We start from the raw sequence: 56,262 nt of genomic DNA, 5'->3' as shown, positions 1-56,262 counted from the left end.
GGGTTTTCGGCACGCACCTTGATATCGGCCAGACGGCGATCCCACCCTGATGCGATACTCGCCAGTTCCCGGCCCACCATGCTCAACCGGGCCCCGACGGCGGTGAATTGCACCTCGCGTCCCACCTTGGCCGACGATACGAGTCCGGTTTCTTCCAGTACTGCAAGGTGTTTGGCGATGGCCTGCCGCGACACCGGAAACTCGGCCGCGAGCGCCGAGGCCGACGCGGACGACTTACCCAGCCGCACCAACAGATTCCATCGGGTGTCATCAGCCAGTGCTGAAAAGACAACCGTCAGGCCAGATTCAGCCATTGGCATCGGCATGCACACCCTCGACATGACCTTTCGCAACAGCCAGCTCGACGTTCCAGCCCTTGGTGTTGTCGTCGAGCTTCTTGCGCCGCTCGGCCGCATCACCGGGAAGCGAGGCAAAGCCGCTCTCGACAACCCTGAGAGTCACTGAATCAGTGGACCTCTCGTCGATCCAGAACTCGACGAGCGTGGATGCGCTCGCCGCATCGTCGACATCCGCGAGCCAACGAAAGGCGGCGTATTTCGGCGGGTCGAGCGATACCGTCCGGAACGCAAAACTCCCGTGATTCGGATCATGGATGATGCTGACATCCCCGGACTTCTCGATCCGATGGTCGGTGATCTGTTCATTGTTGATGAACCAGCCAGGCTCGGAGATCAACGTCCAGACGCTCCCGGCCGGCGCGTCGATGTCGATCTGCTTTTCGATGCGATCAAGTTCTACTGTCATGATTTCCTCAAGGTCGACGATTGTTTCCGCAACCAAAGGGTTGCACATCTATCGCCCATTATGCAACCCCTCGGTTGCATATCTTGGCTCACGCCGCCGGTCAGGCCAGGGATTCCTGCAGGACCTGCGCCCAGGTGCCCACCACCTGTTTCCGTCGCGCCGAGTCGTCGGACAAGGTGTCGGCCAACCCCAGCCCCCGAGCGAAATCGAGGGTTGCCTGCACGAGCCGGTGGATACGCGGATCGGTACCGTCGACACCGAGCATCTGCACTGTCATCCGGTGTGCCGCAACACCGAATCGGCCTTCCAGCGGGAGTATCAGCTCCTTGAGTGCCTGGTCAGACGCCGCCGCACACCACACCTGCAGTGCCGCTTTGAACTCAACACCGGTGTAGAACTCCACCGCGGTCGACACCGCGACCTCTATTCGCCCCTCGCCCTGCGGTAGCCGGTTGGTCTCCTCGACGGCACGCAACGTGAGGAGCTCGAACGCGTGCTCGAGTGCCGCGGTGATCAGGTCTTCCCGCGTCGGGAAATGGTGTTGTGCCGCGCCCCGGGACACGCCCGCGCGGGTGGCCACCACGCCCACACTGCACGCGGCCCATCCGTCGGTCGCCAGGACATCGATGGTGGCGTCGAGAAGGCGCTGACGGGTCGCCCGGCTGCGTTCCTGCTGCGGTGACCGCGTGGCACCGCGGGTCATCGGTCCGCCAGCCACGGTGGGGGCTGCTTGTTCAGGAACGCCACCATGCCGGCTCTGGCCTCGTCGGAGCCGAACAGTGCCGCCGACTCCGACGCCAGGCGCTGCGCGTCGGCATCGAATCCGGCCAAGATGGCGGCGGTCGTCAGCTTCTTGCTGGCAGCCAGTCCCTGCGGGGAACCTTTGCGCAGGTCAGCGCACCACTGGGCCACGACCTGGTCGACGGCTGCCGCGTCGGGGGCGGCGACGGTGATCAAGCCGATCTGCTCTGCGACATTCGCATCGAACTTCTCACCGGTGAGGAAGTACCGACCGGCTGCGCGTGAGGTCAGTCGAGGCAGGACCGCAAGTGAAATCATCGAAGGAGCCACGCCGATCCGGACTTCGGTCAGCGCAAATGTGCTCGTCGGGCCCGCGACAACAAGATCGCACGCACCGACGAAACCGAATCCACCGGCCCGCACGTGGCCGTCGATCCGGCCGATCACAGGTTTCGGCAGTTCCAGGATCGCGCGCATCAGGTCGATCATCACCTCCGGGCGCGACTGTCCCGCCTCACTGAGATCAGCTCCGGCGCAGAAGGTTCCACCGGTATGCGTCAACACCACCGCCCGCACCTGCGGGTCGTCGGCAGCTCCGCGCAGCCGCGCAAAGAGCTGCTCCACCAACGACATCGAGATCGCGTTGCGGTTGGCAGGCGAGTCCAGCGTGATGGTGGCGACCCCAGCATCGACCCGATATCGGACAACGTCGTTCATCTGCTCATCCTGTCAGTGCGTCCTCAGTACGACTTCGGAAGGCCCAGGCTGTTCTGCGCCACGAAGTTCAGGATCATCTCCCGGCTCACCGGTGCGACCCGTGCGATACGACAGAGGTTGAGCAGCGGCGCCAGCCCGTATTCGGTGGACAATCCATTGCCGCCCAACGAATGTACGGCCTGATCAACGATTTTCACGCAGGCCTCGGCGGCCGCGTATTTCGCCATGTTGGCCGGTTCTGCAGCGCCCCAGTCGTCACCGGCGTCATACAGAGTCGCGGCCTTCTGCATCATCAGCTTGGCCAGCTCCATCTCGATCTTGCCGACCGCCAGTGGATGCGCGATCGCCTGGTGGGCACCGATCGGCGTCTTCCAGACCGTCCGTTCGTTGACGTATTCCACCGCCCGCCCCAGCGCGTACCGGCCCATGCCGACCGCGGTGGCAGCGGCCATGATCCGTTCCGGGTTCAATCCTGCGAACAGTTGGCTCAGCGCTGCGTCCTCGGATCCGACAAGAGCGTTCGACGGCAGGCGAACGTCATCGAGAAAGAGCAGGAACTGCTTTTCGGGGTTGACCAGATCCATCTCGATCTGGTTGAACTCGAAGTTCGGTGCATCGGTGGGCACGATGAACAGTGCCGGCTTGAGCCGTCCGGTCTTGGCGTCCTCGGTTCGTGCCACGATCAACACGGCCTGTGCCTGATCCACACCCGAGACATAGATCTTTCGTCCCGACAGCAACCACTCTGCGCCGTCACGCCGGGCAGTGGTGGTGATGTTGTGTGAGTTCGAACCCGCGTCGGGTTCGGTGATACCAAAGGCCATGGTGATCGTCCCGGAGGCCAGGCCCGGCAGCCACGTTTGTTTCTGTTCGTCGGTACCGAACCGCGCGATCACATTGCCGCAGATGGCCGGCGAGACAACCATCATCAGCAGCCCGCTACCGATGGCGGCAAGTTCTTCCATGACAATCGACAGTTCGTACATCCCGGCGCCGCCGCCGCCGTACTCCTCCGGGAGATTCACCCCGATGAAGCCGAGTTTTCCTGCTTCCGACCACAACTCGTCGGTCTTGCGGCCACTGCGTGCGCATTCGAGGAAGTACTCGTGCCCGAATCGGCCACCAAGGCCTGCCACCGCACTGCGCAGAGCCTTCTGTTCATCCGTTTCGACAAAGCTCATGATCTCTTCTCCCCTAGTTGCTTTCGGCCAGTTCATGCTCGGTGATGACGGCGAGGATCTCCCCCACCGACACCTGCTGCCCCGGCGCCACGGGTAGCTCTTCGACGATGCCGTCTGCGGAGGCAGCAATCGTGTGTTCCATCTTCATCGCTTCGAGCCACATCAGCGGCTCACCGCGGGTCACTCGTTGGCCTGGTGCCACGGCGATCCGGATCACCGAACCCGGCATCGGCGCCAGCAACGAACCCGGCGTGTTGACCTCGGCTGGGTCGATGAACCGGGGCTTGCGGACCAATGCCACCGATCCTCCCGTGAAGTCCACCCACACGCTGCCCTCGTATCGGTCGATGGCGTACTTGCGGTCGACTCCGGCAACGGTGAGAACAACTGCATCGGTGCCGATTCGGGCAACGGTGACGTCCGGGTCATCCGGCAGGACCACGCCATCCCGGGCGTGCCGGTAGTGAACCGAGATCTCCTGCTCGCCGTGAAGGTAGGACTTGGACTGTGGACCCGATGCCAGGTTGCGCCAACCCGATGGCAGCGGCCGGCCCGACTGCTGCCGGTTTGCCTCCGCATCCGCGAGTGCCACGGCGACCGCCGCGAGGCGAACCTGTTCCGGCCCCGCCAGTGGCGCGGAGAGCACATCGAGACCGACCTCTTCGATGAACTTGGTGGTGGTGTTGCCGGCACGGAACTCGTGGTGACGCAACATGTTCACCAACGTGTCCCGGTTCGTCCGGGGTCCGTGCAGTCGGGCCGAGGCCAGCGCCCTGGCCAGAATGTTGATCGCGGCCTCGCGGTTGGGCGCCCAGCTGATGACCTTGGCCAACATCGGATCGTAGAACGTCGAGACCTCACCGCCATCGGTGATGCCGGAATCAACGCGCACGCCCGGCTCGGTGAGCCGACCGAACCGAACATCAGAATCGACCCCGAACCGATGGAACCGTCCCGATTGTGGCTGGTAGCCCACTGCCGGGTCTTCCGCGTACAGCCGGACCTCGATGGAATGTCCTTGCAACTCCGGCGGATGCGCAGGCAACAGGTCACCGCGCGCGATGTGCAGCTGCCAGGCAACCAGATCGAGCTTGGTGGTCTCTTCGGTCACCGGATGTTCCACCTGCAGACGGGTGTTCATCTCGAGAAAGTAGAATCGACCGTCGTCGTCGGCCAGGAACTCCACGGTCCCGGCCCCCGTGTAACCGATTGCCGAGGCGGCTGCGCGTGCCGCGTCGAACAGCTTGTCCCGCAGTCCGGTTCCGACGCGCTGCACGAGCGGTGACGGCGCCTCTTCGATGACCTTCTGATGCCGGCGCTGGATCGAGCATTCGCGTTCGCCGACGGCCCACATGGTGCCGGCCGTGTCGCCGAGTACCTGCACCTCGATGTGGTGGCCCCGTTCGATGAACGGTTCACAGAAGACCGTGCTGTCACCGAATGCCGACAGCGCCTCACGGCGGGCGCCATCGACCTGCTCGGCAAGTTGATCCAGGTCGCGGACGATGCGCATGCCACGTCCGCCACCACCGGCCGAGGCCTTGATCAGAACCGGCAGCTGGTCGGCGGTGACCGCGGCGGGGTCGAGATCGTCCAGCGTGGGGACGCCCGCTTTGCGCATCATCGCCTTGGCATTGACCTTCGATCCCATCGCGACGATGGCCGCGGGATCGGGTCCGATCCAGGTCAGTCCGGCATCAAGTACCGCCTGAGCGAATTCGGCGTTCTCCGAGAGGAATCCGTACCCCGGATGGATCGCGTCGGCACCGGCCGCCCGCGCCGCGGCAATCACTGCCGCAGCATCGAGGTAGGTCTGCGATGAGGTGTTGCCCGGCAACCGGACCGCAACGTCGGCCTCACCGACATGAGGGGCTGCGGCATCGGGATCGGAATACACCGCCACGGTGCCGATTCCGAGCCGCCTGCAGGTGGTGAACACCCGCCGGGCGATCTCGCCGCGGTTGGCGACAAGCACAGAGGTCACACTCAAATTGGTCATCACCCATCACATCCGGAATACGCCGAAGTTGCTTGTACCCTGCACGGGCCCGTTGTCTATCGCCGAGAGACAGAGTCCGAGAACCGTTCTGCTGTCCCTCGGATCGATGATGCCGTCGTCGTACAACATTCCCGACAGGAAGGCAGGCATCGATTCCTTTTCGATCTGGGCCTCGATCATGGCCCGCATGCCGGCATCCGCATCTTCGTCCACGGTGCCGCCACGGGCTTCGGTGGCACTACGCGAGACCATCGAGATCACACCGGCAAGCTGGGCAGCGCCCATCACCGCCGACTTTGCACTGGGCCAGGTGAACAGGAAGCGGGGGTTGTAGGCCCGCCCGCACATCCCGTAGTGCCCGGCTCCGTAGCTCGCGCCGATCAGCATCGAGATATGCGGGACCGTCGAATTGGACACCGCATTGATCATCATCGAGCCGTGCTTGATGATGCCTCCGCGTTCGTACTCCTGCCCGACCATGTAGCCGGTTGTGTTGTGCAGGAACAGCAACGGCGTATTCGACCGATTGGCCAACTGGATGAACTGGGTGGCCTTCTGCGCCTCGGCGCTGAACAGCACACCCTGGGCGTTGGCCAGGATCCCGACCGGATACCCGTGAATGCGCGCCCATCCGGTACACAGCGACGATCCGTATTCGGGTTTGAACTCGTCGAACAGGCTCTCGTCGACGATCCGCGTGATCACCTCACGCGGATCGAACGGGATCCGCAGATCACCCGGGACGATGCCCAACAGATCTTCGGCCGGATGCTTCGGCTCGATGGACGGAGCCACCGGACCCGGGCCCTGCTTGTGCCAGTTGAGCCGGGCGACAATCCGCCGTCCCACGCGGATCGCATCCTGTTCATCGGCGGCGTAGTAGTCGGCAAGGCCGGACTGACGAGCGTGCATCTGTGCGCCGCCAAGCGACTCGTCGTCACTGACCTCGCCGGTGGCCATCTTCACCAGCGGCGGACCACCGAGGAATACCTTCGACTGCCCCTCGATCATCACCGTGTGATCCGACATACCGGGCAGGTAGGCGCCACCGGCCGTCGAATTGCCGAACACGAGAGCGATGGTCGGGATCCCGGCCGCCGACAACCTGGTGATGTCGCGGAACATCGCCCCGCCGGGGATGAACACTTCCTTCTGCGTCGGTAGGTCCGCGCCACCGGACTCCACCAGATTGATCAGCGGCAACCGGTTCTCGAGCGCAATCTGATTGGCCCGCAGGCCCTTCCGCAACGTCCAGGGATTGGAGGTGCCGCCGCGGACGGTGGGGTCGTTGGCGACGAGAACACATTCGACCCCTTCGACAACGCCGATACCGGTGACGATGGACGCACCGACCGGGAAATCGGATCCGTATGCCGCGATCGGGGCGAGTTCGAGGAACGCACTGTCCTCGTCGATGAGCAGCTCGATCCGTTCCCGGGCCAGGAGTTTGCCGCGTTCACGATGCCGGGCGACCTTCTTCTCGCCACCGCCGGCCAGCGCTTGGGCGAACAACCCCTCGATCTCACCGAGTCTCGCGAGCATCGTCTCGGTGGCGGATCCGGTCCCGGCGGCGCTCACGGGTGGTAGCCCAGTCGTTTGCCGGCAAGACCCGTGAGGATCTCCGTGGTACCGCCACCGATGCCGATGATCCGCATGTCCCGGTACTGACGCTCCACCTCGGTGCCGGTCATGTACCCGGCGCCACCGAAGAGCTGAACGGCCTTGTCCGCCACCCATTCACCGGCCTCGACCGCGGTGTTCTTGGCAAAGCAGACCTCGGCGATGAGGTCGGTCTCCCCGGCCATCGCGGCGTCGACGATTGCGTGGGTATAGGTCCGCGCGACATCGATCTTGCGCGCCATCTCGGTGACGGTCTCCTGCACCGACTGACGTGCGATGAGCGGCTTGCCGAACGTCTCTCGACTCCGAACCCATTCGAGTGTCAGGTCGAGGCAGCGCTGCGCACTTCCGTAGGCCTGAACGGCGAGTCCCACCCGCTCGGTGACGAAGGCGCCGGCGATCTGGAAGAAACCCGAGTTCTCGGCATTGACGAGGTTGCTGACCGGAACCCGCGCGTCGACATACGAGAGTTCAGCGGTATCCGATGCGCGCCAGCCCATCTTCTCGAGCTTGCGGGTGACGGTGAAGCCCGGCGTACCCTTCTCGACCACCAACAGCGAAACGCCACCGGCACCCGGCCCACCGGTGCGGACCGCGGTCACCACGAAGTCGGCGCGGACACCGGAGGTGATGTATGTCTTGGATCCGTTGACGACGTAGTGGTCGCCGTCGCGAACAGCCGAAGTGGTCAGGTGCCCGACATCGCTGCCGCCCCCTGGTTCGGTGATGGCGAGGCTGCCGATCTTCTCACCGGCCAGCGTGGGCTTCACCCACTTCTCGATCTGGTCGGGATCATTGGCAGCGATCAGGTGCGGCAACGCGATTCCGCAGGTGAACAGAGATGAGAAGACGCCACCGGCCACACCCGAACCATGCAGTACCTCACCGCAGATGGTGGCGTCGATCAGGTCGCCGCCGCTGCCGCCGACCGACTCGCCGAAACCCAGTCCGAGCAATCCGGCCTCGGCGGCCTGCTTGTGCAGGTCGAGGGGCAGCTCGCCGCTGCGCTCCCACTCATCCTGGAATGGCAGAATGTGCCGCTCCGCGAATGTCCTGACGGAGTCACGTAACTGCTGACGCTCCGGGGTGTGCCAGACCTTGGACTCAAGAGATTTCATCTATTCTCCAAACCGGATCGGGATCGTGACGTGACGCGAACGCAGCCACTCTCCGAGCCCCTTAGCTTGCGGATCGAATCGAACGTTGTCTGCTACTCCTCGACCAAGAATTCCTTCGATCACGAAGTTCACGGCGAGCAAGTTGGGGAGTTCGTGGCGGTGGACCTGAAGGTCGGCCGCCTCTGGGATCAACTGTTTGAACAGTTCGGTGGTCAAAGTCGCCGACAGCCAATCGAAGTGCTCTGGATTACGCACCCACACACCCACATTGGCGTTGCCGCCCTTGTCACCGCTGCGGGCTCCGGCGATGTCACCCAGCGGCGCGAGACGTGTCGGGCCCCACGAACTGACCGGCAGCGGAGTTGCGGCCCGGGTCTCTTCCACAGGTGCAGCCACCTCGACCCGCGGACCGGGCTCGATGATCTGCGTGGATCCGTCAGCATGATGCACGGTGTGCGAGAGCTCGCCCACCGGAACGTATCCGGCCTCGAACACTGCATACGGCGAAGCCGACCCGGGCGGCGCTGTCATGGTGAAGCCGGGATAGCTGGCCAACGCCAACTCAACTGCAGCCGAGGAGAACTGGCGTCCCACGACCTTCTGGTCGGCATCCTTGGCAACACACTGCAGCAGTGCGCTGGCCTGCTGCTCGGTGGGCGCGTTGTCCTGATCGAGCCGGGTCAGCGTCCAGGTGAGGTCCGTGGGACGGGCGCTCAACTCGGCCTCGAATTGGGTGCGCGCGAGTACGGCCTTGGCCTCGATGTCGAGGCCGGTCAGCACCATCGTGACCTCGTTCCGAAATCCGGCGAGGTGATTGAGCGACACCTTGAGGGTCTCCGGAGGTGCCTCACCGCGCACACCGCTGACCCGAACGCGATCACGTCCGAGATCGGTGAGGGTGATGGTGTCGAGACGGGTGGTCACGTCGGGCCCCAGGTAGCGCGGACCGCCGACTTCGTACAGGAGCTGCGCGGTGACGGTACCCACGGTGACCGCACCACCCGTGCCGTCATGCTTGGTGATCACTGAGCCACCGCCGGAAGAGATCTCGGCGATCGGGAAGCCCGGGTGAGCCATGTCGCCGATCTCGGTGAAGAACGAATAGTTGCCGCCCGTGGCCTGCGTGCCGCATTCGATGATGTGCCCGGCCGCCACGGCCCCGGCCAACTGATCGAGATCCTCGCGGCCCCAACCGAAATGGGCGGCCGCCGGTCCGACGGTCAGAGAGGCGTCGGTGACCCGGCCGGTGACAACGATGTCAGCACCGGACCGGAGGGCGGCTGCGATCCCGAAACCGCCCAGGTAGGCATTGGCGGTCAGTGGCGTTCCGAGTCCGAGTTCGGCGGCCCGGGACGTGAGGTCGTCACCGTCGACGTAGGCGATCTTCGGCGCCAGCCCGAGTTTCTCGGCCAGCTCACCGATCGCTGCGGCGAGGCCGGCGGGGTTCACCCCGCCTGCGTTGCTGACGATCGAGACGCCGGCATCCATCGCGGCACCGAGGTTGACCTCCAGTTGTCGCAGGAAAGTTTTTGCGTACCCGGTCTTCGGATCCTTGAGCCGATCACGGCCCAGGATGAGCATCGTCAGTTCGGCCAGATAGTCGCCGGTCAGACAGTCGAGATGCCCGCCGGTGAGCATCTCCTGCATCGCCGAGAATCGGTCGCCGTAAAACCCGGAGGCATTGCCGATCCGGATTGTGTTCGTCATCGTCCTCCCCCGGGAGGCCCGGCGAAGCATTGCGCAATCGTGATCCAGTGGCGGGCATCGTCACCGGTCGCACGGATGTCGAGGTCTCGCAGGCCTCGGCGTTGGGTGACCAGCTGACAGAAGTCGAGGGCCGAGCCGGTGATCCGCTGGGCGGCATTGTCGGGACCCCAGGTCCAGGTCGAGCCGTCAGGCGCATGTAGTTCGACCCGAAAATCGTCGGTCGGCGGTGTTTGGCTGTTGACCTGGTAGGCAAAGTCCCGTGTCCGAACACCAAGATGTGCAATGGATTTCAGCCTTGCCGTCGGCTCGGTGACAATTCCGAGCGCATCGGCGACGTCGAGGCCATGAGCCCAGACCTCCATCAACCTGGCCGTCGCCATCGAGGCCGCGGACATCGGTGGACCGAACCACGGAAGCTTCCGCCCCGACGGGACTGCGATGAGGGCTTCGGCCAGAACACGCCGCCCCTGGCGCCAGTGTTCAAGCAACTCGACAGGCGGCTTCTGCGCCCCTGCCCTGGCCGCCACGTCGACAAATCCGGCCGGGTTCTGCCAGGCCTGCACCAGAACGCGCTCGAACTCGGCCGGATCCGTGGCCGCGACAATCGCCACCGCGTCCGTCCACGACAGATGCGCGATCTGCTCTTTCACTGCCCACCCCTCCGCGGGTGTTGGTGTAGCCCAACCGTTCTCGTCCAGATCGAAAACCATCCGGTCGACAACGTCGGCTTCCGCGGACAGCTCGGCCACCAATTCGGAAACGATGCTCACGCAGCCAGCGTGACACGGGCCACCCACAAAAGCAAGCACATGTGCTTGTTTTCTTGGTGCCGGACAACTTACTTACACGTTCAACTGCGTTTCCCTCCCGGTTACCTGTCGTGTGGTTGTCCGTACAACTCGGGCCGACACAGTCATGGCATGACCGAGCAGAGATATCGCATCATCGCCGACCAGCTCGAATGCGAGGTCAACGGCTTGGCACCAGGCTCCAAACTCGACAGCGAACACACGTTGATGCGGAGGTTCGATGTCGGTCGCGCCGCCGCTCGCGCCGCTCTCCAAGAACTGGAACGTCGGCTCCTCGTGCGACGCGTTCAGGGCAGTGGCACATTTGTCAGCAATCGCATCGACTACGTGATCTCACGCGACCGCCGACCGTCCTGGCATCGCACAGTCCGAAGCGCGGGCGCCGAACCTCGTACCGTGCTGCTCGAACATTCGTTGGCACCGCTGCCACCGGAATGTGCCGAGATGCTCGAACTGGCGCCAGCCACGCCGGCGCATCACATGATGCGACTGAACTACATCAACAACATGGTCGCCGGATTCGCCTCGGAGTGGATCTCTCAAGATGTGGTCCCCCAATTGGCCGACGGTATGCGGGTCGAGGAATCACTCGATGAGGTCCTGCGCCAGATGGGCCACGTCCGTTCGGTTCGATCCTGGTGCCGGACCGCCTCCGATATTCCACCACCCGAGATCCAGGCACGCCTGCAACTGGTGACCGCAACCCCGGTCTGGGTGGTCGAAAGCGTGAACCGTGACGCCGATTCGGGAAGGGCACTGACCTACAGCAAGGGCTGGATGCGGGGCGATTCCGTGCGGGTCGTCATGGAAATCGGTACATCGCCCGCCGACCGCGACACCAACAACCTCACCACCGACACGAAAGAAGTTGCATGGAAATGACATCCACGGGATACAGCCGGGAACGGATCGCCGAGCTACTCGCTGTGGCCGCCGAGGAAGACCTTGTCGAACTCGCCGACGCAGCCCTGGCATCGGGCGCCGAGCTCACAGTTCTCACCGCACCGGAGATCGGGACGATCGCGGCGCAGGTCCGTGAGCCGATCGCCTACGACCGGTTCTTTCTCGGCGACGTCCTGGCCTGCCGCGCCGAGGTGAGTCTGGCCGGAACTCACGGCTGGGCAATGCGTATGGGAGACAACCGGGCCGCAACCCTGGCCGCTGCCATCTGCGATGCGGAAGTCCAGGCCGGCGGTCCGATCAGCTCAAGGGTGATCGAACTGTGTTCCCGCGTCGAAGCCGATCTCGAGCTCGCAGACCGTGGCGAGTGGGCCCAATTGGCGCCCACCGTCGTCCAATTCGAGGAGTTGACCTGATGACCGATCTGTTCACCGGAACCACCCTGGGGGTTGGCGTTGATCCCCTCGTGTCGCAGAGCATCTTCCGCGCCATCCTCAACGCCTTTGCACGGCCGGGGATCGTCGAGACACTGCCCCAGAGCACCTACCCGGCCGCGATGTTGCCTGCGCTGGCCCTTGCCGACCTCGAGACGGGCACGCACCTGATCGAAGAGTCGCCTGGCACATGGGCTTCGGTGTTGTCCGTCGCGACCGGAGCCCCCGCTGCCGCACTGGACACAGCCAAGTTCGTGACAGCGCTACGACCACTGACCGATCACGAGTTCGGTGCGGTGTCGGTGGGCACTCCACTGAGCCCGGAATCCGCCGCCACCGTGATCCTGTCCGTCGACGCCTTGTCCGGCGGAAGGCGGGTGGCGATCGAGGGCCCCGGCGTCGCCTCGCCGATCGACTTCGCGCCGCGCGGTATCTCCGCTGACTTCTGGAACGTGCGGCGCCGACTGGTCTCGGAGTTCCCCACCGGGGTCGACCTTCTGTTCGTCAGTGCCGACGGGAAGCTCGTCGGAATACCCCGCACCACCGTGGTCCACGCCGTCGACCACCACACCCCGACTCCAAACGTCGACCACCACACCCCGACTCCAAACGTCGACCTCAACACACCGACCGCAAAGGCCAACTGACATGGGATATTCGGGAGCACGAGGCGGTCTGGATGCGATCCTCGCCGCAGAGTCATTGGTTCGCGGTGCCAGGAATCAGGACCCGGCGCCGTGGCTGACCACCAAGCAGATCACCGGCCGCATGCGCCTGGCCGTCGACCGGGTGATGGGCGAAGGCAGCCTCTACCACGAAGAAACAGCCGCAGATGCGCTGCGGCAGGCCGAGGGTGACGTCATCGAGGCCACCCACCTGGTCCGCGCACACCAGTCCACGTTGCCCCGACTGGCGGTGAGCGAGCCGATCGACCCCGATGAGATGGTGGTGCTGCGGCGAATCGTCCCGGCGCACCGCGTACCCGACGGCCCCCAGCTCCTCGGCCGCACAAGCGATTACACCGGACGCATGCTCGACCGGAACCAAGAGTCGACGTCCGCGGTCATCGGCCAGACCGAGCACGGCCAGACCGAACGAACCGAGTCCGAGCGTCACCCGCGACGGTTCTCCGACATGCTCCGCGAGATGGATCTTCTTGTCGACAATCGGCCCTCCGACGTCGACACCGACGATGCGCCCTTTGACATCTCACGTCATCCCGCGCGTCCGCCTGCACCCCGGTCGGCCGTTCTGGCCAGCATGGCGCGAGCCGAAACCGGTTCGCTCATCGGTACCTGGTACCGCTCGATCCGCGGTACCGAAGGCAACTTCCACGAGGTCACCCTCGGTGAGGTACGGCATGGTCGTCTCCCCCTCCGAGTTCTCCACCCTCATACCGGAAAACCGGTGCAGCTCGGTCACATTCGGGCCTCCGAATGCGAGGCCATCGAAGATCTGGACGGCCCGGACGAGGACCGGAGCCGCTTCGACGTCGGATATGGACTCTGCTTCGGACACAACGAACGCAAGGCCATCGCCATGGCCAACCTCGACATCGCGTGCCGACGATACGGCGACTCCGCCGGTCTCGAACAGGTACTGCTGCTCACCACCGACGGACTCGATTCCTGCGGATTCCTCGAGCATCTCAAGCTCCCGCACTACGTCACGTTCCGCTCGATGATCGACCGCAAACGCGCCGTCCGCGGTGTCGACGACGACACTGCCCGCCCCGCTGAACCCATTGGAAGGACCTGCTGATGACGCTCACCGACACCGTCACCACATCGCCAACCGCCACCACATCCGACGTGCTGGCGACCATCGATTCCGCCGCGTATCCGCAGGGCATTCTCGACGAGGGTTCCAAACGTGAGATCCGCCGTGCCACCCTCGCCGCGGTCTGTGTTCCGGGTTACCAGGTGCCCTTCGGATCCCGTGAGATGCCGGTCGCCCGGGGTTGGGGTTCAGGTGGATTGCAGGTCACCCTCGGAATGCTCGGCACCGACGACACCGTCAAGGTCATCGACCAGGGTGACGACGACGGGGTGAACGCAACCAATCTGCGCCGCCTGATCGTCAACAGTGAACGCTGCCTGCAGACCCAGGACACGCGCGAGTCCACCGTGATCCAGAGCCGTCACCGGATCCCCGAGGAACCGATGACCGAGGGCCAGACCCTCGTTCTCCAAGTTCCCGTCGCCGAACCACTACGCGGAGTGCAGAAGTCGGTACGCGAATGCGCACGCATGCACTCCGAGGCCGACTACTCGATGATCTGGGTCAGCCTCTACGAGGACCTGGTGCGCAATGGTGTCATCACCAAGACCACCGGCTACCCAGTGCTGGTCAACGGCCGGTACATCATGATCACCACCCCCATCCCCCGCTGGGATGTGCCCCGCCTCGACGACGCACCACATCTCACACTGTTCGGCGCGGGCCGCGAGAAGCGGATCTTTGCGGTACCCCCGTACACAACGGTCGAGCCGATCACCTTCGACGACGTGCCGTTCGAGGTCGAGGGAAGCACCCAACAGCGCTGCGCCCGTTGCGGTTCCGCCGACACGTTTCTTGTCGAAGCCCCCGGTGACCGGCTGGCCTGCAGCGACATCGAGTGGTGCACGCGAACACTGGACGGCGATGTCGATCAGGAACTGCACACGGCGTATGCACCGCTGCACTTCTTGCCCGATACCTCGCGTCGAGTCCGCGGCAGCGCAGCGACCACGGTCCGCGAGCGCCGCGAACCGGTGAGCCGCCCGGCCGAGGCCACCGCCGAGGGTTGGACGCTGGCAGCGCGTGGCGTCGGCAAGATCCACGGACCGGGCGGCGCCGAGGCGGTACCCGGTACCGGCCCCGAGGCCGGCACGGCAATCAGCCCACGCACCGGCGCGATCGTCGCCGCCTGGGATGTGAACTTCGATGTGGCGCCCGGCGAAGCACTCGGTCTGATCGGCGAATCCGGCTCGGGCAAATCGACCGTATTGCGTTGCCTGGTCGGCGAGGACATCGCCACATCCGGGTCGATGTTCCTGACCTCCGTGGACGGAGGCCGCACCGACATCTTCGGTCTCGACGCGGCCGCCCGCCGCGCCCTGCGGATCGACACCCTCGGACTCGTCCACCAGAATCCGGCCGACGGGCTGACGATGAACGTATCGGCAGGCGGAAACATCGCCGAGCGTCTGACCGCGGCCGGTTGGCGGAACTATCACGAGATCCGCGACCGCGCAGCCTATCTGCTCGAGAAGGTGGAGGTCCCGCTCGACCGGATGGACGATCCGGTCAAGCACTTCTCCGGAGGCATGCGGCAGCGTGTGCAGATCGCAAAGGCCTTGGCCACCGACCCGCGCGTTCTCCTGCTCGACGAGCCCACCACCGGTCTCGACGCCTCTGTCGCCGCGGGTGTGCTGGACCTGCTGCGCAAGCTACTCGCCGAGCGCGACACCGCAGCCGTTGTGGTCAGCCACGACTTCGCCGTGATCGAAGCCCTCACCGACCGCTGTCTGGTGATGAATGTCGGCCGCGTGGTCGAGAACGGTCTGACCGATCAGCTCTTCCAAGATCCACACCACCCCTACACTCAGCGGCTCGTTGCGGCTGCACGAAGGTGACACCCACGATGAATGAAGCAGTGAATCCGACCACCGACACCCCGGTACTGTCCGTCCGGGATCTACGTAAGACGTTCACCCTGCACACCATTGACGGTCGCACCGTGACCTCACTGCACGGCGTCGACCTCGACGTCGCAGTCGGGGAACACGTGGCGCTGGCCGGCCCCAGCGGCGCAGGCAAGTCCAGCCTGCTGCGATGTGTGCACCGTAGCTACCTCCCCGATTCCGGCACAGTCGCCCTGAACACCGGGTCGGCGACGGTGGAGTTGACTTCGCTGCCAGACCGAGAGATGGCCAGGATACGGGGCCGGGAGCTGGGTTACGTCTCTCAGTTCTTATCCGCCCCGCCCCGCACCGCCCCACTGGAAGTTGTTGCCACAGCGGGCCGTCGGCGCGGAATGTCGCGCGAGGAAGCCCGTGACGCCGCCGCAGCCTCGCTGCGACGACTCGCCCTCGACGAAGCGCTGTGGGACGTCGACTGCAGCGTTCTGTCCGGTGGAGAACGTCAGCGGGTGAATATTGCTGCAGGAACGGTCAATCCACCCAGGCTACTACTCCTCGACGAACCGGTTTCCGCCCTCGACCCCGCCAACCGCGAACTGGCACTCGAACTCATCGCGTCACTGTCGGCACAGGGTGTTGCCGTCCTCGCGGTATTTCACGATCTGGATGCCATGCGGCAGCTGGCATCCCGAGTCATCCGTTTCAGCGACGGTCGCATAGCTCAGCAAGGTACCCCCGCAGAAGTCCTGGAGGCAGCAGCATGACCGAATCAACTCAGACACTCTCCCGGCCCACGGCCTGGTCACTGCCACAGGCACCGAGTAACTATGTGCTCGGACACGTCCGGGCGATCCTGCCCGGCGAGGTCCTCGACGACGCCCGGATCGTGGTGCGCGACGGACGGATCGTCGAGGCCGGACCCATGGTCACCGGATCACCGATCGACGTCGACGGCGGCGGGCTGTATTGCCTTCCCGGACTTGTGGACGTGCACTCCGACGGACTCGAGCGTGAACGGATGCCACGTCCCGGAGCCGAACTGCCCTGGATGTTCTCGATGATGTCCTTCGAGGGCAAGTTGCGCGCCGCAGGCGTCACCACCGTCTTTCACGGGGCATCGTTCTCCGACCGGGAGTCGGCACAGCAGCGCAGCGTCCACGCAGCGGTGTCGATGTGCGAGGCCATCGATGCCTGGAACGGCCGCGAGAGTGATGGACGGCTGGTCGATCACCGGGTCCTGCATCGCCTCGACGTCCGCTCCGCTGCCGGACTCGCGGCCTTGCGTCACCGGTACGACCAACAGTGCGCTGTCGGTCAGATCAGCGACACCCTGCCTGCGGTCATCTCTCACGAAGACCACACCCCGGGCATCGGGCAGTACGCCGACCGCACCTTCTACGAGCGGTACATCGCCGGGATGCGCGGTATCTCCGATGACGCCGCCCGCGCGATCGTCGATGACGTTGCGCGCCAACGGGAAAGCAACATCGGTGTTCGCGAAGAGGCGATGGATTGGCTGGCCGGGAGCGCGGCGACCGGCTTCGTCCGCATCTTCGGGCACGACCCCGAATCAGCCGTCGAGATCGCCGACCTGGCGCGGCGCGGTGGCAATGTGGCCGAGTTCCCCACCACCGAGGAGGCAGCTCGAGAAGCGCGTGACCGGGGTATGTCCGTCGTGATGGGCGGCCCGAACGTCCTGCGCGGAGGCTCCCACTCCGGCAACGTCTCCGCCGTGGAGCTCGCAGGACTGGGATTGGTCACGGCACTGGCATCGGACTACCTGCCTTCATCGCTCCTCGGTGCCGCCTTCAGTCTCGCCACCGACAAGACGATGGCTCTGCACGATGCGGTCTCGCTGATCACCAGTGGTCCCGCCACCGCCGTCGGCCTGACCGACCGGGGCGCTCTGGAACCCGGGCAGCGCGCCGACATGGTGCTGGTGGGAGTCGAACACGGTTGTCCCGTCGTCCGTTCCGTTCTGCGCGGGATCTGACCGAGAGCTTTGTGGGACAACCTTCGGTTACCGACGCCTGGCCGTTTCGTCTGGTTCATCCAGGGTTGTCCCACTCGTTGCCGCGGTAGAGGACGCTCAGTTCCGACCGCGTTTTCACACCCACCGCGAGTCCCAGTCACTTGCCCGACTTCCCTCCTGAATCCGGGTTCAGCAATACCTGATTACAGACAACAAGGAGCACACCTTCATGGGTAGCCGACCACACCGCTCACTGGCCACCATCGCCTGCGGCGCCGCAGCCCTTTTCGCGCTCGCCGCTTGCGGCTCGAGCGCAGCTGACACGTCCTCTTCGGACGCTTCGACGAGTTCTGATCCGACAACGCTGGTCCTGGCGTCCATTCCTTCCGAGGACTCACAGAGCCTTCAGCAGCAGTACGCCACCATCGGCTCGGTCATCGAAAAGGAAACCGGCCTCAAGGTCGAGTTCCAGAACGCCACCGACTACGCCGCGGTCATCGAGGGGCAGCGGGCAGGCAAGATCCAGATCGCCGCGTACGGTCCGTTCTCGTATGTCACTGCAAAAGACAGTGGCGTCAACACGAATCCAGTCGCCGTCCCAGTCAATTCCGCCGACGAGGAGCCCGGGTACCAGTCGTACGCGATCACCAAGTCCGGGTCAGACATCAAGAGCCTCGAAGATTTCCGCGGCAAGACCATCTGCTTCGTCGACCCCTCCTCGACCTCCGGGTATCTGTACCCCTCTGCCGGACTCCTCGCGGTGGGCATCGACCCCGTCAAGGACGTGACCCCGGTCTTCGCAGGCGGCCATGATGCGTCTGTACTGGCGGTCAACAGTGGCCAGTGCGACGCCGGATTCGCCTACGACACCATCGTCGACAAGGTCCTCATCGAGAAGGGCCAGATCAAGCCCGGCGACATCACCACGCTGTGGAAGTCCGACTTGATCGCCGCGAGCCCGATCGCCATCTCCGGCGACCTCTCACCCGGGCTCCAGGCCCAACTCACCGACATCTTCCAGAACAAACTCACCCGACCGGCACTGGTGGCGGCGGGCTACTGCGATGACGAGGCATCCTGCCCGCTCCCCGACGACGTCGAGTATGGCTACGTGGCGGTGAACGACAGCATCTACGACGGTGTCCGCAAAGTCTGCGAGACCACCAAAGCCGAAGCCTGCCAGGGCTGATCAAGGCCAGTCGCACCGAACCAGCCCCGTCCGAACATCCTCCACAGCAGGGAGAGCCCGATGACCGACTCCGACCATGCCGCGCTCGGCGCGTCCATCGACCGCATCCTCACACCATCGATTGTTCTCGAGAATGTGACCAAGGATTTCGGCCCGCAGGTACGCGCACTCGACGACGTATCACTCCAGATTCATCCGGGAGAGGTCGTTGCCTTGCTCGGCTTGTCGGGGTCGGGTAAGTCGACCCTGCTGCGGCTACTGGACGGATTGCATCTCCCCACCGACGGCGCGGTGACCGTACTCGAGCACAACGTGGGCACCGCCCGCGGGCGCGAGCTACGCGAACTGCGCCGCCAGGTGGGATTCGTGTTTCAGCAGTTCCATCTGGTCGGCAGCATGTCCGTCCTCGAGAACGTGTGCACCGGTGCTCTCGGTGCTCTGCGGGGACCACGTTTCGGTTTGTTCACCTATCCGAAGTCGGTACGCCTGGCCGCCATGGAACAACTCGATAGAGTCGGGCTCGCCGACCGGCCATTTCAGCGGGCCGACACGCTGTCCGGCGGCCAGCAGCAGCGAGTTGCGGTGGCCCGGGCCCTCATTCAGCGCCCGAAGATTCTTCTCGCCGACGAGCCCGTCGCATCCCTCGACCCGGAATCGTCGGTCCAGGTGATGGCACTGATCTCGCGCATCGCCTCCGAGGACAACCTGACCGTGGTGTGCAGCCTCCATCAGGTCGAGCTCGCACTGTCCTGGGGCCACCGCCTGATCGGGTTGCGCTCGGGCCGGGTCGTTCTCGACAAGGTGGTCGAGGGGATGAGCCGCGAAGAGGCGATGAGGATCTACACGAGCGTCGCCTCACCGACATCACCGCAACTGGTTTGACGCCGGTGTCCGTTCTCTCACCACAGCGGCCCGACAAGACCCGGGATTCCCTGCCGCACACTCTTCCCCGCCCGTCCCCCACCTCGATCGGCGTGAGCGTGGTGATGGCCGTCTGGTTGATCGCCTCCATCTGGTCGATCGCGTCCCTGAAGATCAACCTGGCAACGTTTGCGGACAGCTTCCACAACGCCACCGACTTCATCTCCAGGATGTTCCCGCTCGACTTCCCGCCGGTCGATGAAATCCTCACCATGACCGGTCAGACCCTGGCCATCGTCACCTGCGCGACCGCCCTCAGTGTCGCGCTCAGCATGCCCGTCGCCCTGATGGCAGCCCGCAACACCACCGCAGGCACGCCGCTGCAGTGGGGCGCCCGGGTGATCATCGTCATCACCCGCGCGGTTCCCGAGATCGTGCTGGCCATCCTGTATCTGCGGCTGTTCGGCCTCGGCGCCGTCGCCGGGATCCTGGCACTGGGAGTCCACTCGGTGGGCATGGTCGGCAAGATGTATGCCGACGCCATCGAGGACACCGACGCAGGCCCTCGCGACGCCCTGCGCGCCGCAGGCGCCACCTGGTGGCAACAGATCACCGGTGGAGTCATCCCGCAGGCACTTCCGGCATTTGTCGCAATTGCCCTGCACCGCTTCGACATCAACCTGCGCGCCTCGGTGATTCTGGGTTACGTCGGGGTGAGCGGCATCGGCATGGAACTGTCTCTTGCGATGAAGACCCTCAACTACCAACGAGGGATGGCGCTGGCGCTGTTTGTCGTCGCACTCTGCGTCGCAGTCGAGATGATCTCCGGTGCGATCAGGAAATCCCTACTCGGAGAACAACTGCCAACGCGCATAAACCTGTGGGGACGTCTGCGGCGACGCGTGACCCGCTCCTCCGGTGGTTGGCTCGACGCCGAGGTCGGCACCGCACAAACCGCCGTGCGCACCAAATCCGGCGAGTACCGGGTGAGCCCACCGTGGACCGGCGAACGCATTCGGCGAACCCTCTACATCGGGCTCACCGTGGCTGCTCTTGTCCTGGCGACCTGGGGCGCAAAGATCGACTTCTCCCGCGTGCTGGATGGCCTGGCCACGACCTCGACCACCCTGGGACTGTTCTTCCCACCCGGCACCGGCGGCATCTGGGACGAACTGGTCGCGCAGCTGATCATCACGGTCCAGATCGCGCTGGCGGCAACCTTTCTCGGTTTGATTCTGGCGATTCCCATCGGTGTCCTGGCGGCACGCAACGTGTCCCCCACGCCGGGTATCGCCAGAATGTTCCGCATCATCATCGTCCTGGTCCGCGGAATCCCCGACCTCATCATCGCGATCATCTTCATCGTCATCACCGGCCTCGGTGCCACCGCGGGGGCGTTGGCCTTGTCGGTCGGCGTGGTCGGCCTCTTCGGAAAGCTGATCGCCGACTCGCTCGAGGAAACCGACGTCCGGGTACAACAAGCCGTCACCGCAGGCGGTAGCAGCCGCAGCCAGGTGTTCGTTGCAGCCACGCTGCGGCAGTCCGCGCCGGCGCTGATCGCGCACCTGTTCTACCAACTCGACGTCAACATCCGCGCAGCGACACTCCTCGGTGTGGTCGGTGCAGGCGGCATCGGTTTCTACCTGATGAACGCTGCCCGCGTCATGCAGTTCGACGTGGTCACGACCATCGTCCTGATGGTGTTCGCCGTGGTGATGGTCGTCGAAGGCATCGCCATGTGGATGCGTCGTGCAATGTCGTGAAATCCCAATTGATGAAAGAGATTCCGTGAGCTCAATCGAAAGTGTCAGAACCCGAACCAATTCCGCGCTCCAGGCGGCCTCGGATGCGGCGATGGAGGCCCATCGCCGGGCCATCCAGAGCCACACCCGAGAAGAATTGCGTTCGGTCGTGATGGAGGGTGCCGACGGGACCCCCACCATGCTCATCGACGTCCTCGTCGAGGACGCGATCATCGATGCTTCGACCGCGGCAGGCGTCAACGTGCTGTCGGAAGAGCGCGGATGGGTCGACGTCGGATCTGCCGTCACGCTGGTAATCGATCCGGTGGACGGGTCGGCCAACGCTGCCGCCGGGGTGCCCCTGGCCTGCTTCAGCGCGGCAGTGGTCGTCGACGGGGTGTTCGTCGAAGCGATGACCACCTGGCTCCACACCGGCGAGAGTTGGTGGGCCTCGAGAACTGCCTCGCCCTACCGCACGAGTGGATGCACCAGCGTCGCGAATGCCGCCGTCTCCGTGCTCCGTCCTCACGAGCGCAACTGGGACGCCTGGTCCCGGGTTGCCAAGCGCGCCACCAGGGTCCGAATCCTCAGTTGCAGCACCATCGATTCGGCATTCGTGGCCACCGGAGCCGTCGACGCATTCCTCGATGCCGGCAGTGACACGCACCGCCTCATGGACATCGCCGCCGCGGTTGTGCTGGTCGAGTCGTCCGGTGGGGCCGTCATCGACGCCTACGGACGCCCCATCGAGTTCGATACCGACCTCACCCGCCGTTGGAGCGGAATCGTCGCGGCCACCCCGGATCTCGCCGAGGAACTGCGCGCACTCGTGGTCGGGTAGTGCCTCCGCGCTTCCGCCGGGCAGGTCAGGCGATGGCGTCGGCGGTTGCCTGGGCGACAACTGTGCCGTCCGGGTGACTCATGGTCGCGGTGACAGAACAGATCCTGCGGCCGGACTTCACAGCGTGGACCGTGACCGTCAAGTCGCCCTGGTCGATGGCGGGTGAACGGAGGAAACTCACGGTGAGGTCGGACACCTGGTAACGGCCGCCTGCCCTGGCTGACAGCTCGGCACCCAGTGAGCAACCTTCGGCCATGATCGACGTCACGATCCCGCCATGCATCGTGCCCATCCGATTCGCCATGCCTGGACTCGGCGTCACCGCGAGCTCGACCACGTCGTCACCGACAGCAGCGACGCGCAGGCCCAGAAGACGCTGGATCGGCCCGGGAGCAATCGAACCGTCCGTCAGACCCGCCAGGATCTGCCTGCCGGTCAGATCCGGGTCGAGGGGCTCCGGCAGCGACGACTGTTCGCGATCCTCGCTCGCACCGACCTGCCTGCCGAGTTCGAGCTCCGGGATTTCCCCGATGGCACGGCGGACGAGGACACCCCGCCCGGTCGCCACACAGACCACGGTGCCCGCATCGTCGACCAATTCGGCAGAGGTGACCCCGTGGTCACCGGTGGCACCGACCAGGCGGCCTGTGCCTCGCACGCGACTGCCAGATCTCGCCGGGACGGGGGCGGACAACGACAACCGCGCCTGAACCGTCGCCGAACCCTCCGGATGGGAGCGATAGAAGGCATTGCCGCCGACGATTTCCGCCAACGTGGCATACGACGACATCCCGGCGATCCCCCGATGATCGACGACATCGGTCCCGAGGAACTGGCTGAACGTCCGAGCCCCTTGGTCGTCGACAACGTGTTCGATGCCGAGTACTTCCATGGGATCTTTCGTCTGCGTCATGAAAACATGCCTATCACGCGCACGGAACCCAAGTTCAATCGGCGAGGATGGCCTGCAGTTCGGCCAACGAATACGGCGGTTCGGGATCGTGGCCGCGGTAGGCCACGAACGCCGGCTCGAAAGCCGGATACTTTCCGATGAAACCACCTGCTGCACTGTAGATCTGGCCGGTGATGCCGTCGGCCAGATCACTTGCGAGATAGGCATACAGCGATGCCACGTACTCCGGCGGCGCCGGATCCAGCGCGGCGTCGCGGGTGAACTCGTCAAGCAGGCCGCGCTGGTGCAGGTCCCGGATATGAGCTTCATATCCGGCGCCCGTCGACAACCGCGTTCTGCCGCCAGGGCAGACGACGTTGACCCGCACACCATGGGGACGCAGATCCGCGGCCAGCGCCAGCGACAGACTGTTGACCCCACCTTTGGCGGCTGGGTACCCCGTCCCTCCGAAGTTGCCTGCCGACGCCGCCGAGCCGGTGGTGACAACCGCCCCGCGGCCCTGTTCCACGAGGATCGGTGCGGCCGCGCGCACCAGTTCGAAGGTGCTGACCAGATGCGCGTCGAGCTGGGCAAAGAACTCATAGGTGCTCATGGTCAGGATCGACGATCCCTCCGGTTCGGCAACACCGGCGCAGTTGATCACCACATCGAGCCCACCGAACTCACGCATCGCGGTGGACACCATCTCCTGCGCGACGTCCTCCTCCGCGACGTTGCCAACCACTGGAACGGCAACGCCGCCACCGTCGACAATCTGCGCTGCGGCGGCCTTGACTGTGGAATCGTCGCGGCCATTGACCACCACCGATGCACCCTCCGCGGCAAGCTTGCTCGCGACCGCCAGGCCGATGCCGCGACTGGATCCGGCGATCACGGCCCGCTTGCCCTGCAGGTGTTGCGAACTCACACCGCTGAGACCGGTGTGATCGACAACGGGATCCCGCGGTCCGCGAACTCGAATGTCGCGCCGCCGCTGAAGCGTGCGATGGCGACCTCGCCGGACTCCTTGATCGCCTCACCGCGAGCGATCTCGATCACCACGTCATCCCCCTCGAGATGACCGGAGACCGAGGACCACGTGGGATGTACAGCCGACGACATCGCAAGTACCGGCTCGAGGTGTTCGGGATCGATGTATGCGATCCATCCGTTGTCGGCGATCGCAGCGGAGTTCCCCGGCAGCCGCAACCGAACCGTCACATCGTCCCCCGCGCCATGGATCGACACCTGCGCGCCGACATACTGTTCGGGCCCCAGGATCGGGTGAATCCGCAACACCGCTGCCAGCCCCTCGGCGTCTTGTTCCACGCCCAGACAGTGGCGCAGTCGATCAGCCGTCAGGCCCGAGATGCCGGTCAGCTGCTTGCGGAAGATACTGTCGGCCTGGTCCTCGTCCTCGGACTTCTCCCGCACCGACATCGCAAACCCGAGCGCCAGCAGTTGGTGTTGCAGCGCAACCTCTTCCGCCATCCGGATCAGCGCAGAGTGTGACCAGTCCGCGAACCGCAGATCGTCCCAGACCGGGCCTCGGTAGTCGTCGTGGCCTTCGCCGCCTGCGATGATCGGCGACAGTTCGACGTTCGCCGCCCGCGTCGCCGACATGATGATCGACTGCTCCGGCAACGGTAGTTCGTCGCGGTCGGGTTCGATGGTCACCGTCCACGCGCAGTGGGGATGTCGGTCCGCCGGCCGCCGTGGTGGCCGGTGGATCGGACGGATCCGCGCCCGCCTGTTGGTGGCGATGGCGGTCGCGTCGAAGGTCGGATCCTCGATGTCATGACACATCGAGGTCACGTAGTCGTCGCCCATCGGCTCGACATCCATCAGTGCGCCACAATGATTCAGGACGAACTCACCGTGGTAATCGTCGAAGATCGTGTACCGGAAGTCCATGAACTGCGGCGGTGCACCGATGTCGAGCTGCAGGCACTTGAACATGTCCGCGACGCCATCGCCGTCGATCTGCAACGCGGAACGCATCCGTTTGGTGTAAACCGGGCTGGCCGCCATCCACTCTTCGATCGCGATCTGGGCCATGGTTTCCCGCCCGAAAGCACCGATACAGTGGGCCATTCCGGAACGGTCGATCAATTGCCCCGAGAGCAGCAGCTCCGGCAGGAGTCTGGCCAATGTCGGGCGATCGAGGTCTGCGTACGACATCGAGTCGTCACCACATCTCGACTGGAGTCTTGCCCAGCGGATACCAGCCCGGCAGAAGCTCTTTGGCGTTCATGACCCGGTCGATCCGGCCCTGCATTCCCTTGCTCATCACACCGTCGGTCATCATTTCCATGAACAGTGCGGTGACGTTGCCGTAGTCGAAGAAGTCGCGCTGCCATCCCCACTGGAAGTTTCCGGCGTATTTGAACCAGCTGCCCTGGATACCCTCGAGTCCGTAGTGGGTGCCGTCGTCGCGGGTGGCCTCGAAGATCTGCTTCCACAGACCCATCATGTCGCCGGTCTTCTCGTCGATCACCCAGGTCTGGTACGGGTACGTCCAGCCGTCGAGACCGTCCATCTCGAAACCGATTGCATAGTCGCGGATCTGGTCGCGGCCGATGGCCATGAAGTCATGCTTGGCACCGTAATTCCACCCGTAGGTGGCATCTTCGGTGTAGTACTCCGCGAGCGGCCGCCAATCGCCGGTCTTCTCGCAATCGATGTTGGCCTGCAGCCAACGCTCCACCATCTCGTCGAGTTCAGCGCGTTCAAATGACATGGGAGTATCCAACTTTCATTCTTCAACAATTTTGAGGGCTTGGGTCGGACAGTAACGCACCGCACGCTCCACGTCTGCCAAATGACTGCTATCTGGTTGGGGATCAAGCAGTTTCACCGATTCGCGTTCGGCTTCGAAGATGTCGGGCGCTTCCATCTCACACATGCCGTGCCCCTGGCACAGGTCCAGATCTACTTCGATTTTCACAGGAACCACCTCCACCGCAGCTCTGGGTTCTACCTGTTGCGCTTGCGGTACTTGACCTTGCACGGCTGTGCGAGCTGCACAACCATCTTCGAGTGATCGTTCTTGTACGACTCCGGCGGCTGGGCCATCTCGAACTCGTAGTTCTGCAGCAACACCGAGAAGATCGCCTTGAGCTGCATGATCGCGAATTGCGCTCCGACACAACGATGCCGGCCGGCGCCGAACGGGATCCAGGTCCAGCGGTTGACCAGGTCCTCCTGCCGGGGCTCGAAGTAGCGGTCCGGGTCGAAGCTGTCGGGATTCGGGAAATCTTCGGGCAGGCGGTTCGAGATCGCCGGTGAGACCGCGATCAACTGTCCGGGCTCGAGCTCGACGTCCTCGACGACGAACCCGTGCTGGACGACCCGCATCAGCACGATGAGAGGCGGATGCAGCCGCAGCGCTTCTTTGAGTGACGCCTCGAGTTTGGGGATCTGACGCATCGCGCCGAAGCTGTATTCCGCTCCGCCGGCGTAGATCTCGTCGAGTTCGGCGGTGACCTGATCCATGTACTCCGGATGGCGGAGAAGTTCGATCAACGTCCACGCGGCTGTGCCCGAAGTGGTGTGGTGGCCTGCGAACATCATCGAGATGAACATGCCGGTGATCGTGTCGGCGGTGAAGCGCAGGTTGCCTTCGTCGTCCTTGATCGAGATCAGCACATCAAGCAGGTCACGGTCTTCATCGGTCGGCGGATCCCCCGCGATCCGGGTGTCCATGATCTCCTGCACCAATTCCACGAGCCCGACACGGGCGGCATCACGCTTGCGGAAGCTCTCGATGTCGGCGTAGGCGTCGACGTACGCGATCGGGTCGGTGCCCTTCTCGAGGTCGTGGTAGAGGTGCGCGAACCGGCCGTCGAGCTGTTCGCGAAACTTCTTGCCCACCAAGCACGCCGACGACGTGTAGATGGTCAGCTCGGCAAAGAACTCCAGGAGGTCGATCTCACCTTCGTCGCCCCAGTTGGCGATGATGCGCTCGGTCTCTTCGGGAATCGTGATGGCGTGCTGCTTCATGTGAGCGCCCTTGAGCGCCTGGTTGTGCAGCATCTCCGACCGACGTTCGGGGCTCGCGTCGAATACCACGCCCTCGCCGAAGATCGGCGTCATGAACGGATAGGCGGCGGCCTGATCGAGGTCCTCTTCCGAAGCGCGGAAAAACGTCTCATTCGCGGGGGCACCGGAGACCAGGGCCACCTCGCGGTCGGCGAGCTGGAATACCCCGACATCACCACACTCCTCGCGAACCCGCCAGAACAGGCCGATCGGGTCGCTGGCCAGTTCGTCGAGGTGTCCGTGTTCGCCTTCGCCACCGGATACGCGCTTTGGCTTCGTGAGAGTCACTTCTTGTCTCCTTCGATACGGGGGACCGGGGCTTCGGCCTCGACCTCGACCAGGCGCATGTGCGCTCCGCGAGGCATGGAAACGATCGTCAAAACTGCGGTGGCCAGATGTTCTGGCTTGAGGAAATTGCTGTGCCGCGCAAGGCCCCACGGAATCCAGTCGTTGAGAACGGATTCGGCGACCTCGGGCGTGAAGTTCATGCCCATGCCGGTCATCACCTGTCCGGGACGGACGAGGCTGGCCCGGACACCGGTGCCTTCGAGTTCCATCTGGGCCACTTCGGCGAGGCCTTCGACCCCGCGCTTGGCTGCCACATACGCACCCATCTGAGGCCTCGGACGTTCGACCACATCAGAGCTGATGAACACGAAATCGCCACGCCGCCTGTCGATCATCTCCGGGACCACACGCCGATAGATCCGTTGGGCACCGAGCAGATGAATGTTCACCTGGGCGGCAAAATCGTCGTTGCTGAACTCGTGCACACGGCCCGGGTCCAGATCGCCTGCACCAGAGACCACGATCTCGGCTGGTCCGAGTTGCGCTTCGGCCTTGGTGACGAACTCATCGATCGATTCGGCGTCGGTGACGTCCAGCGGCAATGCCACCGCTTCACCACCCGCGGCGACGATCTGATCGACGAACTCCTGCGACTTCGCAACCCGCCTGGCGCCCAGGGCAACCGGATATCCGGCGGCGGCCAACATCACCGCGGTTGCGGCACCGATGCCGGACGACGCGCCGGCGACGATGACAGGACGGCGATCGGGATGAGCGGGGAAACGGGGCATCAGCGCACCTTCACCTTCATGGGGAGCGAAGCAAATCCACGGACGTTGACCGAGTGCACGCGGACGGCGTTGTCGATATCGATGTCGACCTGGTTGATCGACTGCACGATCTGTTCCAGGGCCACATTCGCCTCCAGGCGCGCCAGATGCGCTCCCAGGCAGAAGTGGGTGCCGAGACCGAAGCTGGTGAGTGTCTGCGAGCTGTCCCGGCCGATGAGGTAGCGATCGGGGTCGTCGAAGACATCCTCGTCGCGATTGGCCGATCCGAGGAGCAGCAGCACCCGCTGACCCGCGGCGATGGTGTAACCGCCGTATTCGACGTCTTCGAGCACGCGACGCAACACGATCTGCGTCGAATTGTCGTACCGCAGAGTCTCTTCGGTCCACTGGGGCACGGTTTCGGGGTCGGCCATCGGAATCGCCAGCTGATCCGGGAAGCGCCAGCCCCAGTACACCGCATTGGACAACAACTTGGTGGTGGTCTCGTTGCCCGCGACGATCATCAGGATCATGAAACCGATGATCTCGTCGTCGGTGAGTTTGGTCTTCTCGCCGGTTTCGTCGTCGAGGATCTCGGCGTCGAGCAGCGCCGAGACCAGGTCGGTGCCGGGGTTCTTGCGGCGGTCGACCAGCAACTCGGTGTAATAGCGGGTCAATTCGAAGTAGGCGTAGATCGCCGCTTCGGGGACGTCGAACACGCCTTCGTCGCGGTGGATCAGCAGATCCGACTGGGTCCGCAGGTTGGCGCGGTCGCTCACCGGCACGTCGAGCAGCTCGGAGACCACATCCATCGGCAACAGACCGGCGAACTCGGTGACGTAGTCGAACTCACCCATCTCCAGGCAACGGCTCCAGTGTTGCTTCGTGAGTTCACCGATCCGGTCGGCGAGTTCGGCAACCCGCTTGGGGGTGAAGCCCTTCGACACCAGCTTGCGGATCCGCATGTGCTTCGGATCATCCAGCGCCAGAAAGGACATCGATTTGTGTGCGTCGGGTCCATAGGCCGCCGGGTCGAGTGAGACACCCCAGCTGTTCGACAACCGCGCAGCATCCCGGAACCCGTTGCGGACATCCTCGTGCTTGGCAAATGCCCAGAAGTCCATGTCCGCGTTGTGATACACCGGCGCCTCGGCCCGGAGCCGCGCGTAGGTGGGATAGGGATCCTCGTGGAAGTTGTAGTCGTACGGATCAAATGAGAGCTTCGTCGGGACGGTCATCAGCGCTCCAGCAGTAGTTTTGCCGCGGCGACAAGCCGATCGGCGATGGCGGAATACGTTTCGTAACCCATGCCGGCGCGGACGAGAGCGCCGGAGTACAGCATTTCGAGGGCTTCGAGCTCCCCTTCGTCGACGGCCTCACCCGAATCACCGACCAATGCATCTGAGATTCGTTGCCGGATCAACACGCCGATCCGAAGCCGGAGATGCTCGACGTCGGGGTCGGAACCCAACAGCGATGCGGTGACCGCCCGCGCGAGATGGTGATCGTCGTCGACCGCAAGGGACACCGAACGCAGCACAACGGCCACCCGGTCAGCACGGGGGGCAGACGGATCGGGTTCGGTGATGCCCTCTGCCAGCCGGCGCCAGAACAGTTCGGCGACGACGTGCCCCTTCGAGCTGAAGTATGTGTAGGCGGTTGCCGGGGCAACCCCGGCACGCTTGGCCACCGACCGCACCGTGAGGGCGTCGTAACCGACCTCACGAAGAACTTCGACCGCTGCCTCGGTGAGCTTGGTGACTGTCTCTGCCTGCGCGGTTGTGAGTCGGCGGCGAGTGGATTCGAAAGAAACCGGACTGGACATGGACAGTGACGTTACACTACGTTCAAACCACAGTCCAGACACGTGTCCAGCCAGCCATCCACGAAGGAGAGACCAGCAATGTCGCTCAGACCAGAAACCAGCTCCGAGCTGCTGATAGATGGGAAGTTGGTGCCTGGATCGGGGGGCACATTCGCGATCATCAACCCGGCAACCGAAGAGGTCATCGGCCACGCCGCCGACGGCACCACCGAGGACATGGAAGCCGCCATCGGCGCCGCTCGGACCGCGTTCGACACCACCACGTGGCCGGTCGACCACGCCTTCCGGGCACATTGCCTGCGCCAACTCCGGGACGCGCTGCAGGGCCACATCGAAGAACTCCGCGAGATCACCATCGCCGAGGTCGGCGCCCCGGCATTCCTGACCTCCGGCCCACAGCTCGAAGGACCGATCGCCGATCTCGGCTACTTCGCCGACCTGGCCGAGAGCTACGAGTGGGAGACCGACCTCGGCCGCGCGAAGCCGATGGGCATCAAGACCCACCGCAAGGTGCAGCGTGAGGCGGCCGGTGTCGTCGGTGCAATCACCCCGTGGAACTTCCCACACCAGATCAATTTCGCGAAGATCGGTCCCGCGCTGGCCGCTGGTTGCACCGTGGTGCTCAAGCCCGCCCCCGACACTCCGTGGTGTGCGGCGCTGGTCGGCAAGGTGATCGCCGAGGAAACCGACTTCCCGCCCGGTGTCATCAACATCGTCACGTCGAGTGATCACAGCGTCGGGGCGTTGCTGTCGTCCGATCCGCGCGTGGACGTTGTCTCCTTCACCGGTTCAACGGCCACCGGCAAGAAGGTGATGGTCGCCGCGGCAGAGACACTCAAGCGGGTCTTCCTCGAACTCGGCGGCAAGTCGGCATACATCGTTCTCGACGACGCCGACCTGGGGGCCGCCTGCTCGATGGCGGCGTTCTCCGTGGTCACCCACGCCGGCCAGGGCTGTGCACTCACCACCCGCATGCTGGTACCCCGCGAAAAGTACAACGAGGCAATCGAATTGGTCAAGGCCGGTCTGGCCGGGCTCCCCGCCGGCGACCCGACCAACCCCGGAACCATATGCGGTCCGGTGATCTCCGCGGTCCAGCGCGAGCGGATCGAGGGTTATCTACAACTCGCCCGCGACGAAGGCGGCACCATCGAGATCGGCGGCGGGCGTCCGGCCGACAAGGACAAGGGCTTCTTCATCGAGCCGACCTTGATCTCGGGGCTGGAGAACTCCGCGCGGGTGGCACAGGAGGAAATCTTCGGGCCGGTTCTGGTGATCATCCCGCACGACGGCGACGACGACGCGATCGCCATTGCCAACGACTCCCCCTACGGCTTGTCGGGTGCGGTGTGGGGCACCGATCCGGATCGGATCAAGAAGGTCGTCGACGGCGTACGCACCGGAACCATGGGCATCAACGGCGGTATCTGGTACTCCGCCGACGTTCCGTTCGGCGGCTATAAGCAGTCCGGTATCGGGCGCGAGATGGGCGTGGCCGGATTCGAAGAATATTTGGAAATCAAAGCGGTAGCGACACCTGCATAAGGAGATCGACTGATGAGCAACAACAGATTTGAAGGCAAGACCGCGATAGTCACCGGAGCTGCGGGTGGCATCGGCGAGGTCTACGCTCGCCGGCTCGCTGCCGAAGGTGCGAATGTGGTGGTCGCCGATCTCAATGACGAGGCCGGTAAGCAGGTGGCCGCCGACATCGGTGGTCTGTACGTCAACACCGATGTCGCCGAACCCGAATCGGCCCAGGCCCTGGCCGCGGCGACACTGGAAACCTACGGTCAGATCGACTATCTGGTGAACAATGCGGCCATCTACGGCGGCATGCAGCTGGACTTTCTGATCACCGTTCCGTGGGACTACTACAAGAAGTTCATGAGCGTGAACCTCGACGGCGCATTGAACGTGACCCGCGCGGTCTACGGCCACATGAAGCCCGGTAGCGCCATCGTGAACCAGTCCTCCACTGCCGCATGGCTGTACAGCGGCTTCTACGGCTTGGCGAAGGTCGGGGTGAACGGTCTGACCCAGCAGCTCGCCACCGAACTCGGCGGGTCCGGGATCCGCGTCAACGCGATCGCCCCCGGCCCCATCGACACCGAGGCCACCCGCTCGACCACCCCGAGCAACATGGTCAAGGACATGGTCAGCAAGCTTCCGTTGTCGCGCATGGGAACTCCCGATGACCTCGTCGGCATGTGTCTGTTCCTGCTCTCCGACGAGGCCGGCTGGATCACCGGGCAGATCTTCAACGTAGACGGCGGACAGATCATCCGATCATGAGCGAACAACAGGCATCCGACATCGCAACGGACCAGAGCGCACCGGTCGGGTTCATCGGACTCGGCAACATGGGCGCACCGATGGCCGAGCGACTGGCGAAATGGCCGGGCGGCCTGGTGGTCTGCGATACGCGACCCGAGGCCACGATCGAAGGGTCGACCCGCGCCGACTCCCCCGCCGAAGTGGCCAAGACCGCCACCGTCATCGGCGTGACCGTCCTCAACGACGAGCAGGTCAACACCGTGGTCGCCGGGTCACACGGCATCCTCGAGACGGCCGCACCGGGAACCGTCATCGCCATCCATTCCACAATCGGGCCGCAGACCGCGATCGATCTGGAGAAGGTATGTGCCGCACAGGGGGTTTCGCTGGTCGATGCACCTGTCTCCGGCGGCGCGGGTGGCGCCAAAGAGGGCCGTCTGGCCATCATGGTCGGCGGTGAGCGCGAGGCCTACCTGAAGTTGAAGCCTCCGTACTCACTGATGTCCGACATGCTCATCCACGCCGGCCCGATCGGCGCCGGCACCAAGATGAAACTGGCCCGCAACCTACTGCATTTCATCTCGTTCACCGCCGCCACCGAGGCGTCTCGGCTCGCCGAAGCTGCCGGCATCGACATCGTCAAACTCGGCAAGGTGGTCCGTCACACCGATGCGATCACCGGGGGCGCCGGTTCGATCATCCTGCGGGACAACACAGCTCCCATCCCGCCGGACGACTTCTGGTACGACATCTTGAGCCACGTGCGTGACCTCGGCGAAAAGGACCTCGGTCTGGCGCTGGCCCTGGGCAGCGAACTCGGCATCGAACTCCCTCTTGGCGAAGTAGCTCTCGACCGTTTCGCCGACGGCCTGGGCGTGGGAAAGGAAAAGAAATGACAACCGAACAGAGTTCCTCGAACGGCGAACTGCCACCGACATCGGAGCTACGCCAAAAGGGCATGGACACGATGGCCAAGGTGTACGGCTTCGAGATGCAGGATGGGCCGGGTGACTTCTACGCCTACCTCACCGAACATCTCTTCGCCGACGTCTGGAACCGGGAAGGCCTGAACTTCCGTGATCGTCGCCTGCTGATCTTCGGCGTCCTGGCAGCAACCGGTCAGATCGATGTGGCCGAGATCCAGGCCGGCGCCGCACTCGCCAACGGTGAAATCACCGGCGACGAACTTCTCGAAATCGCCCTGTTCCTCTGCTATTACGTGGGATGGCCGCAAGGTTCGAGAATGAACATGATGTTCGGTTCCGTCATCCAGAAGCACGAGGCCAAACTCGCAAAGCAGAACAAGTCGACATGACCTTCTTCGCGACGCGCTACGACTTTCGTGCGCCAGGGGCCACACCGCAGGGGCGGGCCGAACTGTTCAAGCGCGCCGTGGAGCAGGTCACGTATCTCGACACCCATGATCAGGACGCCGTGATGCTCTCTGAGCATCACGGCTCACCTGATGGCTATCTGCCGAATCCACTGATCGTCGGCTCGGCATTTGCTGCCTGTACCACCCGAATCCAGATCACCATCTCGGCGATCGTGGTGAACCTGCACGACCCACTGCGCCTGGCCGAGGACATCGCGCTCCTCGACAACCTCAGCGGTGGCCGGGTGTCGTACACGCTCGGTCTCGGTTACCGGCGAGAAGAATACGAACAGTTCGGCAAATCCTGGACCACCCGGGGCGACGACATCGAATGCGCCATCGGCGTGCTGCGTGAGGCCTGGACGGGTGAGGAGTTCGAGTACAACGGCAGACGGGTTCGCGTCACACCGACTCCCCTGTCACAGCCACATCCGTTCCTGTTCTACGGCGGCGGTTCTCGGGCCGCCGCACGCCGCGCCGGCCGACTCGATCTGGGCTTCGCACCGCAGGTCGCCGACCCCGAACTCCGCAAACTCTACGACGACGAATGCCGTGTCCACGGCCGGAATCCCGGCTTTGTCATGACACCACCACCAGGACCGTCCACCGTTTTCTGCGCCGAAGACCCCGACAAGTTCTGGGACGCCTACGGCGAATACCTCCTCGCCGACGCCCGCGCCTACGATGCCTGGCACGGTGATCACGCTTCTCACGTCCGCGACAGCTCTACCTCTGTCGACGAACTTCGAAGCGGCACCGGATATGTCGTCTGCACACCGGACGAACTCATCGAACGCTGCCGCAGCAAAGAGTTCCGGCTGGTCACCAGTCACCCGCTCTGCGGCGGCATGCCGGAGGAGCCATCCTGGGACAGCGTGCGGTTGATCGGAGAGAAGGTCATCCCGACCCTGCGCACCGATCCCAGATAGTTGATTCAGGGCCCGCGCTCGCGGTCTTCTGTCACAGTCGGACCTATCGTCACGCCCCGGTATCGTCGAGCTACTCTCGCCGAATTTACAAGGACCATTTCAGCTCATTGCTCCGAACCCGGCCGGTCGACGTTGCATGTGAAACAGCTCCGCATGCAGTTGAGTGTCCCAACCCGTTTCGAGTCGTTGCGCCGTAGCCTGCGACCATGAGGACACCATCCTGGGTAGAGCTCGCTGGTCGCAATGCTGCCGCCGAGTCGTTATGTCTCACCGGAACTCTCGAGGTCGTCGAATCACCACCAGATCGCGTCCGGTTCGACTTCCATCACGCACCAGGCGGGAAATGGCGCATCGAACACGACGGATATCCGATCTACATCGCCACCGATAGAACCGCCGTCGTCCGCATCGGCGATCAGATGCAGCAGATCGAGGGCGACATTGCGTTGCCGATATTTGGGGCACAGTTCAGCCCGCTCGATCTATTCGGAGTCGAGTCGTTGCTGCAGAAGATGACCGCCGGTACGAAAGCCGCCGACTCGGCCCACCAAGTAGAGGTCGCAGGTCGTGAGGCCTGGTCCATCCAACTGCTCACACCCAGAGATGAGCCGCTTGTACTGACCTTCGACGACGCTACCGGGATTCTGGTGCGAGTCGAGAGCCCCAACGGAGGCGTTCTTCTCCAGGTCGACAGCCTGGTCGAGCTCTCGTCGCTTCCTGATTCCCTGTTCGTGTGGGATGGACCCGTCGAACGACTGCGCGCGAACCGTCGAGGTCATCGAGAGGCTGATGGGAAGGATGAGCAGCGCCTCGAGTTCATGCGGGCCCTGGTGGCTGCGCACGCGCGAAGTCACGAAGTGCTCGACGCCGTCGCCGACGCCGACAGCGAAAGCTCGGCGCGGGCTTCGCTCGTTCACCTTCTGGGTGTCACCGATTTCGGCGCAGACTCGATCATGTCGACGCCACTCGCCCACTTCCGTGGAGACCACGTTGAGGGCATTCGGCGCACGCTCGAAACGATGGAGCGCCAACACCGCGGGCGATAGCAGGGCGGCGACCCTGCATGAGTTGTTTCGTCTGCCTTCCGAAAGATGTTGTGGTAGAACCAGATACACTACTTTCGACCTTGCGAACACGCGTTCGAATAGGTACACTGGAATCAGTCGACCACAAGCACCACGTATCTGACGCCTTCCCCGCAGAGACACTCCGGTCGACACCCCCGGTTTACTCTCTCCTTGGAAGGTGCTGTGCCATGCGACTTCTCGAGATGGTCGACGATCTGGTCGACCTGGTCATACCTGATCATCCAACTGCCACGTTAGGTATGGCTAAGGATCTGATTACCCTACGTAACGCCACCGAGCATCAACTCGCGGTGTGCACCGCGGTGATCGACGAGTCGGGTATCGCCCGTAAGGAGGGGTCTACCACGTCAAAGTTGTTGCAGGCCAATGGTGCGGCACCAGCATCGGCGTATCGGTGGTTGCGCATCGGACCGGGCCTCGCCGGTCTGGATCGTACCGCCGGGTATTCGAAGGATGGGTTTCTGTCGTCCGAGCATGTCGATGCGGTGGTCAAAGGTGTCGCGCATGTCGTCGGGCGGTCCGAGGAATCAATCACCGCTGAGCAGCAGATCAAGTTCGAGCGGAAACTGTTGAACCACGCCATCTCCGGAGCACCGCCCGCAGAGATCAGCGCGGCGGCCCGAGCGCTGGGTAACGAGGTGGCGAAAGACACGGGTGGTCCGCCGCCGGCTGAAGACCGGTCGCTGAATAGTCTGGAATACAAAGTTCACGAGGGTCGTTGTGTCGGTACGTTCGATGTTGATGCGGTGATTGGGGAAAAGTTGTTCTCCGCGTTGGACTTCTGGAGCAGGGCGCGTCCTGAACCCGATGGCTCCGATGATCCGCGTTCCCCAACCCAGCGTCGCGCTGATGCGTTACATCAACTGTTGGATTGCGGCGGTGGCGGGCAAACACTGGTGTCGGCGCCGCGGACCGAGGTGATGGTGACCGTGCCCGCCGATCATCCCGAGGCTGCCTCGTTGCCCTGGATGGGTCCGGTCACCGAAGCGACCGCCGCGATGTTGGCGTGCGATTCGTCGATCACCTCGATCACTCTCGACGGGGAGCAAGTCCCCATCGATCTGAGTCCGCCGAAACGTCTGTTCAAGGGTTTGGTCCGCAAGGCGATCATCATCCGTGACACCTGCTGCATCAAGTGTGGGGCCAAGGCCGGTTGGTCGGACTGCCACCACATCGTGCACTTTGTTGACGGCGGTGCCACCACCCTCGAGAACGGGTGTCTGCTGTGCCGCACCTGCCATATGGCGGTGCACAACACCGACTGGGACGTGATCATGGGCTCCGACGGCCATCCGTGGCTGATCCCGCCCGCCAACATCGACCCACTGCGAAAACCGTTACCGGCCTACAACAGGCGAACCCTCACCCTCGCCGCCTGAACCAACTCTCCACCACCGTCACCACTTCTCCCCCCACCGGCGCACCCGAGATCTTTTCGGGACCGCGCACGCATCCTTGACAACTCCATAGTGTGACACGCACGGTGCTGCCGTCCGGACGAAGTCCGCTCCATCGGACAGACGGGCTGGGCGGCAGCACCACTCCGGCCTCGCCATAGGTAACGTGAAGGCCGTGTGTGGACCAGAAGCCCTGTCCGTAGCTGAGCCAACGGCCGTCCGGTCGATCTGGCAGGAGCTCGATCTGCCTGGACTCATCGACGTACACACCCACTTCATGCCGAAATCGGTGATGGACAAGGTGTGGGGCTACTTCGATTCGGTGGGCCCGCTGGTCGGCCGCGAATGGCCGATCACCTATCGCGCCGATGAAGACCAACGGATCGAGACGCTGCGGGACTTCGGCGTCCGTGCATTCACGTCGATGATCTACCCACACAAACCGGACATGGCTGTCTGGCTGAACAGTTGGGCCGCCGATTTTGCGGCCCGCACACCCGACTGTCTGCATACGGCCACGTTCTACCCGGAGGTATCGGCGCCGAAGTACGTTGCCGACGCCATCGAAGCCGGTGCAGCAGTGTTCAAGTCGCATATCCAGGTCGGCGACTTCAGTCCCCTCGATCCACTACTCGACGATGTCTGGGGCACGATCTCCGACGCTGCCGTACCCGTGGTGATCCACTGCGGGTCCGGACCAGCACCGGGAACGTACACCGGCCCCGGGCCCATCGCCGAACTACTGCAACGCTTTCCACAGCTGCCACTGATCATCGCGCATATGGGCATGCCCGAGTACAACGATTTTCTGGACCTGGCAGGCACCTACGGCAACGTCCACCTCGACACGACCATGGCGTTCACCGCTTTCGCCGAGGAAGGCGCACCGTTCCCGGTCGAATCGCGGCACAAGCTGATCGACCTGGGTGATCGCATCCTGTGGGGCAGCGACTTTCCGAATATTCCGTACACCTACACCAGTGCCCTCGAAGCCGTCACCGCACTCGGCCTGGGCGACGACTGGGTACGCGGCGTCCTGCACCACAACGCGGCGCGCCTGTTCGGTCTCGAAACTCCGGAACTCGACCGGTAGCCCTTCTTCCCGGGCTAGCTCTGCCGCGCCGCCTGCGCCGCGATCCGCGCCTGCACTTCGGGGCGCCGCAGCGGGGGCACCGTCTTGGGCGGCTGCCGTCGTGGCGGCAACGCTTGCAGCAACTCCATGGTCGCTGCCGTGACCCGTTCGACGGCGAGTTCGAAGGCTTCGACATTCGCCGGCGACGGTTTTTGTACGCCGCTCACCTTGCGCACGTATTGTCGCGCCGCCGCTTCGATCTCAACGTCACTTGCGGGAGGCTCCAGCCCTCGGAGCTCGGTTATGTTGCGGCACATGGGCTCAACTCCTCATGGTTTTCGAACTGATCATTCGGCTATCTTGACAACCGCCTTGCCCAGGACTTTTCCGTTCGCCAGATCGTCCAGGGCTTGCGGGAGATCGGCCAGCGCATAGGTGCGGTTGACCGGCGGGCGCATACCGGCGGCGACCATCGCGGTGAGGTCTTCGTAAAGCTGCGCGGGCAGACCGGGATGGGTTCGCACGTACTCACCCCACGCCGCACCGACAACGGAAATGTTGCGGAACAGCACGCGGTTCAGCTTCACCGTCGGAATTCCGCCTGCCGCGAATCCGATCACCACAAACCTGCCGTCCGGGGCGACCTGACGTAGGGCCTCGTCGAACACCTCACCGCCGACCGGGTCGATCAGCACATCGACACCGGTTCCGGTGAGTTCCTTTATCTTTGTGCCCCAGCCCTCTTCGAGCTGAACCACCTCGTCGGCCCCGACGCTGCGCAGCAACTCCTCGGCACCCTTGCGGTGCACGATCGCGATGACCTTCGCGCCCATCGCTTTTGCCACCTGAATGGTGGCAACGCCGACGCCGCCTGCACTGCCGAGCACACCGACGGTCTCACCGGGCTGCAGATTGGCCCTGATCTTCAGCGCAAAGATGGCGGTCTGCAGGTTGATGCCCATCGCCGCGCCTTCGTCGAAACTCAGCTCCGGCGGAATCGGAAGCAACTGCTCGTCGGTGGCGACAACCTGCTCGGCGAATCCACCGACCACCGACATCACCTGAACACGGTCGCCGACCGAATATCGCGACGTTGCCGGTGCCTGGGCGACCACGCCGGCCACCTCGGTGCCGGGTGTGAACGGCGTCGGGATCCGGAGCTGGTATTTGCCCTGACTCATCAGGAGATCGGGAAAGCAGATCCCGCAGGACTTCACGTCGATGAGCAGCTGGTTGTCGGTCGGTACCGGATCAGGCACCTCCGACAACGCCAAACCGCTCGGACCGGTCTCTTCGTTCAGTATCTGAGCCTTCATATCGCCCAACCCTACGCGGGGACGCCGATAGGATCACCGGTATGACATCTGTTCCACAGAAGCACGATGACCAGCCCAGTGAGCTCCAACTCCAAGCGGCCGAAGACGCGCCCGGTTTCATGCCGATCGACGAGGCGATCGCTCTCTATCGGGTTGCGCAGCAGTATCTGTCAGCCCCCGACGCAGTGGGAATCGGCGTCGAGATCGGCACCTATTGCGGTAAATCCACTGTCTTTCTCGGTGCCGCGGCGCAACCGCTCGGTGCGGTGATCACCACCATCGATCACCACCGCGGATCCGAAGAACACCAGGCGGGCTGGGAATATCACGACACCAACCTCGTCGACCCGCACACCGGCACACTGGACACCTCAGCCAGGTTCCGGCGGACGATGTGGGACGCCGGACTCGAGGACACCGTCATCGGGTTGCTGGCCACCTCGACAGCAGCAGCCCGCATCTGGGGCCGACCGGCTGATTTTGTGTTCATCGACGGCGGGCACAGCAGCGAGGCCGCGCAAAACGACCTGGCCGGATGGGCACCGTGGGTTCGTCTCGGCGGAGCACTCCTGATCCACGATGTGTTCCCCGATCCCGCCGACGGAGGGCGACCTCCCTTCGAGATCTACGAGAAGGCCCTGAAGACGGGCCAGTTCACCGAGGTCGACGCGCAGGGCTCACTGCGGGTTCTGCGACGCGACGCCGGAAACCCAGGTCAGTCCCTGTTCTAGCCGGGTCTGTTCTAGACGGGTCGGTTCTGAACGGGTCTGGGCAATCGGTGCAGTTGCACGTGAAACACAGAATCGTCGTCGATCGTGGCGGTCATGTACGTGCAGTGCGGTTGCCGCCGGCGATCGGTCGGCGACCCCGGATTCAACAGCCGCAGCCCGGTGTCGGATGTGGTGTCCCAGGGGATGTGACTGTGGCCGAACACCAGGACGTCGGTGTCCGGATATGCCGCCGACATTCGCTTTTCCCGTCCCGTCGCGGCCCCGGTCTCATGGGTGACGGTGAACCGTAGGCCACCGAGTACGACGTCTGCGCGCTCGGGCATCCGAGCGCGCAGATCGTCACCGTCGTTGTTGCCCCAGCACGCGATCAACCGCGCCGCACGCGCCTCGAGGGCTTCGAACGACGCCAGATTCACCCAGTCGCCGGCGTGGATGACCACATCGACGCGGTCCACCGCCTCCCAGACCGGTGCAGGCAGGTCCCGGGCCCGCTTGGGGATGTGGGTGTCAGAGATGAGAAGAAGTTCCACACCTCAACCGTAACCCGCCACGGGACCTCACCCCGAATACTGCTCGCGCACTTTTCGTTTGAGGATCTTCCCGGTGGCACTACGCGGAAACGGCGCCAGGTCGAACACCACGGCTGCGGGCACCTTGTAGTCGGCCAGCGCGCCGCGCACGATGTCTTGAACGTCGGCCACCGTCAGGTTCACACCCTCCCGCGGCGCAACCGCAGCGACCACCACCTCGCCACGCCTCTCATCGGGAACACCGAACACCGCGACTTCGGTGAACTTGTCAGAGGCCATCAGCGCCAGCTCGACTTCGGCGCAGTAGATGTTCTCCCCCGCCGAGATCACCATGTCTTTCTTCCGATCGACAACGAACACCAGGCCGTTGCTGTCGAGGTAGCCCAGATCGCCACTGCGATACCAGGATCCATCTAGAGCCGCGGCCGTCTCGGCGGGTCGATCGAGGTATCCCGCCATCACCAGCGGACCCCGGATCTCCAGCTCGCCGATCTCCCCTGCGGGCAAGACCGTGCCGGTATCGTCCACCACCCGTACCGACATCACCGGGCTCAACGGCCCCGACGAGTCCGGGTATGCGGCAAGCAGATCACCACCCGCGGTGCACACGCTTCCGGCAGCCTCTGTCATCCCCCAGCCCACACTCCGTCCGGCTGATGGGAGTACCTGGCTGATCCGATTCACCAGGTCAGGTGGTGTTGCCTGCCCGGCAGGTGCCACGTTGACCAGGCTTGCGAGGGCCTCCGGCGGCGGGTTGGTGGCCAGCAGGTCGGTGATCACCATCGGCGGACCCGCCAGCATCGCCAGCTTGTGCTTGGCGATCAATCCCATCGCGGTTTCCGCGTTCCACCGATTCTGGATCACCACGAACCCACCGGAGGTCATCGAGGTGAGGATGCAGACCAGGCCAGAGGTGTGGAACAGCGGAAAGATGAGCAGCGCCGACAAACTCGGCATCAAACCGCGCAGCGCGTCAGGCTCCATCCCGTACTTGTGGGCGTTCGTGAGGATGTTGACCTCTTTGATCATCCGCAGGTTCATGACCATCGTGCAGATGTTGCGTTGCGTCAGCAGAACGCCTTTGCTCCGGCCAGAGGTGCCCGAGGTGAACAGGATCAAACACAATGATTCCGGGTGGACCGAGACCGGCGCCGGTGGATCGAACGACTCCCCCATGACATCGGCATACGATCGAGCGGGCCCGCCGGGCAGTTCGTCGCCAACCACCAACAGCGATACATCTGAGCCCGCCGCACGCACCAGCGCCGCTCGCTTGTCATCGACGATCACGACCGCGCAGTTGGCATCGGCGAGCGCGTGACCGATCTCCGCGACGGACTCCCGGCTGTTGAACAGCACCGCCGCGCCGCCACAACGGGCTATGGCCATGATCGAAACCACGTAAGCCAGTTGGTTTTTCATCAGGACGCCGACTCGACTCCCGGGTCCGACGCCATACTCGGCCACCAGCGCACCTGCCAGATGTCCGGCCTGCTCGGCAACCTCTCGATAGGTGTATTCGACGCCATCGGAGATCAGCAGAGTGTTGTCGGAATACGTTTTGACGAGCTCGCGGAACACCACGTCCAGCGACGCCGGAGCGTCACGATAGACCGGCATGGACTCCCCGCGGACCGTGGCCGTTGCCAACGCAAAAGGGCCGTCCGGCCCGGTCAGCTCAGATTCCAGCTTGCGATAGAGGGATATCGGTTCGAGGACTGCGGTCACGTTCGGCTACCTCCTTGGCTGCATATGCCACCGAGCATATGAGAACAGGTTCTAGTTTATGAAGAAAAGCCGGAACCCGCCTCACCCGGCCTGCTCGATGATTGCGTCGGCGACAACCTGCGGGAACTCTTCGGGTATCCAATGGGTGCCGCCTGCGACCTCGACGTACCGATACGGCCCGCTCACATGTTGCGCGCAGCGCGCCGGACCGGCAGCGGTGATCGCGATGTCATCGGTACTCCAGATGAACGTCGTCGGGACTGCGACGGCGCCGATGTCATGGGTGTCGAGCGGCATGGCCCGATACCAGTTCAGCGCTGCGGTCAGGGCACCCGGCTGGGACAACACCGCGAGGTGCCGCTCGACGGTCTGACCCGGTACGGCATCGCCGTACCCCAACCGCAGGGCCACGCAGTCGTCGGCCAACAGCGCCTTCTCTGGCTCGTCAGGCGTGGCGAAGTACTCCATGTAGCCCGATCGTTCCTGCTGGTCAGGATCATTGTCGCGCGCCCAGGCAAACGCCGCCGGATGCGGCACCGACACCGCGGTCAACGTATGCAGCCGTTCCGGATGCGCAGCGGCGACCGCCCAGGCGACAATCGCGCCCCAGTCATGTCCGACCAGATGCACCTTCGACAGGTCGAGGGCATCGCAGAGTCCGATGACGTCGGCGATCAACTCCGGCAACCGATAGTCGCTGATCGACCCGGGCCGCGCTCCCGGCGAGTAGCCACGCTGATCGGGGGCCACCGAGGCGATGCCGGCGTCGGCGAGTAACTCCGAGACCGCCGACCACGAGGCGGACGTCTCCGGGAACCCGTGGAGCAGGACTGCCACGTCACCCGATCCCGCCGGGGGCGTCCACGAGGTGACAGTGAACTCGAGGTCGCGGGTGGACACTGTGGAAACCTTCGCATCTGCGGGGCACATGAAGGGGAGTCTCATCGATCGCGGCGGACTCTGCAAGGATTTGCACTGTGCAAACAGGTGGCGAAAGTGTTTGGGCGACAACGTCTGCCAATTGACCCATTCGTCAACACATCCGGCGACTCCCCGCTAATCTGCAGCAATGCGCGCAGCGGTCATCGAAGGTGGAAGGTTTGTCGTCCGCGACGTCGCCGAGCCGGAACCCGCACCCGATGAGCTGTTGATCCGGGTCCACGGCTGCGGGGTCTGCGGCTCCGACCTCAAGACCTATCCCCTGCTGCCCGACGGCGCGATCATGGGGCACGAGTTCGCCGGCGAGGTTGTCGGCGCCGGAACCGCTGTCGCCGATCAGTGGGCCGAAGGCACCCCGGTCGCGTCGATGCCGGTGATCGGATGCGGCACATGTCAGCACTGCGTGGCAGGCGACCCGGCCCGGTGCGCCACACCGCAGGCCCTCGGACTCGGGATCCGGCCAGGCGCATTCGCCGAATACGTCACCGTGTCCGCATCCGGCACCGTGGCACTCGATCCGGCCGTCGACCTGCGGTTCGGCGCACTCGTCGAACCACTGGCCGTCGGCCTGCACGCGATGAACCGGGGCAGCGCGACCAGCGACGACCGCCTATTGGTTGTCGGGTCCGGGCCGGTGGGCCTATCCGTGGTGATCTGGGCACGGGCGCAGGGAATCACCGACATCACCGTCTGCGATCCGGTGGCACAGCGACGGCAGGCGGCACTCGATCTCGGTGCCACCCACGCCGTGGACCCGGCCGGCGAGAGCGTCGGAACGGGCTTCGATCTCGTCGTCGAATGCGTTGGCAAGACCGGAATGATCGCCACCTGCCTCGACGCGGCCGGACCACGCGGCCGGATCGTCATTGCCGGGGTCTGCATGGAACCGGACACGTTCATGCCGCTTGGCGCCATCGTCAAAGACGTCACCATGAACTTTGTCAGCTACTACACAGTCGACGAATTCCGCACCGCTGCCGCAGCATTGGCTGATGGCACCCTCCGACTCGACGGCTTTGTCAGCGGCTACTCGACCCTGGACGACCTCCAAGAGGTCGTCGATGGTCTATCCCATCCGAGTGACCAGCAAAAGGTCATCATCACGCCTTAGGAGAGCACCATGGAATCAAGCCCGCTTGCCATCATCACCGGCGGCGCCTCCGGCATCGGATGGGCCAGCGCGCAAACGCTGAGCGCCAGAGGATTTCAGGTGGTGATCGCCGACATCAACGCCGACGCCGCCCGCGAACGCGCCGCCGAACTCGGCGATGAGGCAGTGGCCGCCACCGTCGATGTCGCGGACGAGGATTCGGTGCGTACGTTGTTCGAGTCCGTCAGCACGAACCACGGTCAACTGACCTCGGTGGTCAACTGCGCAGGTCTGACCATCCCCGGCGCGCTGGCAGACCTGAGTCTGGCCGATTGGAACACCACCATCGCAGTCTGTCAGACCGGCACGTTCCTGACGTTCAAATATGCTGCGCGGCATATCGCCGACGGCGGTTCCATCGTCACCATCGCCTCACTCAACGGCCGTCAACCCGCGCCCGGCCTGGGCGCCTACTGCGCGGCAAAGGCCGCGGCACTGATGCTGACCCAGGTTGCCGCCCTCGAACTCGGCGAGCGCGGCATCCGGGTCAACGCGATCTCCCCGGGCTTGGTCGACACACCACTGGTCGCCGGATTGTCCCTGGTCCCAGGGATGACCGAGGACTATATCGAGAACACCCCACTCGGGCGAAGTGGTAAACCCGAAGAGATTGCCGCGATGGTTGCCTACCTGTTGTCCGACGAGGCTTCCTGGATCACCGGTTCAGCCTTCGACATCAACGGCGGCGCCCACACCAAGCGCTATCCAGATCTGCTCAAACATGTTGCTGCGATGGGCTTGTGAATATCACACCCAGGGAACCGAACCGCCGAGTTGACCGGTCACCTCATCGGCGACCGAGCTGACGAGCGCGCCCCGCCTGTTCAATTCCGTACCCGCCATCGGCGCAGAACAGCCCAGAACACAGAGTGCCCCGACCACCTCACCTCCGGCATCGAAGATCGGCGCATTCACCGACAGCGGGTGATACCAGGCGTTCTCGTCGATGGCACCGACCAACACATCGGAATCCAGGTTCTGTTGACCGTCCACAAACGCAGCGGTACGTCGCGAACCCCGAACACCGGAACCCGTCGCAGCCGAGGCCAGGGCATGAATGCGCCCCGCGTCCGTCGGGTACTGCTCGACCGCAAAACGCCGGGCCCGCACCGCGGCAAGGCGTTCGGCAAGGCGTTGATCGTGCTGCGCAGGCACCGGACTGCGGTCGAGCCAGCCGGCGATGGCCAGGTCATCCGACCAAGCAACCAGCACGGAACCCAGCGGGGGCCGAAAGGTGATCCGGTCACCTGATCGCAGATTCAGCCCACCTCCGCTGACCTGCCCGGCATCCCGAACACCGGCTATCAACAGGTCGTCCCCGGAAGGTACTACAACACAACATGATTGGCCGGTCATCTCGGCGAGCTCCGCGATCGCGCGCGACGTCGGCACCAGTTCGGCGATACTGCGCCCGGCCGCTTCACCGATGCGCGCCAGTGCCGGACCCAGTCGATAGACCTTGCTGCTCGGATGTTTGACCACCCATCCGACCCGCGTGAGCTCGGTGAGCATCGGATAGACGGTGGCCTTGTCGAGCCCGAGGAGCGCCGCTATGTCGGTGAGACTGCAGCGCCGGCCCGGTGGATCACTGAGCATCTCGACCACGTCGACGAGGCGTTCGGTCTGCGGGGACCGCCGTACTGTCATTTCCCGGGCGACATCCTGCCGAGATGACGTGTCAAGAACTGGATCTGGTGGCGTGCAGCGGCCTCGAACCACGGTTGCCCGGAATAGATGCCGAAGTGATCGCAGGGATAGTGGCGCACTTCGGCTCGGGCCTTCACTGCGGCGTTGGCCGCCGAATGCGTCGGCGCACTCCGATCGAAGTCGGCAATCTGCATCAGGACCGGGCACCCGATGTCGCCGGCGTCCCGATCGGGCCGATAGCCACCGATCTCCGGACCGATCGCCGCATCGATGGTGTTCTGCCACGTCGGCCCGGCGATCGCGAGGTAGTCCTGCCGATAGCCCGGCAACGTCAAGGCACCGATCTCACCCGGCTCGGCGACGATCGGCATCATCTTCGGTGTCCGACCGGCGGCGCGACGAACCCGGCTCCGCAATCCCAGTGCGGTCGAGCGCGCTATCGCCGACGCCGGCAGGTTCGCATACGCCAGCCGTCCGGCCGCCAGACCGTTGACCAACGGTGTCATCGAGACGATCGCAGCCAGGTCGTCGCGTCCGGCACCCACGGAGAGAACATGTCCTCCGGACAACGAAACACCCCACAGCACAACCCGGTTCGGGTCGACGCCCTCGATCGTCTTCACAGCCGCGATGGCGGCACGGTAATCCTCGAGCTGACCCTCGATCGACACCGTCTGCCGACGTTGGCCACCTGAAGACCCGAATCCACGGTAGTCGAAGGCGAACACATCCAGACCACTGGCGGCCAGCGCCGTGGCGAAGGGCTCCAGGCCGGAATCCTTTGTCCCACCGAGTCCGTGCGCCATCACCACTATCGGGGTACCCGCGGGACCTTTGAAAGCATCGGTGCCTGCCCGGAAGTACCAGGCATCGCATTCGACCCCATCGCTGTAGAAGGTCCGGGTCAGGTAGTGCCCGGAGTCCGAACTGCCGGTGCCGGGGGTGACTGTCTGCGCGGTCATGCGGTCACCGCCCAACGGGGCGCACCGAGGTCGGCGGCCCGGGCCAGACCGTCCGGCAACTCCTTGGTCCGCATGTCGTGCTCGTAGATGAAGTAGTCGACCTGCTGGGTGTGCCGCGGCCGATCGAGCATGTGGCCGGTGTACTTCTGCTGGTCACTCACGATCACCTCCTCCATCACCTCGGTGGTCGGCAGCCGGTATCTGCCTGCGGCATAGGCGCCGAGTAGCCGGGACTGGCATTCGACGAACGGGAACAGTGTGGGGGTCGACTGCGCGAATCCGATGAACACCAGGTCGTCGATCCCCGGCTTGAACATCCGCTTGTACAGCGGAATCTGGTTGTCGGGCGCGCTGATGAAGTCTTTGTCGAAGAACGGGAAGGTGATGTTGTACCCGGTGGCATAGACGATCACATCGAACTCACCGCTGGTGCCGTCCTCAAAATGCACGGTGGCCCCGTCGAGTTCGCGAACATTCGGCTTGGGGATCACATCACCCGAGCCCAGTCGCAGTGGTAGCTCCACCGACTGTGTCGGATGTGCTTCGAACAGTTTGTGGTTGGGCGTGGGCAGTCCGTAGTTCTCCGGCCGACCCGACAGCATCGGGTGTCCCAGCTGGACCAGCTTGCGCTGCCAGGACAGGGGCAGATACGGCGTGGTCTGGTAGTACTTGTCCGCAGGTTTACCTGCTATGTACTTCGGGACGATCCAGGCGCCCGATCGCGTCGACAGTGTCACCTCGTTGCGCAATGTCTTGGACGACAGTTCCACCGCGATGTCGGCCGCGCTGTTACCCAGGCCGACAACGAGTATCCGCTTGCCGGTCAGGGGCAACGGATCCTGCGGATCGATGTAGTGATGCGCATGGATCGACTGGCCACTGAAGGTTCCAGGGAAATCGGCGCGGCGCGCATCCCAGTGATGCCCGTTGCCCACCACGAGCAGATCGAACCTTCGGGTCTCGCCGGCCTGGGTCTGCAACTCCCAGCCTCCGCCGTCGAGCCTGCGGGCGTGGGTCACCCCGTTCTGGAACTCGATGTTGTCCTTGAGGTCGAACGCGTCGGCGTAGGCATCCAGATACGACTTGATCTGGGAGTGATGCGGAAAGTCGGGATAGTCCTCCGGCATCGGGAAGTCCTTGAACGACAGACGATGCTTGGAGGTGTCGATGTGTAGCGAACGGTAGGCGCTGCTGTACCCGTTGGGATTCTTGAACGCCCAGTTGCCGCCGACCCGATCCGAGACCTCGAAACAGGTGTACGGAATGCCGTAGTCGTTCAATATCTTTCCGGCTGTCAATCCACTGATACCGGCGCCGATGACAGCCGTGGTCGGACCCTGCATGAGAGCTCCTGAGGCATCTAGTTGACACATTCTGCAATCTGTTGACCCGAGAGTACACAGATCGAAGAATGTGTCTACCAGTTTTGCTATGTTTGCCTCGTGACAGATTCCGTCGATGCCCGCACCGTTCACGATCGACTCCTCGATGCCGCCGAAGTATGCCTCGCGGCCAAGGGCATTCGGGCGACCACCGTGCTGGAGGTCGCCGAGACCGCAGGCGTGTCGCGGGCCTGGCTGTACCGGCACTTTTCGGACAAGTCGGCGCTGCTCGGCGCCACGATAGTCCGACTCAACGATGCATTCTGGGCGGATGCACGGCAGAGACTGGCCGGATTTGACCAGTTCGACGCCCAATTGGCCGCAGGCGTCGCCCACGGCCGCAGCGCATACGATTCGCCGGGAGCGCTGACGATGAAGCTACGCATGAGTGAACCCGAGGAGTTTGCCGCCTGCGCGGGTATCGGGGTACAGGGTCTGGTGCCGGACCTCGCGGCGTTCTGGCGAGACTATGTGATCGCCGCCCGCGACCGCGGCGACATCCATCCGCAGACCGACATCGCCGAGGCCTCCGAGTGGGTGGCCCGGGTACTCATCAACCTGACAACGGTTCCCAGTCCCAGCCTGGACCCCGACGACCAAGCCGCGGTGAGGCGCTACTTCCGGCGCTACGTGATGCCGGGACTGCAAACCGCTCCCGCACAGTAGTTCTCGGCCGGACGCGTCTCAGGAGTGATGCCGAACGATATCGTTCACCACATGATGTCCGGATCGGCACCGAGCCGATCGCCGGTGTTGAGCCCATCGATCTGCGCCATCTGGTCGTCGGTGAGCTCGAAATCGAATACGCCGAAGTTCGACTCGATACGGTCGGGTGCCGACGACTTCGGGATCACCACCGTATCGCGCTGCAGATGCCAGCGAAGGACCACTTGGGCCGGCGTCTTCGACTGGGCTGCAGCGATATCCACGATCTCCGGGATGGCCAGAGTACTTCCCTGCCCCAGCGGTCCCCAGGCTTCGGTGACGATTCCGAGCGATGCATGGAACTCGCGTAGTTCATTCTGTGCGAGTCTCGGGTGCAACTCGATCTGGTTGACGACGGGGACCTCACCGGTACCCTCGATCAACTCCTCGAGGTGCGCGCGGGTGAAGTTGGAGACACCGATCGAGCGGATCACGCCGTCGGCCTTCAGCTTCTGGAAGGCCCGAAACGTATCGACGAACTTGCCCTCCTTCGCCAGCGGCCAATGAATCAGGTACATGTCGACATAGTCGAGACCCAAAGTGGCCAGCGACTTCTCGAAGGCCCGCATCGTGGTGTCGTAGCCCTGATCGTCGTTCCACAACTTCGTGGTCACGAATAGTTCAGATCGCGGAACCGGTGATGCCCGAACCGCCCGGCCGACACCTGCCTCGTTTCCGTACATCGCCGCGGTGTCGACACTGCGGTAGCCACACCCGATCGCGTGCGTGAGCGCCTCCTCGGCGGCGTCGTCGGCCACCTGATAGACCCCGTAGCCGACTGCCGGAATCACATTGCCGTCCAGCAGGTTCACAGTCGCACCCATGATGTACTCCTCAGATCTTCTTTCGCGGACGAACTGGCCTGATCGCGGACGGCCGATACTCGGCACCACAGCCTGAAGAAAAGACTAAGTTGCCTACGCTGTCTCGTCAATGCGAAACACCATCTTGCAATCCGAGAGACTTCGAACTCTGAGCAACAGTGTTACGTCTTCATGAAGAGACATCGATCAGGTGCGATTCGCGTTGACAGGACGCCGACTTAGCCAGGATTCTGTCTCATATTGCGAGTCACTAGCTTGCATGAAGAGACGGATAGGACAGGAGCGCCACATGGCGTACGTCATCACCAGCCCGTGCATCGACGAGACAGACAAGTCGTGCATGGAGGAATGCCCCGTCGATTGCATCTACGAGGGCGATCGGATGATGTACATCCACCCCGACGAATGCGTCGATTGCGGTCGTTGCGAACCGGTCTGCCCGGTGATCTCGATCTTCCACGAGGAGGACGTACCCGAAGATCGGACCGTGTTCATCGGCATCAACGAACAGTTCTTCGCGAACATCGGATCCCCCGGGGGCGCCAGAAAGGTCGGGGTCATCGGCAAGGACCATCCGACCATCGCCGCGTGGGAGGTCACCGAATGACAAATACGGCACCGACGCAGATCACGGTGGACCTGTTGGTCATCGGGGCCGGACCGGCCGGTCTCTACGGGACGTACTACGCCGGCTTCCGGGGCATGTCCGTCGCGTTGATGGACTCGCTCCCGCAGGTGGGTGGACAAGTGGCGGCCCTGTACCCGGAGAAGCAGATCTTCGACATCGCCGGCTTCCCCGCTGTCAAAGGGCAGGAACTGATCGATTCCCTGTACACACAGGCACTGCAGAGCGAACCGAACCTGCTCCTCGGCCAGACCGCAGCGAAACTCGAAACCCATCCCGACAGCGTCTCGGTCACCACCGATACCGGAACCACCGTGCACGCCAAGGCCGTACTCATCACCGGCGGCGTCGGTAGTTTCGAACCTCGCCAGTTGCCGGTCGGCTCCGACTACGAGGGCCGTGGTCTGCGCTACTTCGTCCCGCGCCTGAACGACCTCGCCGGCCATGACGTCGTCATCGTCGGCGGCGGCGACTCCGCCCTCGACTGGGCACTGGGGCTCGAGAAGATCGCGGCGTCGGTGACCCTCGTCCACCGCAGGCCGGTGTTCCGCGCTCACGAACGCAGTATCGCCCTGCTCGCACAATCGACGGTCACGGTCATGACGCCGTATGAAGTCGCGGCCGTCACCGGCGACGACAACGTTGCCGAGGTGACCGTCCGGCACGCGAAGAACTCAGAAACCGTTGCCCTGCCCGCGAACTCGATCGTGGCGGCCCTGGGGTTCATCGCCGACCTCGGACCTCTTGATTCCTGGGGCTTGGAACAAGACAAGCGGCGCATCGTCGTCGGGCGCGACATGCAGACGTCGATCCCCCGGGTCTTCGCGGCCGGGGACATCAGCGAGTACCCGAGCAAGACACGTCTGATGAGTGTCGGATTCGGTGAAGCGGCGGCCGCGGTGAACAATCTCGCGCCGCTTGTCGATGCGAACCTGTCCGTGACACCGGGACACTCTTCCGACAGCTAATGTCGCAGTACCAGAAACGACGACGGCGAGTTGTGGTCACGTTCACCACAACTCGCCGTCATCTGGTTCGCGTCAGCGCCGGCCATGAAGAGGACAACCCCTCAGAGGATGAAGCTCAGTCGCGCACCGGGGTCCATCGCCTCGTTCGTCAGAGTGGCGCGCCGCAACGTGAACGCGAGGGCATCGTCGGTCACGAGCAGCTCGTGATCGTAGCGACCGACGTAGTAGAACGCACCCCCGTCGCGGAAACGGTGGATCACGAAGTTGGCACTCACCCGCAACCTGGCTCCGTCACGCCCGAGGATCCGGACGTTGCTCACCAATCGAGTTGTTCGCGAATGTGGGTTCTCGGCGTGCGCTTTTCGGCTCTTGAGGCGTTTGACCCGGGCGTTCAGCAGATCCCAGTCATCGGCGACAAAGTATCCCGCCGCCTCGGGGCCCAAGCCTCGCGCGTCGGTCGTCGGGACGAGCATCGACGCCCCTGGAACAAACCGGGTCAGCCATTCTTCGAGCTCCCAGTCATCGAGAAGTGCTGCCTCGTCGTAGAAGAACTCTTCGACCTCCCCACGGGAGACCGCCCGGTCACTTCCGGTGGACACATCCAATTCGATTGCAGCAGTCATCATCCGACCTTTCCGCTGACGCCGTCGATTTCGCCGACGCGCCTGCTCCAGTGCCTCCAGAAGCTGCGCATCGCACCTTCATCGATCGATCGTCCGCGCGGGCCGCGCAGGTCGTCTCCCATACCGCGGGACATGTCACTCCAGTCCAGGTCCACGGAATCGAAGCCTGCGGTGGCGGATACTCCGCGCTGGACCGCTTCATACGCTTCGATGTCGTCCGGTGTTGCCAGTCCGCCCGGACCGACGAAACTCGCCATCGTCTTGAGCCGCAACGCCCGCACATCCGCAGGCTCACCGTTCTCGACGAACTGCCAGGCGCGGACATCGGTCACTCCCGGCTCCACCGGCTCTAGCTGCCGGATGGTCAGGGATTCGAGGTCGAAGAGCAGAAGGTTGGGAAATACGAACAGGATTCGTGATGCATTCGCCACGTCGTCCGCACGCTCGGCACCCAGTCGCTCTGCCATCTCCGCGCGCTTGCCCTCGATACGGGTCTTCTCCGCTTCACCGAAGCGCGGTTCCCAGATCATGCCGATGCGGCCGTTGTGGCCGGTCAGGATGAGCAGTCCGTGGCCTTGTCCGAGATCATGGGCGTACTGGTCGTGGTCGGTGACGGCGAAGCCCGTCTCCCGCAGGTAGCCGACAAACGTGTTGTGGGTGGGAGCGAAATGATAGCCATCCATGGCATTTTCGACAGCGAGCTTCCAGTTGCCGCGCACGCTGTACTTCTGCACGCCGGGAAGGGTGGTCATCCCGTCTTTGCCGATCGACGCGGTCATGGTCATGTAATCCGCGGCCGGACCGAGATGTTCGAGCAGTGGCGGGACGCCTTCGTCGAAGGCCACGAAGACAAAGCCTTCGTGGATGTCCAGACGCGGGACCCGGCGCAGCGAAAGCGAATCGACGAACTCGCTTGCCTCCGGGTAGGCGCCACTGTCCGGCAGGGCGGCGAGTTCACCGGAATTGCGGAAAGTCCAGGCGTGATAGAAGCACTGGAAGTTCTTGGTGCGCCCTTCGGCTTCCCGACAGAGGATTGTTCCGCGGTGGGGGCACGCATTGAGATACGCCTGCACAACACCGTTCGAGTCCCTGACAAAGATCAGGGGGCGTCCGCCGAGTGTTCGGGTCTTGAAATCACCGGCGACCGGGATCTCGGTTTCGTGACCCAGGTAGAGCCAGGTACGGCCCCAGATCTCGTTGCGCTCCCGATTGAAGACGGCATTTTCCCGGTAGGCGCCACGGTGAACTTTGAAGGTCAGCGCATCCCAATCCTGCGCGATCAACGAGTTCCCGACGTCCAGACGTTCAGCATCCGGCGCTGCGGGCAGCGTAGTGGTCATGGTGCACTCACATTTCGTTGTGGTTGTTCAGTGCGAGACATCGTCTCGCACTACGAGATATTCGATCAAGCCCTCGATGCCTTGTCAATTCGTCCGGAGAGCCGGAAAGCGAGGTTTACGAGCATGTTTCACGGCCGTAACCTCCCGGCCCGGCCGCCGGTTCTGATCCGGTGCAACAACACGGCCGCAACGCCCGCGATCGCGGCGAGGATACCGAAGGCCAGGGGCCACGAGGTCGCCTCGACGATCACGCCCATCAAGGGGGGCGTGATCGCCATCCCGAGCGCGACGGCCGTGTTCTGAACACCCAGGATCAGACCGATCTTCTTCGGATCGGCCAGCTCCCCGATGGCCGTGAATGCGAGCCCATTCCAACTGATCGCCGCGAATCCTGCACAGACCAGCACGATCACCGCGACAACTCCACCGACCAGTTCGCCGAGCACCGCGAGTGCGAACAGCACGCTCGTCACCACCGCGACGTACTGCAAGGGGGCGATGCGGACACCTCGCCGGTCGGAGAGGACCCCGAGTCCGATACGAGCCGCGCCACCGCCGAGCTGAACGAGGGCCAGCAGTCCGGCGGCAGCCACCGCCGACATGGCATGCCCGTCGACCAGGTAGACGACCAAGAACCCGACGACCGTGAGTTGGGGCACAACGAGGAGGAATGAGACCAGACACAACTGCACGACGGCGCTGCGATTGCCGGTGCGGATCTCGGATCCGTCTGCGCCGGAAGGTGCTTCGACGGGCCCACCCGGATCGCGGACGAATATCCACACCACAATTGCGCCGGCACCGCAGGCTCCCGCCGCGACCAGCAAAGCGCCCGCGAGCCCCCACATCCCCGCGACGGCAGGCAAAGTCAGCGATGCCACTGCCGCACCGAGTGGGATCGCCGTCTGCCGCGCTCCCATCGCCAGACCACGCTCGGAGCGCGGGAACCACAGGATGACCGCACGCCCGCTGGCAGCGTTCACGCTTGCGCAGGCGGCGCCCGCCAGAACCATCGACACCATCAACGCCCACACCGTTGTCGAGACTGCGGCACAGACCAGGGCCGCGGCACTGAGAAAGAGACCGACCGTCATCACCCGACGCTCACCGATCCGGTCGGCGAGCAGGCCCCAGGGTACGAGGAACAGCAGCAACCCGATCGTGCTGGCGGCCAACACGAACCCGAGTTCGGTCAACGACAGCGAGAACCGGGAACGCAGGATCGGCGACAAACTGGGCATGCCCTGTAGCACCGAAGCCGCAGATGCCTGGGCGAAGACGCCCGCAGCCAGGACCACCCACCGGTATCGGCGGGCCGGGCGGTCGCCGGGCACCGGGACGAACGCCTGTTCTTCCGTATGCGTCATGTCGGGTCGCCCCGACTCATAAACACCGGGGACCATCTCATGAATCGGCCCATCTCATGATTCATCGTGCACTGCGTGATCCTCCTCGTTGAGTGACGTCAGCGGGTCGTGGGCCCGCGTCGAATCGCCGTTGCCAGGGCCAACATTCGCGTTGACTGCCCGACAATCGGTGGATTCGCTTCAGATACGAGGCGGGGTCGACCCCGTCAAGGGCCGACCCCTACATCTAGACGATGCCTCGAACGAATGGTTTGCCCAGCGCTCTCGGTTCTCGCAGCGCGCCGCTGATCACCACCATCGCGACCAGCGCGAGCACATACGGTGCCGCGATCAACATCTGCGAATTGAGCTCGAATCCCAAGGCGGGCAGTGCGAGCCGGAGCGCATCGGCGAATCCGAAGAGCAGGCATCCGAGCAGCGTGCGGCGCAAGCGCCACGCACCGAAGATGACGGCGGCCAGAACGATGAAGCCGCGACCTCCGGTCATGTTCGCGTTGAACGAACCGACTTCGCCGACGGCCAGATACGCCCCACCCAGACCCGAGCAGAGCCCACACCACAGCAATGCCTGCCTGCGCAGCCTGTTCACGTCCAGACCGGTCGCGTCGGCGGCCTGCGGGTTGTCACCGATGGCGCGCAGATTGAGGCCCCAGCGACTACGTTCGACCAACCACCAGGTCAGTGGGATCAGAACCACCAACAGATACATCGGCCAGCGTTCGACAAACAATGCCTGCCCGATCACCGGTATGTCCCGGAGTATCGGAATGCTCATCAGTGACACCTGATGATTCGAGAAGTCGGCCAGTGAGATCAGGTACGTGGTGAGACCGAGGACGAGCGTGTTGAGCACCAGGCCCACCACAAAGGTGTTGACGTTCAGGCGATGTGACAGGTTTCCGTGGATCAGACCGACGATCATGCCGATGATTGCACCACCGATCAGACCGATGGTCGCGCTGCCCGTTTCACTGGCGATCGCGATGGACGAGAATGCGCCGGCCAACATCATCGACTCGACCGAGATGTTCTGGGTACCTCCGCGTTCCGCCAGGTACTCGCCGCACGCGGCGAATGCCAGTGGCGCGGTGAGCCGCATCGCGCTGGACAGGATGATTCCGATGTCGTCTGGACTCATGACACTTGCTGCGCTTTCTTCGACAGTTTGTTACTGGCGAACGACAGTGCCGGGGCAATGACACATGCCAGCACCAGCAGTGACTGCACGACGTTCACCAGATAGATGGGCACG

General features: G+C 63.9%; 58 protein-coding genes (2 of these 58 running past the window's edge). 25 read left to right on the top strand and 33 right to left on the bottom strand.

From position 1 onward, the window contains the following. The 10 genes from AC1D75_RS08935 to AC1D75_RS08890 form a co-directional block, all read right to left on the bottom strand. Window positions 1–320 carry the 5' portion of an ArsR/SmtB family transcription factor gene (locus tag AC1D75_RS08935; RefSeq protein ID WP_495514909.1) on the bottom strand. The gene continues 4 nt to the left of window position 1, outside the view, so only the first 320 of its 324 coding nucleotides appear in the window; the start codon lies at window positions 318–320; the stop codon falls past the left edge of the window. Further along, window positions 307–765, bottom strand: coding sequence for an SRPBCC family protein (locus tag AC1D75_RS08930; RefSeq protein ID WP_495514908.1), 459 nt, complete (start codon window positions 763–765; stop codon window positions 307–309). Before AC1D75_RS08930 ends, AC1D75_RS08935 begins: the two co-directional genes overlap by 14 nt. Before the next feature lie 100 nt (window positions 766–865). Further along, entirely contained in the window at window positions 866–1,468 is a 603-nt protein-coding gene (locus AC1D75_RS08925; RefSeq protein WP_495516020.1) for a TetR/AcrR family transcriptional regulator, read from the bottom strand. After that, on the bottom strand, window positions 1,465–2,223 hold the full coding sequence (locus tag AC1D75_RS08920; RefSeq protein ID WP_495514907.1) for an enoyl-CoA hydratase family protein: 759 nt from the start codon (window positions 2,221–2,223) through the stop codon (window positions 1,465–1,467). Before AC1D75_RS08920 ends, AC1D75_RS08925 begins: the two co-directional genes overlap by 4 nt. A 23-nt stretch (window positions 2,224–2,246) precedes the next feature. Further along, window positions 2,247–3,404, bottom strand: a complete 1,158-nt coding sequence (locus tag AC1D75_RS08915) for an acyl-CoA dehydrogenase family protein (protein ID WP_495514906.1) — start codon at window positions 3,402–3,404, stop codon at window positions 2,247–2,249. Window positions 3,405–3,417: 13 nt separating this feature from the next. Beyond that, on the bottom strand, window positions 3,418–5,403 hold the full coding sequence (locus AC1D75_RS08910; protein WP_495514905.1) for an acetyl/propionyl/methylcrotonyl-CoA carboxylase subunit alpha: 1,986 nt from the start codon (window positions 5,401–5,403) through the stop codon (window positions 3,418–3,420). 6 nt (window positions 5,404–5,409) lie between these two features. Continuing rightward, window positions 5,410–6,945 (bottom strand): acyl-CoA carboxylase subunit beta, encoded by a 1,536-nt coding sequence (locus tag AC1D75_RS08905; RefSeq protein ID WP_495516019.1) that lies wholly within the window; start codon window positions 6,943–6,945, stop codon window positions 5,410–5,412. A 32-nt stretch (window positions 6,946–6,977) separates the two neighbouring features. Continuing rightward, a complete protein-coding gene (locus AC1D75_RS08900; RefSeq protein ID WP_495514904.1) occupies window positions 6,978–8,141 on the bottom strand; it encodes an acyl-CoA dehydrogenase family protein in 1,164 nt (387 codons plus the stop codon). Further along, window positions 8,142–9,848 (bottom strand): acyclic terpene utilization AtuA family protein, encoded by a 1,707-nt coding sequence (locus tag AC1D75_RS08895; RefSeq protein WP_495514903.1) that lies wholly within the window; start codon window positions 9,846–9,848, stop codon window positions 8,142–8,144. Beyond that, entirely contained in the window at window positions 9,845–10,618 is a 774-nt protein-coding gene (locus AC1D75_RS08890) for a TIGR03084 family metal-binding protein (protein WP_495514902.1), read from the bottom strand. Before AC1D75_RS08890 ends, AC1D75_RS08895 begins: the two co-directional genes overlap by 4 nt. Before the next feature lie 150 nt (window positions 10,619–10,768). Between AC1D75_RS08890 and AC1D75_RS08885 the strand changes: the two genes are divergently transcribed. From AC1D75_RS08885 to AC1D75_RS08835, 11 genes are all read left to right on the top strand, one after another. Next, on the top strand, window positions 10,769–11,539 hold the full coding sequence (locus tag AC1D75_RS08885) for a GntR family transcriptional regulator (protein ID WP_495514901.1): 771 nt from the start codon (window positions 10,769–10,771) through the stop codon (window positions 11,537–11,539). Next, the gene (locus tag AC1D75_RS08880; protein ID WP_495514900.1) at window positions 11,536–11,973 is read left to right on the top strand and encodes a phosphonate C-P lyase system protein PhnG; all 438 of its coding nucleotides are present in this window, start codon (window positions 11,536–11,538) and stop codon (window positions 11,971–11,973) included. The genes AC1D75_RS08885 and AC1D75_RS08880 overlap by 4 nt, the downstream gene beginning before the upstream one ends. Continuing rightward, window positions 11,973–12,638 carry a phosphonate C-P lyase system protein PhnH gene (phnH, locus tag AC1D75_RS08875; RefSeq protein WP_495514899.1) on the top strand — a complete coding sequence of 222 codons (666 nt, stop codon included), beginning with the start codon at window positions 11,973–11,975 and terminating at the stop codon, window positions 12,636–12,638. The genes AC1D75_RS08880 and phnH overlap by 1 nt, the downstream gene beginning before the upstream one ends. 1 nt (window position 12,639) lies before the next feature. Then, entirely contained in the window at window positions 12,640–13,752 is a 1,113-nt protein-coding gene (locus AC1D75_RS08870) for a carbon-phosphorus lyase complex subunit PhnI (protein WP_495514898.1), read from the top strand. Continuing rightward, window positions 13,752–15,608 (top strand): alpha-D-ribose 1-methylphosphonate 5-phosphate C-P-lyase PhnJ, encoded by a 1,857-nt coding sequence (locus AC1D75_RS08865; RefSeq protein WP_495514897.1) that lies wholly within the window; start codon window positions 13,752–13,754, stop codon window positions 15,606–15,608. Before AC1D75_RS08870 ends, AC1D75_RS08865 begins: the two co-directional genes overlap by 1 nt. Before the next feature lie 8 nt (window positions 15,609–15,616). After that, window positions 15,617–16,378: an ATP-binding cassette domain-containing protein gene (locus AC1D75_RS08860; protein ID WP_495514896.1), complete on the top strand. Its 762-nt coding sequence runs from the start codon at window positions 15,617–15,619 to the stop codon at window positions 16,376–16,378. Next, on the top strand, window positions 16,375–17,607 hold the full coding sequence (locus tag AC1D75_RS08855; protein ID WP_495514895.1) for an alpha-D-ribose 1-methylphosphonate 5-triphosphate diphosphatase: 1,233 nt from the start codon (window positions 16,375–16,377) through the stop codon (window positions 17,605–17,607). Before AC1D75_RS08860 ends, AC1D75_RS08855 begins: the two co-directional genes overlap by 4 nt. Before the next feature lie 208 nt (window positions 17,608–17,815). Further along, window positions 17,816–18,775, top strand: a complete 960-nt coding sequence (locus AC1D75_RS08850; protein ID WP_495514894.1) for a phosphate/phosphite/phosphonate ABC transporter substrate-binding protein — start codon at window positions 17,816–17,818, stop codon at window positions 18,773–18,775. 60 nt (window positions 18,776–18,835) lie between these two features. Continuing rightward, window positions 18,836–19,657, top strand: coding sequence for a phosphonate ABC transporter ATP-binding protein (phnC, locus tag AC1D75_RS08845; protein WP_495514893.1), 822 nt, complete (start codon window positions 18,836–18,838; stop codon window positions 19,655–19,657). A 104-nt stretch (window positions 19,658–19,761) separates the two neighbouring features. Continuing rightward, a complete protein-coding gene (gene phnE, locus AC1D75_RS08840; RefSeq protein ID WP_495516018.1) occupies window positions 19,762–21,399 on the top strand; it encodes a phosphonate ABC transporter, permease protein PhnE in 1,638 nt (545 codons plus the stop codon). A 25-nt stretch (window positions 21,400–21,424) separates the two neighbouring features. Then, entirely contained in the window at window positions 21,425–22,219 is a 795-nt protein-coding gene (locus tag AC1D75_RS08835; protein WP_495514892.1) for an inositol monophosphatase family protein, read from the top strand. A 25-nt stretch (window positions 22,220–22,244) separates the two neighbouring features. Here AC1D75_RS08835 and AC1D75_RS08830 read toward each other — a convergent pair whose 3' ends face one another. The 9 genes from AC1D75_RS08830 to AC1D75_RS08790 are packed head-to-tail and all read right to left on the bottom strand — an operon-like array spanning window position 22,245 to window position 30,035. Beyond that, on the bottom strand, window positions 22,245–23,132 hold the full coding sequence (locus AC1D75_RS08830; RefSeq protein ID WP_495514891.1) for a PaaI family thioesterase: 888 nt from the start codon (window positions 23,130–23,132) through the stop codon (window positions 22,245–22,247). Window positions 23,133–23,166: 34 nt separating this feature from the next. Next, window positions 23,167–24,039 carry an SDR family NAD(P)-dependent oxidoreductase gene (locus AC1D75_RS08825; protein WP_495514890.1) on the bottom strand — a complete coding sequence of 291 codons (873 nt, stop codon included), beginning with the start codon at window positions 24,037–24,039 and terminating at the stop codon, window positions 23,167–23,169. Further along, window positions 24,036–25,292, bottom strand: coding sequence for a hypothetical protein (locus AC1D75_RS08820; protein ID WP_495514889.1), 1,257 nt, complete (start codon window positions 25,290–25,292; stop codon window positions 24,036–24,038). Before AC1D75_RS08820 ends, AC1D75_RS08825 begins: the two co-directional genes overlap by 4 nt. A gap of 7 nt (window positions 25,293–25,299) precedes the next feature. After that, window positions 25,300–25,851 (bottom strand): nuclear transport factor 2 family protein, encoded by a 552-nt coding sequence (locus AC1D75_RS08815; protein ID WP_495514888.1) that lies wholly within the window; start codon window positions 25,849–25,851, stop codon window positions 25,300–25,302. Window positions 25,852–25,866: 15 nt separating this feature from the next. After that, entirely contained in the window at window positions 25,867–26,058 is a 192-nt protein-coding gene (locus AC1D75_RS08810; protein WP_495514887.1) for a ferredoxin, read from the bottom strand. 29 nt (window positions 26,059–26,087) lie between these two features. Continuing rightward, window positions 26,088–27,440, bottom strand: a complete 1,353-nt coding sequence (locus AC1D75_RS08805) for a cytochrome P450 (protein ID WP_495514886.1) — start codon at window positions 27,438–27,440, stop codon at window positions 26,088–26,090. Next, window positions 27,437–28,231 (bottom strand): SDR family oxidoreductase, encoded by a 795-nt coding sequence (locus tag AC1D75_RS08800; protein ID WP_495514885.1) that lies wholly within the window; start codon window positions 28,229–28,231, stop codon window positions 27,437–27,439. The genes AC1D75_RS08805 and AC1D75_RS08800 overlap by 4 nt, the downstream gene beginning before the upstream one ends. Beyond that, window positions 28,231–29,448, bottom strand: coding sequence for a cytochrome P450 (locus AC1D75_RS08795; protein WP_495514884.1), 1,218 nt, complete (start codon window positions 29,446–29,448; stop codon window positions 28,231–28,233). Before AC1D75_RS08795 ends, AC1D75_RS08800 begins: the two co-directional genes overlap by 1 nt. Continuing rightward, on the bottom strand, window positions 29,448–30,035 hold the full coding sequence (locus AC1D75_RS08790) for a TetR/AcrR family transcriptional regulator (protein ID WP_495514883.1): 588 nt from the start codon (window positions 30,033–30,035) through the stop codon (window positions 29,448–29,450). The genes AC1D75_RS08795 and AC1D75_RS08790 overlap by 1 nt, the downstream gene beginning before the upstream one ends. Window positions 30,036–30,113: 78 nt before the next feature. Here AC1D75_RS08790 and AC1D75_RS08785 point away from each other — a divergent pair, with 78 nt between their 5' ends. From AC1D75_RS08785 to AC1D75_RS08750, 8 genes are all read left to right on the top strand, one after another. Continuing rightward, entirely contained in the window at window positions 30,114–31,580 is a 1,467-nt protein-coding gene (locus AC1D75_RS08785; protein ID WP_495514882.1) for an aldehyde dehydrogenase, read from the top strand. A 12-nt stretch (window positions 31,581–31,592) separates the two neighbouring features. Further along, complete coding sequence (locus AC1D75_RS08780; protein WP_495514881.1) at window positions 31,593–32,330, top strand: SDR family oxidoreductase; 738 nt, start codon at window positions 31,593–31,595, stop codon at window positions 32,328–32,330. Next, window positions 32,327–33,208, top strand: a complete 882-nt coding sequence (locus AC1D75_RS08775) for an NAD(P)-dependent oxidoreductase (protein WP_495514880.1) — start codon at window positions 32,327–32,329, stop codon at window positions 33,206–33,208. Before AC1D75_RS08780 ends, AC1D75_RS08775 begins: the two co-directional genes overlap by 4 nt. Next, window positions 33,205–33,627 carry a carboxymuconolactone decarboxylase family protein gene (locus AC1D75_RS08770; RefSeq protein WP_495514879.1) on the top strand — a complete coding sequence of 141 codons (423 nt, stop codon included), beginning with the start codon at window positions 33,205–33,207 and terminating at the stop codon, window positions 33,625–33,627. The genes AC1D75_RS08775 and AC1D75_RS08770 overlap by 4 nt, the downstream gene beginning before the upstream one ends. Then, on the top strand, window positions 33,624–34,616 hold the full coding sequence (locus tag AC1D75_RS08765; protein ID WP_495514878.1) for an LLM class flavin-dependent oxidoreductase: 993 nt from the start codon (window positions 33,624–33,626) through the stop codon (window positions 34,614–34,616). Before AC1D75_RS08770 ends, AC1D75_RS08765 begins: the two co-directional genes overlap by 4 nt. 206 nt (window positions 34,617–34,822) lie before the next feature. Beyond that, a complete protein-coding gene (locus AC1D75_RS08760; RefSeq protein WP_495514877.1) occupies window positions 34,823–35,662 on the top strand; it encodes a hypothetical protein in 840 nt (279 codons plus the stop codon). Between the two features lie 209 nt (window positions 35,663–35,871). Then, window positions 35,872–37,083 carry an HNH endonuclease gene (locus AC1D75_RS08755; RefSeq protein WP_495514876.1) on the top strand — a complete coding sequence of 404 codons (1,212 nt, stop codon included), beginning with the start codon at window positions 35,872–35,874 and terminating at the stop codon, window positions 37,081–37,083. Window positions 37,084–37,276: 193 nt separating this feature from the next. Further along, window positions 37,277–38,194 carry an amidohydrolase family protein gene (locus AC1D75_RS08750; protein ID WP_495514875.1) on the top strand — a complete coding sequence of 306 codons (918 nt, stop codon included), beginning with the start codon at window positions 37,277–37,279 and terminating at the stop codon, window positions 38,192–38,194. Window positions 38,195–38,208: 14 nt separating this feature from the next. On the opposite strand, the gene AC1D75_RS08745 is transcribed toward AC1D75_RS08750, so the two are convergent. Both AC1D75_RS08745 and AC1D75_RS08740 read right to left on the bottom strand, forming a co-directional pair. Then, window positions 38,209–38,490: a DUF2277 domain-containing protein gene (locus AC1D75_RS08745; RefSeq protein ID WP_495514874.1), complete on the bottom strand. Its 282-nt coding sequence runs from the start codon at window positions 38,488–38,490 to the stop codon at window positions 38,209–38,211. A 30-nt stretch (window positions 38,491–38,520) separates the two neighbouring features. Beyond that, complete coding sequence (locus tag AC1D75_RS08740) at window positions 38,521–39,489, bottom strand: NADPH:quinone oxidoreductase family protein (RefSeq protein ID WP_495514873.1); 969 nt, start codon at window positions 39,487–39,489, stop codon at window positions 38,521–38,523. A 41-nt stretch (window positions 39,490–39,530) separates the two neighbouring features. Between AC1D75_RS08740 and AC1D75_RS08735 the strand changes: the two genes are divergently transcribed. Then, a complete protein-coding gene (locus AC1D75_RS08735; RefSeq protein WP_495514872.1) occupies window positions 39,531–40,220 on the top strand; it encodes a class I SAM-dependent methyltransferase in 690 nt (229 codons plus the stop codon). Window positions 40,221–40,231: 11 nt separating this feature from the next. Here AC1D75_RS08735 and AC1D75_RS08730 read toward each other — a convergent pair whose 3' ends face one another. The 3 genes from AC1D75_RS08730 to AC1D75_RS08720 all read right to left on the bottom strand — a co-directional run bounded on the left by AC1D75_RS08730 (window position 40,232) and on the right by AC1D75_RS08720 (window position 43,378). Further along, the gene (locus AC1D75_RS08730; protein WP_495514871.1) at window positions 40,232–40,750 is read right to left on the bottom strand and encodes a metallophosphoesterase family protein; all 519 of its coding nucleotides are present in this window, start codon (window positions 40,748–40,750) and stop codon (window positions 40,232–40,234) included. A gap of 27 nt (window positions 40,751–40,777) precedes the next feature. Then, entirely contained in the window at window positions 40,778–42,478 is a 1,701-nt protein-coding gene (locus AC1D75_RS08725; RefSeq protein WP_495514870.1) for a class I adenylate-forming enzyme family protein, read from the bottom strand. Between the two features lie 81 nt (window positions 42,479–42,559). Continuing rightward, window positions 42,560–43,378, bottom strand: coding sequence for an alpha/beta fold hydrolase (locus tag AC1D75_RS08720; protein ID WP_495514869.1), 819 nt, complete (start codon window positions 43,376–43,378; stop codon window positions 42,560–42,562). A gap of 169 nt (window positions 43,379–43,547) precedes the next feature. On the opposite strand from AC1D75_RS08720, the gene AC1D75_RS08715 reads away from it, so the two are divergent. Together AC1D75_RS08715 and AC1D75_RS08710 are read left to right on the top strand one after the other, a co-directional pair. Then, window positions 43,548–44,528, top strand: a complete 981-nt coding sequence (locus AC1D75_RS08715) for a zinc-dependent alcohol dehydrogenase (protein ID WP_495514868.1) — start codon at window positions 43,548–43,550, stop codon at window positions 44,526–44,528. A gap of 9 nt (window positions 44,529–44,537) precedes the next feature. Next, a complete protein-coding gene (locus AC1D75_RS08710) occupies window positions 44,538–45,311 on the top strand; it encodes an SDR family NAD(P)-dependent oxidoreductase (RefSeq protein ID WP_495514867.1) in 774 nt (257 codons plus the stop codon). Between the two features lie 3 nt (window positions 45,312–45,314). On the opposite strand, the gene AC1D75_RS08705 is transcribed toward AC1D75_RS08710, so the two are convergent. The 3 genes from AC1D75_RS08705 to AC1D75_RS08695 are packed head-to-tail and all read right to left on the bottom strand — an operon-like array spanning window position 45,315 to window position 48,519. Then, complete coding sequence (locus AC1D75_RS08705) at window positions 45,315–46,214, bottom strand: IclR family transcriptional regulator (RefSeq protein ID WP_495514866.1); 900 nt, start codon at window positions 46,212–46,214, stop codon at window positions 45,315–45,317. Continuing rightward, entirely contained in the window at window positions 46,211–47,176 is a 966-nt protein-coding gene (locus tag AC1D75_RS08700; protein WP_495514865.1) for an alpha/beta hydrolase, read from the bottom strand. The genes AC1D75_RS08705 and AC1D75_RS08700 overlap by 4 nt, the downstream gene beginning before the upstream one ends. Next, window positions 47,173–48,519 (bottom strand): flavin-containing monooxygenase, encoded by a 1,347-nt coding sequence (locus tag AC1D75_RS08695; RefSeq protein ID WP_495514864.1) that lies wholly within the window; start codon window positions 48,517–48,519, stop codon window positions 47,173–47,175. The genes AC1D75_RS08700 and AC1D75_RS08695 overlap by 4 nt, the downstream gene beginning before the upstream one ends. 99 nt (window positions 48,520–48,618) lie before the next feature. On the opposite strand from AC1D75_RS08695, the gene AC1D75_RS08690 reads away from it, so the two are divergent. Continuing rightward, on the top strand, window positions 48,619–49,224 hold the full coding sequence (locus AC1D75_RS08690) for a TetR/AcrR family transcriptional regulator (RefSeq protein WP_495514863.1): 606 nt from the start codon (window positions 48,619–48,621) through the stop codon (window positions 49,222–49,224). Between the two features lie 44 nt (window positions 49,225–49,268). Here the strand turns inward: AC1D75_RS08690 and AC1D75_RS08685 are convergent, their stop codons facing one another. Continuing rightward, complete coding sequence (locus AC1D75_RS08685) at window positions 49,269–50,087, bottom strand: aldo/keto reductase (RefSeq protein ID WP_495514862.1); 819 nt, start codon at window positions 50,085–50,087, stop codon at window positions 49,269–49,271. 289 nt (window positions 50,088–50,376) lie between these two features. On the opposite strand from AC1D75_RS08685, the gene fdxA reads away from it, so the two are divergent. Both fdxA and AC1D75_RS08675 read left to right on the top strand, forming a co-directional pair. Then, entirely contained in the window at window positions 50,377–50,694 is a 318-nt protein-coding gene (gene fdxA, locus AC1D75_RS08680) for a ferredoxin (RefSeq protein WP_495514861.1), read from the top strand. Beyond that, entirely contained in the window at window positions 50,691–51,680 is a 990-nt protein-coding gene (locus tag AC1D75_RS08675; RefSeq protein ID WP_495514860.1) for an NAD(P)/FAD-dependent oxidoreductase, read from the top strand. The genes fdxA and AC1D75_RS08675 overlap by 4 nt, the downstream gene beginning before the upstream one ends. 101 nt (window positions 51,681–51,781) lie before the next feature. Here the strand turns inward: AC1D75_RS08675 and AC1D75_RS08670 are convergent, their stop codons facing one another. The 5 genes from AC1D75_RS08670 to AC1D75_RS08650 form a co-directional block, all read right to left on the bottom strand. Beyond that, the gene (locus tag AC1D75_RS08670) at window positions 51,782–52,303 is read right to left on the bottom strand and encodes an aromatic-ring-hydroxylating dioxygenase subunit beta (protein ID WP_495514859.1); all 522 of its coding nucleotides are present in this window, start codon (window positions 52,301–52,303) and stop codon (window positions 51,782–51,784) included. Beyond that, a complete protein-coding gene (locus tag AC1D75_RS08665; protein ID WP_495514858.1) occupies window positions 52,303–53,643 on the bottom strand; it encodes an aromatic ring-hydroxylating oxygenase subunit alpha in 1,341 nt (446 codons plus the stop codon). The genes AC1D75_RS08670 and AC1D75_RS08665 overlap by 1 nt, the downstream gene beginning before the upstream one ends. A 128-nt stretch (window positions 53,644–53,771) precedes the next feature. Continuing rightward, window positions 53,772–55,010: an MFS transporter gene (locus AC1D75_RS08660; protein WP_495514857.1), complete on the bottom strand. Its 1,239-nt coding sequence runs from the start codon at window positions 55,008–55,010 to the stop codon at window positions 53,772–53,774. 226 nt (window positions 55,011–55,236) lie between these two features. Then, on the bottom strand, window positions 55,237–56,148 hold the full coding sequence (locus AC1D75_RS08655; RefSeq protein WP_495514856.1) for an ABC transporter permease: 912 nt from the start codon (window positions 56,146–56,148) through the stop codon (window positions 55,237–55,239). Then, on the bottom strand, window positions 56,145–56,262 hold the 3' portion of the coding sequence (locus AC1D75_RS08650; RefSeq protein WP_495514855.1) for an ABC transporter permease. Its footprint extends 1,055 nt past the window's final position; only the last 118 of its 1,173 coding nucleotides appear in the window; its start codon lies off the right edge, out of view — the gene reads right to left on this strand; its stop codon occupies window positions 56,145–56,147. Before AC1D75_RS08650 ends, AC1D75_RS08655 begins: the two co-directional genes overlap by 4 nt.

It is taken from the genome of Williamsia sp. Y712 (genome assembly GCF_059445525.1).
The sequence above is the reverse complement of the archived record's forward strand: the minus strand, read 5'-3'. Positions and strand labels throughout refer to the sequence as shown.

What these genes read in the sequence shown, in the direction of transcription:
- AC1D75_RS08705 (WP_495514866.1), bottom strand. Translation starts at nt 46,214, where the DNA reads ATGACAGTACGGCGGTCCCCGCAGACCGAACGCCTCGTCGACGTGGTC.
- phnE (WP_495516018.1), top strand. Translation starts at nt 19,762, where the DNA reads ATGGCCGTCTGGTTGATCGCCTCCATCTGGTCGATCGCGTCCCTGAAG.
- AC1D75_RS08795 (WP_495514884.1), bottom strand. Translation starts at nt 29,448, where the DNA reads ATGACCGTCCCGACGAAGCTCTCATTTGATCCGTACGACTACAACTTC.
- phnH (WP_495514899.1), top strand. Translation starts at nt 11,973, where the DNA reads ATGACCGATCTGTTCACCGGAACCACCCTGGGGGTTGGCGTTGATCCC.
- AC1D75_RS08735 (WP_495514872.1), top strand. Translation starts at nt 39,531, where the DNA reads ATGACATCTGTTCCACAGAAGCACGATGACCAGCCCAGTGAGCTCCAA.
- phnC (WP_495514893.1), top strand. Translation starts at nt 18,836, where the DNA reads ATGACCGACTCCGACCATGCCGCGCTCGGCGCGTCCATCGACCGCATC.
- AC1D75_RS08785 (WP_495514882.1), top strand. Translation starts at nt 30,114, where the DNA reads ATGTCGCTCAGACCAGAAACCAGCTCCGAGCTGCTGATAGATGGGAAG.
- AC1D75_RS08915 (WP_495514906.1), bottom strand. Translation starts at nt 3,404, where the DNA reads ATGAGCTTTGTCGAAACGGATGAACAGAAGGCTCTGCGCAGTGCGGTG.
- AC1D75_RS08900 (WP_495514904.1), bottom strand. Translation starts at nt 8,141, where the DNA reads ATGAAATCTCTTGAGTCCAAGGTCTGGCACACCCCGGAGCGTCAGCAG.
- AC1D75_RS08925 (WP_495516020.1), bottom strand. Translation starts at nt 1,468, where the DNA reads ATGACCCGCGGTGCCACGCGGTCACCGCAGCAGGAACGCAGCCGGGCG.
- AC1D75_RS08760 (WP_495514877.1), top strand. Translation starts at nt 34,823, where the DNA reads ATGAGGACACCATCCTGGGTAGAGCTCGCTGGTCGCAATGCTGCCGCC.
- AC1D75_RS08745 (WP_495514874.1), bottom strand. Translation starts at nt 38,490, where the DNA reads ATGTGCCGCAACATAACCGAGCTCCGAGGGCTGGAGCCTCCCGCAAGT.
- AC1D75_RS08910 (WP_495514905.1), bottom strand. Translation starts at nt 5,403, where the DNA reads ATGACCAATTTGAGTGTGACCTCTGTGCTTGTCGCCAACCGCGGCGAG.
- AC1D75_RS08755 (WP_495514876.1), top strand. Translation starts at nt 35,872, where the DNA reads ATGCGACTTCTCGAGATGGTCGACGATCTGGTCGACCTGGTCATACCT.
- AC1D75_RS08800 (WP_495514885.1), bottom strand. Translation starts at nt 28,231, where the DNA reads ATGCCCCGTTTCCCCGCTCATCCCGATCGCCGTCCTGTCATCGTCGCC.
- AC1D75_RS08895 (WP_495514903.1), bottom strand. Translation starts at nt 9,848, where the DNA reads ATGACGAACACAATCCGGATCGGCAATGCCTCCGGGTTTTACGGCGAC.
- AC1D75_RS08715 (WP_495514868.1), top strand. Translation starts at nt 43,548, where the DNA reads ATGCGCGCAGCGGTCATCGAAGGTGGAAGGTTTGTCGTCCGCGACGTC.
- AC1D75_RS08655 (WP_495514856.1), bottom strand. Translation starts at nt 56,148, where the DNA reads ATGAGTCCAGACGACATCGGAATCATCCTGTCCAGCGCGATGCGGCTC.
- AC1D75_RS08860 (WP_495514896.1), top strand. Translation starts at nt 15,617, where the DNA reads ATGAATGAAGCAGTGAATCCGACCACCGACACCCCGGTACTGTCCGTC.
- AC1D75_RS08660 (WP_495514857.1), bottom strand. Translation starts at nt 55,010, where the DNA reads ATGACGCATACGGAAGAACAGGCGTTCGTCCCGGTGCCCGGCGACCGC.
- AC1D75_RS08885 (WP_495514901.1), top strand. Translation starts at nt 10,769, where the DNA reads ATGACCGAGCAGAGATATCGCATCATCGCCGACCAGCTCGAATGCGAG.
- AC1D75_RS08770 (WP_495514879.1), top strand. Translation starts at nt 33,205, where the DNA reads ATGACAACCGAACAGAGTTCCTCGAACGGCGAACTGCCACCGACATCG.
- AC1D75_RS08850 (WP_495514894.1), top strand. Translation starts at nt 17,816, where the DNA reads ATGGGTAGCCGACCACACCGCTCACTGGCCACCATCGCCTGCGGCGCC.
- AC1D75_RS08765 (WP_495514878.1), top strand. Translation starts at nt 33,624, where the DNA reads ATGACCTTCTTCGCGACGCGCTACGACTTTCGTGCGCCAGGGGCCACA.
- AC1D75_RS08710 (WP_495514867.1), top strand. Translation starts at nt 44,538, where the DNA reads ATGGAATCAAGCCCGCTTGCCATCATCACCGGCGGCGCCTCCGGCATC.
- AC1D75_RS08815 (WP_495514888.1), bottom strand. Translation starts at nt 25,851, where the DNA reads ATGTCATTTGAACGCGCTGAACTCGACGAGATGGTGGAGCGTTGGCTG.
- AC1D75_RS08880 (WP_495514900.1), top strand. Translation starts at nt 11,536, where the DNA reads ATGACATCCACGGGATACAGCCGGGAACGGATCGCCGAGCTACTCGCT.
- AC1D75_RS08665 (WP_495514858.1), bottom strand. Translation starts at nt 53,643, where the DNA reads ATGACCACTACGCTGCCCGCAGCGCCGGATGCTGAACGTCTGGACGTC.
- AC1D75_RS08930 (WP_495514908.1), bottom strand. Translation starts at nt 765, where the DNA reads ATGACAGTAGAACTTGATCGCATCGAAAAGCAGATCGACATCGACGCG.
- AC1D75_RS08920 (WP_495514907.1), bottom strand. Translation starts at nt 2,223, where the DNA reads ATGAACGACGTTGTCCGATATCGGGTCGATGCTGGGGTCGCCACCATC.
- AC1D75_RS08870 (WP_495514898.1), top strand. Translation starts at nt 12,640, where the DNA reads ATGGGATATTCGGGAGCACGAGGCGGTCTGGATGCGATCCTCGCCGCA.
- AC1D75_RS08740 (WP_495514873.1), bottom strand. Translation starts at nt 39,489, where the DNA reads ATGAAGGCTCAGATACTGAACGAAGAGACCGGTCCGAGCGGTTTGGCG.
- AC1D75_RS08700 (WP_495514865.1), bottom strand. Translation starts at nt 47,176, where the DNA reads ATGACCGCGCAGACAGTCACCCCCGGCACCGGCAGTTCGGACTCCGGG.
- AC1D75_RS08670 (WP_495514859.1), bottom strand. Translation starts at nt 52,303, where the DNA reads ATGACTGCTGCAATCGAATTGGATGTGTCCACCGGAAGTGACCGGGCG.
- AC1D75_RS08865 (WP_495514897.1), top strand. Translation starts at nt 13,752, where the DNA reads ATGACGCTCACCGACACCGTCACCACATCGCCAACCGCCACCACATCC.
- AC1D75_RS08855 (WP_495514895.1), top strand. Translation starts at nt 16,375, where the DNA reads ATGACCGAATCAACTCAGACACTCTCCCGGCCCACGGCCTGGTCACTG.
- AC1D75_RS08685 (WP_495514862.1), bottom strand. Translation starts at nt 50,087, where the DNA reads ATGGGTGCGACTGTGAACCTGCTGGACGGCAATGTGATTCCGGCAGTC.
- AC1D75_RS08780 (WP_495514881.1), top strand. Translation starts at nt 31,593, where the DNA reads ATGAGCAACAACAGATTTGAAGGCAAGACCGCGATAGTCACCGGAGCT.
- AC1D75_RS08790 (WP_495514883.1), bottom strand. Translation starts at nt 30,035, where the DNA reads ATGTCCAGTCCGGTTTCTTTCGAATCCACTCGCCGCCGACTCACAACC.
- AC1D75_RS08675 (WP_495514860.1), top strand. Translation starts at nt 50,691, where the DNA reads ATGACAAATACGGCACCGACGCAGATCACGGTGGACCTGTTGGTCATC.
- AC1D75_RS08830 (WP_495514891.1), bottom strand. Translation starts at nt 23,132, where the DNA reads ATGACGCAGACGAAAGATCCCATGGAAGTACTCGGCATCGAACACGTT.
- AC1D75_RS08695 (WP_495514864.1), bottom strand. Translation starts at nt 48,519, where the DNA reads ATGCAGGGTCCGACCACGGCTGTCATCGGCGCCGGTATCAGTGGATTG.
- AC1D75_RS08775 (WP_495514880.1), top strand. Translation starts at nt 32,327, where the DNA reads ATGAGCGAACAACAGGCATCCGACATCGCAACGGACCAGAGCGCACCG.
- AC1D75_RS08905 (WP_495516019.1), bottom strand. Translation starts at nt 6,945, where the DNA reads ATGCTCGCGAGACTCGGTGAGATCGAGGGGTTGTTCGCCCAAGCGCTG.
- fdxA (WP_495514861.1), top strand. Translation starts at nt 50,377, where the DNA reads ATGGCGTACGTCATCACCAGCCCGTGCATCGACGAGACAGACAAGTCG.
- AC1D75_RS08820 (WP_495514889.1), bottom strand. Translation starts at nt 25,292, where the DNA reads ATGTCGTACGCAGACCTCGATCGCCCGACATTGGCCAGACTCCTGCCG.